57 protein-coding genes (2 of these 57 running past the window's edge) are annotated in these 57671 nt (G+C 43.0%); 36 read left to right on the top strand and 21 right to left on the bottom strand.

Annotation, left to right across the window (positions count from 1 at the left end; genetic code table 11):
• The 6 genes from GZK95_RS00785 to rfbB form a co-directional block, all read right to left on the bottom strand.
• Positions 1 to 102, bottom strand: partial view of a sugar transferase gene (locus GZK95_RS00785; RefSeq protein WP_075715869.1) — the start only. The gene continues 456 nt to the left of window position 1, outside the view; 102 of the gene's 558 nt are visible here — the first part of the coding sequence; its start codon is at positions 100 to 102; its stop codon lies off the left edge, out of view.
• 77 nt (positions 103 to 179) lie between these two features.
• Entirely contained in the window at positions 180 to 761 is a 582-nt protein-coding gene (locus GZK95_RS00790; protein WP_083626318.1) for a class I SAM-dependent methyltransferase, read from the bottom strand.
• A gap of 42 nt (positions 762 to 803) precedes the next feature.
• Positions 804 to 1928 carry a DegT/DnrJ/EryC1/StrS family aminotransferase gene (locus tag GZK95_RS00795; protein WP_151148796.1) on the bottom strand — a complete coding sequence of 375 codons (1125 nt, stop codon included), beginning with the start codon at positions 1926 to 1928 and terminating at the stop codon, positions 804 to 806.
• Between the two features lie 8 nt (positions 1929 to 1936).
• A complete protein-coding gene (rfbC, locus tag GZK95_RS00800) occupies positions 1937 to 2485 on the bottom strand; it encodes a dTDP-4-dehydrorhamnose 3,5-epimerase (RefSeq protein WP_075713990.1) in 549 nt (182 codons plus the stop codon).
• Complete coding sequence (rfbA, locus tag GZK95_RS00805) at positions 2482 to 3348, bottom strand: glucose-1-phosphate thymidylyltransferase RfbA (protein WP_075713992.1); 867 nt, start codon at positions 3346 to 3348, stop codon at positions 2482 to 2484. The genes rfbC and rfbA overlap by 4 nt, the downstream gene beginning before the upstream one ends.
• On the bottom strand, positions 3345 to 4412 hold the full coding sequence (rfbB, locus tag GZK95_RS00810) for a dTDP-glucose 4,6-dehydratase (RefSeq protein WP_075713994.1): 1068 nt from the start codon (positions 4410 to 4412) through the stop codon (positions 3345 to 3347). The genes rfbA and rfbB overlap by 4 nt, the downstream gene beginning before the upstream one ends.
• A 275-nt stretch (positions 4413 to 4687) precedes the next feature.
• On the opposite strand from rfbB, the gene GZK95_RS00815 reads away from it, so the two are divergent.
• The 14 genes from GZK95_RS00815 (at position 4688) to GZK95_RS00885 (ending at position 16433) form a co-directional block, all read left to right on the top strand.
• Positions 4688 to 5746: an oligosaccharide flippase family protein gene (locus GZK95_RS00815; protein WP_161987182.1), complete on the top strand. Its 1059-nt coding sequence runs from the start codon at positions 4688 to 4690 to the stop codon at positions 5744 to 5746.
• A gap of 221 nt (positions 5747 to 5967) precedes the next feature.
• Positions 5968 to 6189, top strand: a complete 222-nt coding sequence (locus GZK95_RS00825) for a hypothetical protein (RefSeq protein ID WP_161987183.1) — start codon at positions 5968 to 5970, stop codon at positions 6187 to 6189.
• 303 nt (positions 6190 to 6492) lie between these two features.
• Positions 6493 to 7056 carry a glycosyltransferase gene (locus GZK95_RS00830; protein ID WP_269472842.1) on the top strand — a complete coding sequence of 188 codons (564 nt, stop codon included), beginning with the start codon at positions 6493 to 6495 and terminating at the stop codon, positions 7054 to 7056.
• A gap of 14 nt (positions 7057 to 7070) precedes the next feature.
• A complete protein-coding gene (locus tag GZK95_RS00835; RefSeq protein ID WP_161987185.1) occupies positions 7071 to 7667 on the top strand; it encodes a class I SAM-dependent methyltransferase in 597 nt (198 codons plus the stop codon).
• 168 nt (positions 7668 to 7835) lie between these two features.
• Positions 7836 to 8588 (top strand): glycosyltransferase family 2 protein, encoded by a 753-nt coding sequence (locus GZK95_RS00840; protein ID WP_075714599.1) that lies wholly within the window; start codon positions 7836 to 7838, stop codon positions 8586 to 8588.
• Between the two features lie 17 nt (positions 8589 to 8605).
• Positions 8606 to 9379: a glycosyltransferase gene (locus GZK95_RS00845; protein WP_075714601.1), complete on the top strand. Its 774-nt coding sequence runs from the start codon at positions 8606 to 8608 to the stop codon at positions 9377 to 9379.
• Positions 9376 to 10407, top strand: a complete 1032-nt coding sequence (locus GZK95_RS00850) for a glycosyltransferase family 4 protein (RefSeq protein WP_161987186.1) — start codon at positions 9376 to 9378, stop codon at positions 10405 to 10407. The genes GZK95_RS00845 and GZK95_RS00850 overlap by 4 nt, the downstream gene beginning before the upstream one ends.
• Positions 10385 to 11389, top strand: coding sequence for a glycosyltransferase (locus tag GZK95_RS00855; RefSeq protein WP_161987187.1), 1005 nt, complete (start codon positions 10385 to 10387; stop codon positions 11387 to 11389). Before GZK95_RS00850 ends, GZK95_RS00855 begins: the two co-directional genes overlap by 23 nt.
• Before the next feature lie 277 nt (positions 11390 to 11666).
• Entirely contained in the window at positions 11667 to 12581 is a 915-nt protein-coding gene (locus tag GZK95_RS00860) for an O-antigen ligase family protein (protein WP_161987188.1), read from the top strand.
• Positions 12568 to 13101: a glycosyltransferase gene (locus GZK95_RS00865; protein WP_075714609.1), complete on the top strand. Its 534-nt coding sequence runs from the start codon at positions 12568 to 12570 to the stop codon at positions 13099 to 13101. Before GZK95_RS00860 ends, GZK95_RS00865 begins: the two co-directional genes overlap by 14 nt.
• Before the next feature lies 1 nt (position 13102).
• Positions 13103 to 13642, top strand: a complete 540-nt coding sequence (locus GZK95_RS00870) for a glycosyltransferase family 4 protein (RefSeq protein WP_161987189.1) — start codon at positions 13103 to 13105, stop codon at positions 13640 to 13642.
• A 2-nt stretch (positions 13643 to 13644) separates the two neighbouring features.
• Complete coding sequence (locus GZK95_RS00875; RefSeq protein ID WP_075714613.1) at positions 13645 to 14580, top strand: D-glucuronyl C5-epimerase family protein; 936 nt, start codon at positions 13645 to 13647, stop codon at positions 14578 to 14580.
• Positions 14577 to 15509, top strand: a complete 933-nt coding sequence (locus tag GZK95_RS00880) for a glycosyltransferase family 9 protein (RefSeq protein WP_075714615.1) — start codon at positions 14577 to 14579, stop codon at positions 15507 to 15509. The genes GZK95_RS00875 and GZK95_RS00880 overlap by 4 nt, the downstream gene beginning before the upstream one ends.
• A gap of 9 nt (positions 15510 to 15518) precedes the next feature.
• Positions 15519 to 16433, top strand: a complete 915-nt coding sequence (locus tag GZK95_RS00885; protein ID WP_075714617.1) for an NAD-dependent epimerase/dehydratase family protein — start codon at positions 15519 to 15521, stop codon at positions 16431 to 16433.
• Between the two features lie 22 nt (positions 16434 to 16455).
• On the opposite strand, the gene pssA is transcribed toward GZK95_RS00885, so the two are convergent.
• Together pssA and GZK95_RS00895 are read right to left on the bottom strand one after the other, a co-directional pair.
• Positions 16456 to 17796, bottom strand: a complete 1341-nt coding sequence (gene pssA / locus GZK95_RS00890; protein ID WP_075714619.1) for a CDP-diacylglycerol--serine O-phosphatidyltransferase — start codon at positions 17794 to 17796, stop codon at positions 16456 to 16458.
• A 132-nt stretch (positions 17797 to 17928) separates the two neighbouring features.
• Positions 17929 to 18357, bottom strand: a complete 429-nt coding sequence (locus GZK95_RS00895; RefSeq protein WP_075714621.1) for a GNAT family N-acetyltransferase — start codon at positions 18355 to 18357, stop codon at positions 17929 to 17931.
• Positions 18358 to 18430: 73 nt separating this feature from the next.
• On the opposite strand from GZK95_RS00895, the gene murB reads away from it, so the two are divergent.
• From murB to GZK95_RS22240, 9 genes are all read left to right on the top strand, one after another.
• Positions 18431 to 19477, top strand: coding sequence for a UDP-N-acetylmuramate dehydrogenase (gene murB, locus GZK95_RS00900; RefSeq protein WP_075714657.1), 1047 nt, complete (start codon positions 18431 to 18433; stop codon positions 19475 to 19477).
• Entirely contained in the window at positions 19474 to 20433 is a 960-nt protein-coding gene (birA, locus tag GZK95_RS00905; RefSeq protein WP_075714623.1) for a bifunctional biotin--[acetyl-CoA-carboxylase] ligase/biotin operon repressor BirA, read from the top strand. The genes murB and birA overlap by 4 nt, the downstream gene beginning before the upstream one ends.
• Positions 20434 to 20511: 78 nt before the next feature.
• Positions 20512 to 21936, top strand: a complete 1425-nt coding sequence (locus GZK95_RS00910) for a mannose-1-phosphate guanylyltransferase/mannose-6-phosphate isomerase (protein ID WP_075714625.1) — start codon at positions 20512 to 20514, stop codon at positions 21934 to 21936.
• Positions 21890 to 23353 carry a phosphomannomutase gene (locus GZK95_RS00915; protein WP_269472836.1) on the top strand — a complete coding sequence of 488 codons (1464 nt, stop codon included), beginning with the start codon at positions 21890 to 21892 and terminating at the stop codon, positions 23351 to 23353. The genes GZK95_RS00910 and GZK95_RS00915 overlap by 47 nt, the downstream gene beginning before the upstream one ends.
• 144 nt (positions 23354 to 23497) lie before the next feature.
• Positions 23498 to 23845 (top strand): DUF3135 domain-containing protein, encoded by a 348-nt coding sequence (locus GZK95_RS00920; RefSeq protein ID WP_075714629.1) that lies wholly within the window; start codon positions 23498 to 23500, stop codon positions 23843 to 23845.
• A gap of 175 nt (positions 23846 to 24020) precedes the next feature.
• Entirely contained in the window at positions 24021 to 24311 is a 291-nt protein-coding gene (locus GZK95_RS00925) for a co-chaperone GroES (RefSeq protein WP_005593631.1), read from the top strand.
• A 58-nt stretch (positions 24312 to 24369) separates the two neighbouring features.
• Entirely contained in the window at positions 24370 to 26016 is a 1647-nt protein-coding gene (gene groL, locus GZK95_RS00930; protein WP_075710711.1) for a chaperonin GroEL, read from the top strand.
• A gap of 280 nt (positions 26017 to 26296) precedes the next feature.
• Entirely contained in the window at positions 26297 to 26968 is a 672-nt protein-coding gene (locus GZK95_RS22235) for a cache domain-containing protein (RefSeq protein WP_225623940.1), read from the top strand.
• 33 nt (positions 26969 to 27001) lie between these two features.
• The gene (locus GZK95_RS22240) at positions 27002 to 27724 is read left to right on the top strand and encodes a GGDEF domain-containing protein (protein WP_225623941.1); all 723 of its coding nucleotides are present in this window, start codon (positions 27002 to 27004) and stop codon (positions 27722 to 27724) included.
• A gap of 56 nt (positions 27725 to 27780) precedes the next feature.
• On the opposite strand, the gene glpX is transcribed toward GZK95_RS22240, so the two are convergent.
• On the bottom strand, positions 27781 to 28788 hold the full coding sequence (gene glpX, locus GZK95_RS00940) for a class II fructose-bisphosphatase (RefSeq protein ID WP_075711155.1): 1008 nt from the start codon (positions 28786 to 28788) through the stop codon (positions 27781 to 27783).
• Positions 28789 to 29091: 303 nt separating this feature from the next.
• Here glpX and zapB point away from each other — a divergent pair, with 303 nt between their 5' ends.
• A complete protein-coding gene (gene zapB / locus GZK95_RS00945; protein WP_075711157.1) occupies positions 29092 to 29334 on the top strand; it encodes a cell division protein ZapB in 243 nt (80 codons plus the stop codon).
• Positions 29335 to 29476: 142 nt separating this feature from the next.
• Here zapB and metF read toward each other — a convergent pair whose 3' ends face one another.
• The 3 genes from metF to GZK95_RS00960 form a co-directional block, all read right to left on the bottom strand.
• Positions 29477 to 30367 carry a methylenetetrahydrofolate reductase gene (gene metF, locus GZK95_RS00950; RefSeq protein ID WP_075711159.1) on the bottom strand — a complete coding sequence of 297 codons (891 nt, stop codon included), beginning with the start codon at positions 30365 to 30367 and terminating at the stop codon, positions 29477 to 29479.
• 247 nt (positions 30368 to 30614) lie between these two features.
• Positions 30615 to 33026 carry a bifunctional aspartate kinase/homoserine dehydrogenase II gene (locus GZK95_RS00955; protein WP_075711161.1) on the bottom strand — a complete coding sequence of 804 codons (2412 nt, stop codon included), beginning with the start codon at positions 33024 to 33026 and terminating at the stop codon, positions 30615 to 30617.
• Positions 33027 to 34205 carry an O-succinylhomoserine (thiol)-lyase gene (locus GZK95_RS00960; protein ID WP_075714631.1) on the bottom strand — a complete coding sequence of 393 codons (1179 nt, stop codon included), beginning with the start codon at positions 34203 to 34205 and terminating at the stop codon, positions 33027 to 33029. It lies immediately after the preceding gene.
• Between the two features lie 211 nt (positions 34206 to 34416).
• Here GZK95_RS00960 and metJ point away from each other — a divergent pair, with 211 nt between their 5' ends.
• A complete protein-coding gene (metJ, locus tag GZK95_RS00965) occupies positions 34417 to 34734 on the top strand; it encodes a met regulon transcriptional regulator MetJ (RefSeq protein ID WP_075711165.1) in 318 nt (105 codons plus the stop codon).
• 307 nt (positions 34735 to 35041) lie between these two features.
• Here the strand turns inward: metJ and GZK95_RS00970 are convergent, their stop codons facing one another.
• Positions 35042 to 36316: a malic enzyme-like NAD(P)-binding protein gene (locus GZK95_RS00970; protein ID WP_075714633.1), complete on the bottom strand. Its 1275-nt coding sequence runs from the start codon at positions 36314 to 36316 to the stop codon at positions 35042 to 35044.
• A 219-nt stretch (positions 36317 to 36535) separates the two neighbouring features.
• On the bottom strand, positions 36536 to 36757 hold the full coding sequence (gene rpmE, locus GZK95_RS00975; protein WP_075711169.1) for a 50S ribosomal protein L31: 222 nt from the start codon (positions 36755 to 36757) through the stop codon (positions 36536 to 36538).
• A gap of 408 nt (positions 36758 to 37165) precedes the next feature.
• On the opposite strand from rpmE, the gene priA reads away from it, so the two are divergent.
• The 3 genes from priA to GZK95_RS00990 all read left to right on the top strand — a co-directional run bounded on the left by priA (position 37166) and on the right by GZK95_RS00990 (position 41392).
• Positions 37166 to 39367 carry a primosomal protein N' gene (priA, locus tag GZK95_RS00980; protein WP_075714635.1) on the top strand — a complete coding sequence of 734 codons (2202 nt, stop codon included), beginning with the start codon at positions 37166 to 37168 and terminating at the stop codon, positions 39365 to 39367.
• 267 nt (positions 39368 to 39634) lie between these two features.
• Positions 39635 to 40660, top strand: coding sequence for a DNA-binding transcriptional regulator CytR (gene cytR / locus GZK95_RS00985; protein ID WP_263862215.1), 1026 nt, complete (start codon positions 39635 to 39637; stop codon positions 40658 to 40660).
• A 195-nt stretch (positions 40661 to 40855) separates the two neighbouring features.
• Positions 40856 to 41392, top strand: coding sequence for an SPOR domain-containing protein (locus GZK95_RS00990; protein WP_075711175.1), 537 nt, complete (start codon positions 40856 to 40858; stop codon positions 41390 to 41392).
• Positions 41393 to 41464: 72 nt separating this feature from the next.
• Here the strand turns inward: GZK95_RS00990 and galE are convergent, their stop codons facing one another.
• Entirely contained in the window at positions 41465 to 42481 is a 1017-nt protein-coding gene (gene galE / locus GZK95_RS00995) for a UDP-glucose 4-epimerase GalE (protein WP_075714637.1), read from the bottom strand.
• A gap of 168 nt (positions 42482 to 42649) precedes the next feature.
• Here galE and hslV point away from each other — a divergent pair, with 168 nt between their 5' ends.
• The 3 genes from hslV (at position 42650) to GZK95_RS01010 (ending at position 46650) form a co-directional block, all read left to right on the top strand.
• A complete protein-coding gene (gene hslV, locus GZK95_RS01000; RefSeq protein ID WP_075711179.1) occupies positions 42650 to 43207 on the top strand; it encodes an ATP-dependent protease subunit HslV in 558 nt (185 codons plus the stop codon).
• Between the two features lie 25 nt (positions 43208 to 43232).
• Complete coding sequence (gene hslU / locus GZK95_RS01005) at positions 43233 to 44567, top strand: HslU--HslV peptidase ATPase subunit (protein WP_075711181.1); 1335 nt, start codon at positions 43233 to 43235, stop codon at positions 44565 to 44567.
• A gap of 469 nt (positions 44568 to 45036) precedes the next feature.
• The gene (locus GZK95_RS01010; protein ID WP_075714641.1) at positions 45037 to 46650 is read left to right on the top strand and encodes a BCCT family transporter; all 1614 of its coding nucleotides are present in this window, start codon (positions 45037 to 45039) and stop codon (positions 46648 to 46650) included.
• 70 nt (positions 46651 to 46720) lie between these two features.
• Here the strand turns inward: GZK95_RS01010 and frdD are convergent, their stop codons facing one another.
• The 4 genes from frdD to frdA are packed head-to-tail and all read right to left on the bottom strand — an operon-like array spanning position 46721 to position 50071.
• On the bottom strand, positions 46721 to 47098 hold the full coding sequence (gene frdD, locus GZK95_RS01015) for a fumarate reductase subunit FrdD (protein ID WP_075714643.1): 378 nt from the start codon (positions 47096 to 47098) through the stop codon (positions 46721 to 46723).
• A gap of 12 nt (positions 47099 to 47110) precedes the next feature.
• Positions 47111 to 47494 (bottom strand): fumarate reductase subunit FrdC, encoded by a 384-nt coding sequence (gene frdC, locus GZK95_RS01020; protein WP_075711187.1) that lies wholly within the window; start codon positions 47492 to 47494, stop codon positions 47111 to 47113.
• A gap of 1 nt (position 47495) precedes the next feature.
• Complete coding sequence (locus tag GZK95_RS01025; RefSeq protein WP_075711189.1) at positions 47496 to 48254, bottom strand: succinate dehydrogenase/fumarate reductase iron-sulfur subunit; 759 nt, start codon at positions 48252 to 48254, stop codon at positions 47496 to 47498.
• The gene (gene frdA / locus GZK95_RS01030) at positions 48254 to 50071 is read right to left on the bottom strand and encodes a fumarate reductase (quinol) flavoprotein subunit (RefSeq protein ID WP_075714645.1); all 1818 of its coding nucleotides are present in this window, start codon (positions 50069 to 50071) and stop codon (positions 48254 to 48256) included. The genes GZK95_RS01025 and frdA overlap by 1 nt, the downstream gene beginning before the upstream one ends.
• 546 nt (positions 50072 to 50617) lie before the next feature.
• Here frdA and epmA point away from each other — a divergent pair.
• The 5 genes from epmA (at position 50618) to cysE (ending at position 54892) form a co-directional block, all read left to right on the top strand.
• Positions 50618 to 51583 carry an elongation factor P--(R)-beta-lysine ligase gene (gene epmA / locus GZK95_RS01035; RefSeq protein ID WP_075714647.1) on the top strand — a complete coding sequence of 322 codons (966 nt, stop codon included), beginning with the start codon at positions 50618 to 50620 and terminating at the stop codon, positions 51581 to 51583.
• A gap of 154 nt (positions 51584 to 51737) precedes the next feature.
• Positions 51738 to 52172 (top strand): rhodanese-like domain-containing protein, encoded by a 435-nt coding sequence (locus tag GZK95_RS01040; RefSeq protein WP_075714649.1) that lies wholly within the window; start codon positions 51738 to 51740, stop codon positions 52170 to 52172.
• Between the two features lie 147 nt (positions 52173 to 52319).
• Positions 52320 to 52787, top strand: coding sequence for a protein-export chaperone SecB (gene secB / locus GZK95_RS01045; RefSeq protein WP_075711195.1), 468 nt, complete (start codon positions 52320 to 52322; stop codon positions 52785 to 52787).
• A 170-nt stretch (positions 52788 to 52957) separates the two neighbouring features.
• A complete protein-coding gene (gene gpsA / locus GZK95_RS01050; RefSeq protein WP_075711197.1) occupies positions 52958 to 53992 on the top strand; it encodes an NAD(P)H-dependent glycerol-3-phosphate dehydrogenase in 1035 nt (344 codons plus the stop codon).
• 78 nt (positions 53993 to 54070) lie between these two features.
• A complete protein-coding gene (gene cysE, locus GZK95_RS01055; RefSeq protein ID WP_075714651.1) occupies positions 54071 to 54892 on the top strand; it encodes a serine O-acetyltransferase in 822 nt (273 codons plus the stop codon).
• Between the two features lie 108 nt (positions 54893 to 55000).
• Here the strand turns inward: cysE and GZK95_RS01060 are convergent, their stop codons facing one another.
• Together GZK95_RS01060 and ppc are read right to left on the bottom strand one after the other, a co-directional pair.
• The gene (locus GZK95_RS01060) at positions 55001 to 55540 is read right to left on the bottom strand and encodes a PadR family transcriptional regulator (protein ID WP_075711337.1); all 540 of its coding nucleotides are present in this window, start codon (positions 55538 to 55540) and stop codon (positions 55001 to 55003) included.
• A gap of 444 nt (positions 55541 to 55984) precedes the next feature.
• Positions 55985 to 57671, bottom strand: partial view of a phosphoenolpyruvate carboxylase gene (gene ppc, locus GZK95_RS01065; RefSeq protein WP_075714659.1) — the 3' portion only. Its footprint extends 947 nt past the window's final position; the window shows 1687 of its 2634 coding nt (coding positions 948-2634); its start codon lies beyond the right edge, outside the window — the gene reads right to left on this strand; the stop codon is at positions 55985 to 55987.

Genomic DNA, 57671 nt, shown 5'->3' on the forward strand with positions numbered 1-57671 from the left:
TGAACCGGTATCAAAAAAACCTAATATTGTTACAGCAAGAAATATAGGAGAGAGTATCGTTAAGCCTAAAAAAGCAGCGATGAAGTCTATTATTCGGAACATGAGATAGTCCAATATTTTAAAACTGTTAATTGATAAAAACTGAGATGGATTACGACCTGCCATCTCAGTTATCTACACTAAGCTACAACACCTACAAACATTGAACCGGATAGATAATAACTTTGGCATTTATTCGCTACAGACTCATCAACCGCTTGCTTTACACCACATGGATTTCCATAGTCATGGAATACGACAATGCCACCTGATTTTACTTTTGGGAAAAAGTTATCAATGTCTTCTTTGCATCCTTCATAAGAATGATCAGCGTCTACAAATAAGATATCAACGCTCTTATCATTGAACTTACTTTCAAACTCTCTTGAGTACCCTCTGTGAATGGTTATATTTTTGAGATCTTTGGTGTTATCTAAAAATGTTTGATAAGTATCCCAATTCCCATCACTCATGGCATCGTTTTGCCACGTATCTAAACAATGCAATTCATCATGTTCATCTTTGTTCATTCCAATGAAGTTTGTCGATCTTCCGAGGAATGAACCAATCTCAATGATTTTTTTGCTCTGGTTTTTACGCACGATATGAGATAACTCTGCTCCCTCTATTCGAGATAAATGTCCTTTTATTGGATAATCTGGATACTTTGATAAAAGATATCGACTGCGTATTGCTCTATATATTCTCTTTATTAAATGCATAAAATAACTCTATTAATTGTTAATAACTTAAATGGTATTAATTTATCGAGCGTACTCTGTTACTAATTTAGATATAATAATAATATCCTTGTGAGTTAATCCCATATGCATAGGCAGTGAAATGATTTCATCGCTCGCTGCCAAAGCATTTTCGCAGCGGCCACAGCTACGATACATTGCATACTCAGAGTTATCGGTATAATGAACACCAGGGAAAATGTCATTCTCGTTTAACTTAATTAACAGTTCATCGCGGTTAGATACGCGAATTTGTAGTAAATGAGTAGATGATTCACAGTCTGGTGCGATAGGAACTATTCGCACGTTGGGTGCGTCTTGCAAACACTCACGGTACCAACTTGCAATTTGACGGCGGTATGCGTTGTCTGCGTCTAGATATTTTAGTCCAACTAACGCTAGGCCCGCCATAATAGAGTTACCATGGTACTTGAATCCAAGTTCTTCAACATCGTACTTCCATTTGTAAGAGCCTTGTGCAGCTGTTCGTGCATAAGTGTCTTTGTTGATTCCTAGCCAAGTGAGTTTTCTCGCTAATTCATCATCTGCCTTGTCTTGAAAGCAAATCATACCAGAGTCAGCAGTAGGTAAGTTTTTAACGGCTTGAAAGCTAAAGACAGAAACATCAGCATTGTGACCTACATGCTTTTGGTTTACACGAGTTCCAGCCATATGAGCAGCGTCTAGGACCAAAGCTAACCCGCGTTCTTTACAAATTTTAGATACTTCTTCAAGTTGACCTGAGTTACCACCAAGACCAACAAAAACGACCGCACGAGTTTTTGGGGTTATTTTTTGCAGGATACTTTGTGGATCTAAACATAGGTATTGATCAACATCTGCGAACACCGGTTCAAGTTTGGCGTATCGGATGGCATGGTTTGTTGAGACAAAAGTAAGTGACGCAGAAATCACTTCATCACCGTCATTCCAGCCATGTTTCTTTTTCAGAACTTCGAACGCAAGATGTAAGCCTGCTGTTGCTGAGCTTAGGAAGTGAGCATGAGGTAAACCTGTATACTCAACCCATTCATTTTCTATCTCGACTGTTTTGAACCCCATACCTGTCCAGCCTTTTTCTAGACATTCGCGGATTTGCTCAAGACATTCATCTACTCGAAAGTTTGGAACGAAAAGTTGTGTTGCCATAATTAAACCTATTGAAATATTTCAGCGTCTTCGAAAGAAGTGCCATTCTTATCTTTGTCAGAAATAGTGAATTCTACATCTAATTCTGGCCATGATATATTTAATTTATTATCGTCCCACTTGATGGTTCTCTCATCCGCAGGGGAATAGTAGTTGTTCGTTTTGTATAGAAATTCAGTATGGTCAGAAAGAGAAAGGAAACCATGTGCAAAGCCTTCGGGAATCCACAATTGTTTTCTGTTTTCCTCTGATAGTTCAACGGCAACCCATTGCATAAAAGTGGATGAGTTAGCTCGAAGATCGACAGCAACATCGAGTACTTTACCTTTAACGACACGAACGAGTTTAGCTTGTGTGTTCTCTATCTGATAATGAAGTCCACGTAAAACGCCCTTTGCTGACTTAGAGTGATTATCTTGAACAAACTTTACGTCGCGCCCAACCACATCAAGAAATTCTTTCTCATTAAAACTTTCCATAAAGAACCCCCTGTCATCACCAAAAATTTTTGGGGTGAGAATCAGGACGTCATTCAGTTTTGTTTTTTCTACCTTCATTTAGTCACCAGTTGACACAGATATTTTCCGTACTCGTTTTTCATCATCGAGCTAGATAGTTCTAATACTTTTTCGCTAGATAACCAACCATTGCGCCAAGCTATTTCTTCCAAGCAGGCAACTTTCAGTCCTTGAACATTTTCTATGGTTTGTACGAATGAAGATGCTTCATGCAGGCTTTCATGGGTTCCCGTGTCTAACCAAGCAAAGCCCCGACCTAATAGTTCAACCCTAAGGGTCTCTGCTTCTAAGTACATTTGGTTAATACTCGTAATTTCAAGCTCCCCACGAGCTGAAGGGGTAACTTGTTTAGCGTAGTCAATAACTCGATTATCATAGAAGTACAAGCCCGTCACCGCGTAGGTGGATTTAGGCACTAGCGGCTTTTCTTCTATTGAGATCGCCTTCATATCTTGATCAAATTCTACAACACCAAATCTTTCAGGATCTTTAACTTGATAGCCAAAGATTGTTGCGCCTTCTGTTTTTGTCGCTGCGTTTCTTAGTGTTTGACTGAATGATTGCCCATAAAAGATATTATCACCAAGTATAAGGCAGCAATGGTCATTACCAATAAAGTTCTCTCCAATAATGAAAGCTTGTGCTAGCCCATCTGGAGTTGGTTGAGTTGCATACTCTAGATTTATGCCAAGATCTTGTCCGTCTTTCAGTAGTCTTCTGAAACTCGCACTATCTTCAGGTGTTGTAATGATCAGAATATCCCGAATGCCCGCGAGCATTAGTGTTGATAGGGGATAATAAATCATTGGTTTGTCATAGACTGGTAGCAGCTGTTTGGATATACCTTTTGTGATCGGGTATAGCCGTGAGCCAGAACCGCCTGCTAGGATGATACCTTTCATTGTGAACCTTTCCCCATTCGTTCTATCTGATAAGAACTATCAAGAATACTTTGCCACCATTGATGGTTTTCAAGGTACCATTCAACCGTTTTTCTCAATCCTGTTTCGAATGTTTCTTCAGGCATCCAGTTAAGCTCTTCTTTTATCTTAGAAGCGTCAATGGCGTAACGTAGATCATGACCAGGTCGATCTTCAACAAACGAAATGAGGTCTCTATACATGGAGAGCCCTTTGGGTTTATTAGGAGCTAACTCTTCGAGGAGTGAACAAATCAACTCAACCACTTCAATATTGGATTTTTCATTGTGGCCGCCAATATTATAAGTCGCACTTACCTTTCCCTTAGTCGCGACAGTGTATAGCGCTCGAGCGTGATCTTCGACGTAAAGCCAATCTCTTATCTGTTTCCCTTCGCCATAGACAGGCAATGGTTGCCCTTTCAGAGCATTAATAATAACTAGAGGGATTAATTTCTCTGGAAAATGATAAGGGCCATAGTTGTTCGAGCAGTTAGACACGATTGTCGGTAAACCGTATGTTCGTTGCCAAGCCCTGACTAAATGATCACTGGATGCTTTTGATGCTGAATATGGGCTACTTGGGGCATAAGGAGTTGACTCTGTGAATAAGTCGTCCGAACCGTGTAAATCGCCAAACACTTCGTCTGTTGATATGTGATGGAATCTGAAAGATGTTTTTCGAGGTTCTGACAGTGTGTTCCAATACTCTCGAGCGGCCTCAAGAAGGGTATACGTACCTATGATATTGGTTTGAATAAAATCTGCTGGCCCATCAATGGAACGGTCTACATGCGATTCAGCAGCGAGATGCATAATAGTATCTGGTTGAAAGACATTTATTGCTTTCTTGATCGAGTCAGAGTCACAGATATCAAGTTTTTGGAAAGAGTAACGTTCACTACTAGCAATAGGGGTTAATGAGTCTAAGTTTCCTGCATAGCTGAGTTTATCTATGTTTAGTACATCGTCACTTGTGTTGCTTATGATATGACGGATCAACGCAGAGCCGATGAAACCTGCCCCCCCAGTAACTAAAATTCTCATATAATAACCGTAAAAAGTAGAGTGATCTGCGATTGTAGCAAAGGAAAAATAGAGGGTATAGACCTTACTAAGACTTTAATTTTGTTTCATTACCGTAGGTCTTCGTTGGTATAGTGTGTTTGCATGACAGTGACGCAAAAAGAGTTGTTTAGAGGCTTGTGAGCATATGCTAGTATACGCAAAATTTAATATTTAGTATTTTTAATGGTAAGAATATTATTATCGAAGCTTCTTTGGGGAATATTTAATTCCCTTGTGGATGAATATAAATTGAAATGATGAAAATTAAAAACATTGTTAAAACAAAATTTTTTAAAGATTTGTCTAAGTTGACCAGTGCAAAATTAGTGTCTGTAGGCGTGGTCTTTATCCTAAAAATAATCATTGCTAGACTTTTGACGAAAGAAGACTTTGGTGTAATTGCTGTACTAACCTCTCTTAGTACTTACTTTGGCATGATCAGTGATTTTGCAACTAATTCAATAACTCAAAGGAATGTTATACAAGATAGAAGTAATTATAATGGTCATTACTCAATATATTTCTTTACAAAAATAATTACTCTTTCATTTAGTACGCTAATTTTTATTTTGGTTTCTTATCTTTTGGGTTATTTTGAACATGATGTCGTTATGACCATTATTATAATAAATATGATACTGGGAACCATTTCATCAATACCTAAGGTGATGCTGGAATCTTTTGAGTTGTTTCATAACTACTCAAAAATAATAATTATTGTCGCATTGTTTAATTTGATATTTCAAACCATTACAGTTTACGTGTTTAGAAGTATAGAGGCGCTCGTTTTCTCAACATTAATGGCAGCTTGCTTAAATATTTTACTGTATTGGAGAGAGGCAAAAAAAAGCTTGGTAATGAGCCCAAATTTAGGCATGGTAAGCTTTGCAGATGTGCGTAAACTGCTTGTAGAAGCATTACCTCTTTTTTTAGGGAACTTTTTCTATTTGCTTTATTATAGAATAGACACAGTAATGATTGAAAACATTTTAGGCTTTGAGGCGGCAGCTGAGTATAGTCTTGGGTTTAACATGGCAGATCAAATAATAGATTTGATTTGGGTTCAATTTATTATTATCTATTATCCAAAGATGGTTTTAGGATTTAAAAAAGATAAAGATAAACTTTTTAAAGAAATGATGACTATTTCAACGGTTATTACGGGGTTGTTTGTATTGGGGTTTGTTATTTCTCACTTGTTAGCTCGAGATGCGTTCTCTATTGTATTTGGGTTGGAGTATGCAAATTCTGGAGTTATATTTAAATGGGCGATGGCTTCCAGTTTGTTTATAACATTATTTTTTATTTTATAGAGTTCTGATTATCGATAATAAGCAAAAGATCTACTTGATTGTGGCAGTTTTTTCTTCAGGGTTAAATGTTTGCCTAAACTACATTTTAATTAATAAATTTGGTGCGGTCGGTGCTATTTATAGTTCGGTTCTTGTTAATTTGATAATATTTGCCATTGTGTTTGTCTGTGCATGGAAAATATTGAAATTTGAGTCCGTAGAGTAAAGGTGAGGTTGGTCTGGTGAATAAGAAAATAGCTGTTGTCCATTATGAATTTTATTCTAGTTACTTAAATAAGAACTTGGGGTATTTTATAGATTCCGCGATTAATAAAGGTCATGATGTTGATTTTTTGACTCCTAGAGATAAAGTAAGAGATAAAGTAACAAAAGGTAGTTTTAAAAATATCGAAATTAATGCAAATGACATTGAATCGTTAGAACCATATAAAATATCTATTTAGGAATAGAAAGTCGTACGATGCAATCTGGTTGTATCCTTCATATAGTAAATTTTATTTACTAGTGTTCTTTTGTCGAATGTTGGGTATCAACCCAATAATTAAAACTGATAGTATGAACTGCGACTACACTGGTATGCCATTATACAGTTATTTGAAAAGGGTTATAAGTTGGAAAATAGTGAAATTATTTTCTAAAGTTATAATTGTTGAAAATAAAAAGTTGCTCAACTTTTTTCATAGTAATAAAAGCATGTGCTATGGTTTGGGTTTGCCTTGTAAAAACATTAAACTTATAAAAGAAACATCCAAAAACACCATAAAGAAAGGGTGATTTTATATATTGGTCGTATCGTCTATGAAAAAGGACTAGAACGATTAGTAAATATATTTGAATCCGCATTAATAAGTAGTGAAGTTAGTGACTGTTATAAGCTAAAGGTTATTGGTAAGATTGATGACGAAGAATACTATTCACAAATTTTAAATATGGTGGAAAATAGTGACATTCTCAAAGGGCGAGTGATTTTTGAAAACGAAAAAAGTGGAGAAGATTACTACTCTGAAATAATAAGGTCACAACTAGTGGTTTTACCAACGAGAGAAGAAGGTTTGCCCAATATACTCGGTGATTGTTATTACTGTAATACTTTATTTTTAACTACAAAGGGTGCAAAAGCTGACCATATAATCAATAATAAAATATTTTTTAGTGATAATGACAACCTATCTCTAAAGGAGTCAATGATAGAAATATTAAATAATAGTGATAACTATTATAATAATTTCGATAAAATATATAATAGTGATTATATTATTGACTCTGATAGTTTTTTTAATGAAGTGATTAACAAAGCAATCCGACAGTGATGATGGAGACGCAAATGGTAAAATACGATTCTGAAAACTTTGACCCAGAAAGTTTAAGTAGTAATGATATAGATTACATCCAATTAAAAATGATAGCAGGGAACTCAAGGGTGCTTGAAATTGGTTGTGCTACGGGCTTTATGAGTGATTATCTTAGAAAAGAAAAAAACTGCTTTGTTTACGGAGTTGAATACTCAAAAACTCAAGCAGAAGTTGCACAGTCAAAATGTGACGTTTTAACTCAAGGTAGTATTGAAGATAGTAATGTTCATAAAGAGATAGATGAACATGTAAAACTGTATGGAAAGTTTGATGTTATCTTTATATCTCAAGTGATAGAACACTTAGTGTCGCCTAACAATATATTAGAAAAAATGAAAGATTGGCTTGATGTTGATGGAAGCTTAATTATTTCTACTGTCAATGTAGCTCATTGGGAGAGTCGAATAAGATTGCTAAAAGGTGTATGGGAATATTCTGACTATGGATTGTTTGACAATACACATTTGCGTTTTTATACCGTGAACAGTTTGGAAAAAGACTTAATCCGTAGTGGTTATATCATTGAAGATTCTGGTTATAACGTGGTGGATTTTCCCCTTTATTTATGATTCCGGTTTTGAATAAAATAACGTTTATTAAAGTATTAGACAAGCTTGGTATAAAGAATAGTAAAGCAAAAAAATTGGTATATTAATAAGTTTAGAAATTTGCTCGCATTCCAGTTTGTATTTAAAGTAAAACTAAGATCTAGCTCGAAAGTTTAAGAGATAATCTAGATGGAAAAACTTGTTTCAATAATAACACCTACTTATAACTCACAGCAGTTTATTCTAGAAACATATCACTCGATTATTGCTCAATCTCACCAAAATTGGGAGTGGGTAGTAACGGATGATTGCTCATTTGACACTACAATAGATATTTTAACTGAATTGGCGAGTAAGGACGATAGAGTTAAGGTCTACAAAACTGAAGTAAACTCGGGAGCGGCTGTCGCTAGAAACACTTCTCTTCGCAATGCAAAAGGGGACTATATCGCCTTCTTGGATAGCGATGATCTTTGGTATGAGAGCAAGTTAGAAAAGCAGATAGCGTTTATGGGAGATAGTATTAACTTCTCATATACTGCATATGAAATAGTGAACGAGAATGGGCAACCAAGCGGGAAAACTATTGATCATGCTTCTCCGACAGAGTGTACTTATTACGATCAGCTCAAAAAAACGACAACATTAGGGTGTTCAACCGTAATGTTGAGAAAGGATGCGTTTGGTACCATTCAAATGCCAAACTTGAGAAACCGCCAAGACTTTGCGCTATGGCTTCAGCTTCTTAAAGGTGGCGAGAAAGCATATCTAATCCAGGAAGTTCTCGCCAAGTACAGAGTTGTTAGCAATTCCATTTCAAGAAATAAATTCAAAATGGCTCAAAGAACTTGGCATGTCTACCGAAAAGTCGAGTGCTTGACTTTAATAAAGTCGCTATACTATTTCTCTTGCTACGCTTGGAATAGCGTGTTCAGAAAATAATTTACTAGGGTTTAGTTGTGGATGTATCAGTTTGCATAGTTAACTTCAATACTTACGAGTTGACTAAAAAGTGCATAGAAAGCGTGTTGAGCAAAACTATCGGATGCACATATGAAGTTGTCGTTATCGATAACAATTCTAAAGATGATAGTGCAGCGAAACTTGCAGTAGACTTTGGCGATAGAGTTATTATCAAGAAAAATGCTTCAAACAGATACTTTTCTGGCGGCTTTAATGATGCATTGGCTTTGGCCAGTGGTAAGTATGTTATTTTCTTAAATTCAGATGCAGAACTAAGCAACAACGCCGTTAAGTTGATGTTTGATTTTATGGAAAAGAATGACGCGGTTGGTGCAGCAGAAGGAACGATAGTCGATGATGCGACGGGAGCAATTACGCAAACTTGTTCTCTGGAGCTTACTGAGAGACGAAATCTTGTTCGCTCCTCTCGGGTTCGCAAAATGTTCTGTAAATCTGAGTATGATGCATACCGAATATCTAACTGGGATAGAAAAAGCGATAAGGAAGTTGAAGTTATCTGTGATGCATTCATGATAGCTAGAACGGAGTTGCTACGTAGATTTTCTGGCTTTGATGAGGCGCTGAAGTTGTACTTCACTGAGGAATATTTATCAGACAAGATTAGAGAATCAGGTTTTCAGTTGTGGCACTTAGCTGAACCAAAAGTGACTCATCGCTGGAGTAGCAGTACAAAAAAAGTGTCGAGTGACTTTATTCGAGCTATCTACAAAAGCGATGAAAGATTATATTTTGAGTTGAAGAAACTATGAATATTTTTTTGACAGCATTTTATACCAAGGACCTTGGTGGTGGTGAAACTAGCTTTATCAATTTGGTAAATTACATTGCTACTAGAGATGACATTACTAGTATTACACTATGCGTCCCTAAGAGGGGGGCGCTAACAGAACGGCTTAATAGTAAGATTGAAATAGTCGAAAGATCATCTCTTTTTGAACTAATGAGCCTAAGCGGTCAATTTGATTTAGCTATCCATAATTACATGAATTTTGGTAAGAAGTTTCTTTTCTTGCCTAGGTTAAAAATAAAGCGAAATATATTTTTGTGCCATGGTTTGTGGGATATCCCTCGCTATACGAAAACACTATTTTTCGATATGGCCGGTGCAGAAATTTCATGTGTTAATAAAGATGTTTACGATAAAATAAGATATAAAAATAAAAAAGTAACACACTTGCCCTTAAACTCAAGTAATTTGATAGATACACAAAAAAATGATGGCAGTATGAACATATCCGTCATAGGAAGATATCAAGATATAAAAAATCAATTATTTGCAGTTGATGTCTTTGAGAAAATTGCTGAAAGTCACAAAGATGTGAAATTGAACTTTATAGGTGACTCTGGGTTCTCTCAAGAGAGCATTCAGTATAAAGAAAGGGTCGAAGCAAGAGTTTCACTATCTAAATACAAAGATAGAATAAGTTTCTTTGGGCATCTTGAACCATCAGATGCTTACAGTAAAACAGATTTGGTCTTTGTCTCTTCGAAATATGAAAGTTTTGGCATGGTTATTATTGAGGCTCTATCCATGGGGATTCCCTGTATTGCCCCATACATAGGAGGCCCTAAAGAAATAATGTCAAAAGAATATTCTAAATTCTTGTATGAGCCTGATTCAGTAGAGCACGCTACAAAAGTATTACAGGACGTTATTGCATCTTTCGGAGAAACAAAAGTATATTTTAAGACATTGTCGGAGAAAACTAAATCTCAATACGGGGCTGACAAAATGTTTGAAAATCTAATATCTAATGAAAATAATATACATACTTGATTTTTTGCCGTTTGATCATGAACTAAATGGCTTGTCAAAAATATACTATAATTTGATTAAAAATGCATCATTGGAGCATGACGTAGACATTATTATTTTTACTAATGATGAAGTTGATAATAATAAAAGCTTCTATAACGTCAATAATATATTTTATGAAACTAACCAAAATTCAGCACTTAAGAGAAATCTGAATAGATTAAAAGGTGATGTGTTCAATGCCATTTCATTGTCTGATGTAAAAAAGATAAACGAAAAATACAATCTAAGTGATTACGATATTATACACACGGCTCATTTGTTTTTTTCAAAAATCGCAAAACTACATCCGAATGTTGTTGTTGGAGCGACAGACGCATCTTCTCTTGCGATGACCCACAATGGAAACCCTCGGCGCTATCTCAGGAAACTGTATTTCAGAGCGATTGAAGCTAAGTTGAGCAGACAGGATGTATGGATTCATACAGTGACTGAAAGAGATCGCGCTGGCTTTGATACTGATAAAAGCTTCGTTATTACTAACGGAGTAGATAGTGATATATATAAACCATTAGTTTGTGCTGAGCGAATTCCTAATAGTTTCGTCTTTCACGGCAATCTTGATTATAAACCAAACCAAGAAGCTATAGTTTATATGAGTGGTGTCCTCAAAAAGGAGAGTCCCTCGGCCACACTTTATGTCGTAGGGAGAGGTGAACCTGGAGTTTGTCTTACTCTTGATAATGTTGAAGTTGTTGGTGAAGTGTCTGACATTGCTCAAGAGCTTTGCAAATATGAAAAGTACCTTATATTAATGACTTCTGGTACAGGGGTTAAAAATAAGTTGCTTGAGGCATTAAGTTGTGGGTGCAATGTTATTGCAAATGAGCTTGCTATCAACGGTATTGAGCCTGTAGCTCAACTAAGAGAAGTCATCCAGATATATGATGGAACAAATGAAATTAGTTCGACATCATCAAATATAAGTAAAAAAAAGTTCTAGAGGGTATATAGAAAAATATCATGGATGGAAATTGTTTACTGAGCAGTTTTACTCAATTTATGAAAAGATTATCTCTGCAAGCAAGTAATAAAGATTATAATATTTTATTTCTTTCTGCGTCTATCTCATTATATGGAATTAGCTTTTTTGGAGTTAGCCCAATTACAATAGGACTGGTTGTATTTAATATTTTAAGCTATCGAGAGATTTCTTGTTGGATTAAAAATGCGACATATAATAGCTCTATGCTTCTTTTTTTAATCTATGCAACTTTAGTATGTATCTCATTTGTTTTTTTTCTATTGATAAATCTGTATCAATAGAAGAAATATTTACCCTTTTTAACTGCATGCTATTGATTATTGCGCTGAGCTATTATGATAAACGCCGTGTTATTTTAATTCTAACGGTGGCGCTGTTTTTTAGAAGTGGCTATGAGATCGTAAGTATGTTTCTAAATCCTGATGAATGGTTAGGATTAACGCAACATGATGTCAGAATGGCAGCAACAAGTTTAGGTGGCGATCCAAATAACCTCGCATTAATGATCGTCGTGGCTATTGTTTTTTCACTCTATTACTGCAAAGGAGTATTTAGAGTAATACTCCTTTCTGTTTTCACTTTGCATTTTTTTGCACTTTATTCTCGAGGTGCATTTTTATCTATACTCTGTGCATTGTTTGTTTGGTTCATTTTCCGAAAGCAGTATAAGAATATAGTATTTTTGATAACCTGTTTCTGTGCTGTTGCGCTGCTTGTTTGTGTGCTATATAAAATGGATTATGTGCACTTCAATTTAACAAGCTTTACTTTTTCGGATAGCTCAAGTAACACTAGATTAATGTACTGGCATAAAGCGCTTCAGTTTAATGATTTGAAGAGTTTACTGATAGGTTATGGACCCAAAAGCTCACTTTCGCACTATGGGCATATGATCCATAGTAGTTGGGTTGCAAGGTTAAATGAAGTTGGTCTGTTTGCGTTTACAACATATATGTTGTTGCATCTCACTGCTATTATAAGGCTGTACCTTGCGAAATCCCCTATAGGTATAATGCTAATGACATTGTTTGTGGGTAGCATGTTTGTTGATTTTCACTATAACATTGTTCTTTGGATGATTTTGGCTTTGGCCTATCAACCCTATTTTTTTCCTTTTGATCAAAATGGTATCTACGATGAAAAAGATTAATATTGCCTTTGTTAATATAATGGATTGCTATAGTGGTGGAGAAAAGGTACTCGAAAGGATTGTTAATAATATTGATAGAGAGAAATTTCATCCCATAGTAGTTAGCCGAAATACTGATTTTTTAAATTCAATTGAGGTTGGTCATGAACAGTTAATCGTGATCAATAGAAGTTTTCAGTTGGGACTATCTCGCTCTCCAATGATTTTGTTTAAGCTTATTGCTAACTTCTTCCAAGCTTTTTTAATTTGTTTCAAACTAAGTATGCTCCATAAAGTGAAAGTAGTGCACTCAAATTCGTTGATTTCAAATGTCTACTTTTCTCTCTTTTCTAGAATGTTTGGTATGAAATTTATTGGCTACTCACATGAAGTAAGATATGGATTAGCATATAAGGTTCTCCATAGATACTTGTCTCTGACATCATCTAAAATTATTACTGTCTCTGAAGCTGTTAGGAAAAGCTGGATTCATAATGGTGCTGATGAAAAAAAAGTGATTACTATTTATAATGGGTTGTAATATGATTTTTTCTAATATATCAGCTATTTCAGCAACTAAAGGAATTGATATTTATATTGAAGCAGCTTTAGGATCTGAATTAAATTCTTCTTTTCACATTGTTGGTAAAGCTAGGGATGTTGAGTACGCTTTCGAAGTGGCAATGAGGCAAAAAGTTGAAGATAGTGGCCATCAAAATATTCAGTTTTTTGGCTATCAGAACAATGTTATTGAATACCTTGAAAGTATCGATGTGGTGGTTTTGACATCTGTTGTCGAAGATGCATTGCCTACAGTTTTAATAGAGGCTATATCTCAAGGTAAGATCATCATTGCTAGTGACGTGGGTGGCGTAAGGGAAATTGTGCCCGCAGGGTGTGGTAATATCATTATCCCTAAGGGAGATGTCCAAGAGTTGAAAAAGGCAATTCATACCGTTACCAACTATGATGCTTCGATTGTTGAAACGACATCTAAGATGAACCGAGCGCATTTTGCTGAAAAATTCATTTTTGAGAACCAGATTCACGCGTTAGAGAAAGTATATAAAGGGGTTTTATAATTATGGGAGTTTTTTCGCATGGTAAAGTCGTAACAGTTTTACAGTATTTCACTCCCATGTTTCAGGATTACTGGCACACTATTTATCCTGTAACCAGACGTGTGGATATAGCGAATGACCGCTTTAGCTATTTCTATGATATATCAAGTAAAGCAATGTCATTTTCCGGGCGTTTTAATGATCAAGGTATCTATCTTTTTCCTGGTTATGATGGCAAAGACCATATTCATTCACTGGAAGTTGCCCAGTATACGCTAGCGTGTTGGTTATCATGGAGAAAAACCGACGATGTATATTGGTTGAACAAAGCGATGTTGCATAGTGATTGGTTGAGAGAAAATCAGCTGGATGATGGACGCTGGGTTATCTCCCATGTGAACCCTCAATATAGTGATTTGGGGGAGTCATGGTGCTCTGGTTTGGCGCAAGGTTTGGCTATTTCTGCATTAATCAGAGCTTATGAGCATACTTCAGATATCAGTTATATGAATGCAGCACTAAAAGCCGCAGATTTTCTTGAGCGTGACTTCGAACTCGGCGGCCTTAAGCGAAGTATAGCGATTAATGATGTCGAAGGCTTTGTGTATGAAGAGTACCCAAGAGATAAGCTCAGTGGTGTATTAAATGGACATATTTCTAGTGTCTTAGCCATTTTCGAACTTTCACACTATGAAGAGCGATTCAAAATTAGTGCTGAAGAAAATATTGAAAATCTAGTAAAGATCCTTCCATTATATGACATCAACTACTGGTCATTATATTCTTTAGATGGAGTTATATCGAGCGGATTCTATCATCGACTAGTTATCAATCAGTTAGATGCTTTGTCTTATTATGATAAGAGATTTGAAAGTTACAAAATTAAATTTTCTTCATACGCTAATAACCTACTGTTCGCAACTAAAGCCTTGATAAACAAAATTGGTTCAAAGATATGAATGTATTGATTGTACATACTTTTGGTCTAGGCGATACAATTATGTTTACCCCTGCGCTGCAGGAATTGATTGCTTTTGAACCTAATGTGAAAATAGATTTTTTAATCAAGCAAAAGCATTCAGTTGGACCTATAAGAAGGTGTAAGAATGTCAACGAAATATATACGTTTGAAGGCGGTTTATATCAAAAGATAAGATTGTTGAATAAGCTGTCTAAGAATAATTATGATTACATTGTTCATACCAGTGGTAACTCGGTTAGTAAAATATCACTTCTTCTTTTATTGATCAAAGCTAAAAACAAAGTTGGTGAGTTTAGTGGATTTAAAATACCTTGGTATAGATATCAAACTCCAAGTGATTTTAAGCAACATAGGGTTATTTCAAACTTTAAGTTGGTATCCTGCCTAACAGGAAAAGATGTTCTAACTAAAAAAACAACTTATTATAGCGATCAAGTTGTAAATAAAATGGTGAGTAACAGTAATGCTGTTATTGGGTTGCATCCTGGTTGCAACAAAGCAAATGATGACAAGCGCTGGCCAATTGATAATTATTTGGCATTGCTAAGTAAATTCGATAAAAAAGTTAAGTGGTTGGTTTTTTTAGGACCCGATGAATTAAGCTTAAAAGAAGATTTTGAGTCAGTTGATTTAAACATAGAGATCGTCATTGGAGACATGGACTACGTGTTTTCACGAATGGGTGAACTTTCTATGATGGTAACAAATGACAGTGGTTTAGGGCATTTGGCATCATGTTATGACATACCGTGTGTTACTATATTTACTAAGAAATCTTTGGCACAACCACATAAGATCAAGCCTTATTGCTCTCATTCAATAGTCGTAGATTTTAAGTCATATGTGTCGATTGATTCTGCCCAAGAGGTTGAGTTGGTAGAAAAGAGCATTAGAGACTTGGTGTAAGAGAGAATTATGAATGTACTTTTGACAGGCGCTTCTGGTTTTATAGGTAGACAAGTTGCACTTGATTTAGATTGTGTTTGTGTTGTTCGGAAAAAAAATAGTGGTAACTCGTGTCGAACTATTGAAGTTGAGAGTATTAACGGAGATACGGACTGGGGTGATACGCTAGGTAATATTGATTCCGTTATACACTTGGCTGGTGTCGCACACAACCCAACAATCCCTGCCTCCTATATTGATGAAGTGAATATCAACGGTACATTACAATTAGCTAATGCAGCCTCTTTATCTGGCGTAAAAAGGTTTGTGTTTGTTAGCTCTATCGGCGTTAACGGTTCTTGTAACGAAGCGGGTTGTTCTTTTTCTCCATATTCTTCGGCAAATCCATCAAGCCCTTATGCCCTTTCTAAGTATATTGCAGAGCAAAAGTTGAAAAACTTCTGTGATATGACTGGTATGGAGCTAGTGATTGTGCGACCAACATTGGTTTATGGCGTTGGGGCTCCTGGGAATTTTGGACGATTAGTTAGGCTAATTTCTAAGTTTAGAATTTTGCCCTTTGGTTTGGTCTCGAATAGCAGAGACTTTATTTCCGTTCAGAATCTGTCTAGCTTACTGATTGAATGTGTAAGGCATCCAAAAGCTGCTGGACATATATTTCTCGCTACCGATGGTATTACAGTGTCTACAAAGCAGTTTACAAATGCGATTGCGAGAGGCCTAAAGGTTAAGCTCATTCAACTTCCCATTCCTGTTTCATTGATGACCTCTATTCTAAGTTTATTCGGTAAGCATAAGTTCGTTGAGCAGTTATTTATGGACTTGAAAGCTGATTCTTCAAATGCGGAACAAGTGTTAGGTTGGAAGGCACCGTTAAGTATCGAGCAATCTATGCAGGACTTATTTACTCAAAAGTGCCGTTAGCCATTATCTTTAGGTCATTACCTTACAAAATCTGCTTCAAAACTCGATCTGCGCTAACACGCGTGATCTTGCGGATGAGCTTTTGCACGACTTCTGGGTAGTCTTCAAGTTTTTCTAGTTGCTTGTAAGTGCATATTAATTGCGTGTGCTGCAAAATATTTTCTACTTCACGCTCAAACTTCTCGGTTAGGTGTGAGTAGTCATCTTGCACCAATATCGCGTTTTCTAGGTCCAGTTTCCAAGCTCGCGGGTTAAGGTTGTTACCGGTGATCAGCATATAGCGTTTATCAACCCAAATACCTTTTAAATGAAAGCTGTTCGCTTCGTGCTTCCACAGGTGAATCGAAAGCTGACGGCTAGCGATATGCGCTTCGTTTGCTTTAGCAAACTGGCGCAGATTTCTTTCATAGAGGTATGGTAAGCCACCAATTGTCTTAAATTCTTGGTCTGGAGAGATAAAGAAGTCATTAGCCGTCTTATCACCAACCACAATGGTCACGCGTACTCCACGCTTAATTGCTCTTTTAATTTGCTTAGCCACACTGCGTGGGAAGTTGAAATATGGTGTGCAGATGAAAATTTCATCTTGTGCCATTGCCAGCAGGTTATTAATGCTTTGGTTAAGCTTATTGCGTTTTTTACCTACGCCAACAATCGGGGTAACAGCGACTTGTTGGTTAGACACTACTTGGTGTTCGAACTTATATTTGGCTTTTGCAAGTGATGCGCGCAATTGGCGAATGCTAGACTTGATCTCTTTGGTTTCTGGTTTAGCCGGACAAGCGAGGTTGTTTACCGCTGGGTGATTAATCATTTCATGCAGAACAAACTCAGCCATCGCATTTGCGAGATCGGCGTTGTGCATGACGTGATAGCGGTCAAAGCGGTAACGATCTTGATAGTTTAGATAGATGTTGTTTAAGCTTGCGCCGCTGTAAATCACCGTATCATCGATGATAAAACCTTTTAGGTGCAGTACGCCAAATACCTCTCGACCACGAACTGGTACGCCATATACCGGTACTTGGTGCTCATATTGCTCAGAGAAGGCTTTGTACATGCCAGCATTGGTTTTGGTTGCCTCTGCTCCAATCAAACCACGTTGAGCGCGGTGCCAGTCAACACATACGTTAATATCTAGCCCTGGGTTTCTCTGTTTCGCTTGGTAAAGCTCACTCAAAATTTCACGGCCAGCTTCATCATCTTCTAGATAAAGTGCGACAAGATAGATGCGTTTACTCGCAGAGCGTATCGCCTCAATCAAGCGAGTACGAAAATCCTGAGCGGCATAGAGTACTTCGAATTGAGCGGGATCTTGTGCAATGGTAGGAAGATGCTTTAAAGAATACCTGTTAGCGATCATATTGAAAGATTAACCTCAAAGTTGGCGACAATATCGTCTGCCAAAAAGCAGAAGACGGATATTAGCAAATCTCACCGAGCCTTTACCAGAATTGGCGCAAACTTCCTAACAATTCTCTTGGAATGATTTAGTTTATTTGTGTTGATAATGCATTGGGATAAGAGACTTTCCACTACCAGTATAGCGCGCATAAAGCTGCTTCAGGCTATTCGGGAGCTCATCAGGTGCGATAGTCATAAACCCGTGATGTTGATAAAAACTCTCTAAGTGAGGGTAAGCAAAACAGTACGTTAGTTCGTTGCAAACGGTGTTTTGGCAATGATCGAGTAGTTGATGTCCCAATCCAAGTTGACGCCATTCAGGAGCTACCAACATTCCAGTGAGTAACTGGTATTGCTCAATCGGTCGAAAGCGCACCACAGTGGTAAGCTGCTGTTCAAGGTATCCGACAATAGTTAGTTCATTGCTTTTGGCTTTGCCTGCAGGGTAGTGCGCTTTGTATAAACGCGAAATGAGCGGTAGTTTTATGGGATCAAGCGTCTCTATTCTTAGTTGGCGCATTCTCTATCCATGCATATCTATGTAGAATGTCGGCAGTGTAAATGACATAACTCGCTTGATGCAAACCGAACCCATGCAAATAGAAACCAATACTAGCCTGCGCAACTATCATACTTTTTCGATTGAGCAATCTTGTGATGTGCTTGTTGAAGTAACCTCTGTCGAGGACTTGCAGCAAGTCTATCAAAATCCGCAGTGGCAAGCGTTGCCTAAGCTTATGCTTGGCAAAGGCAGCAATATGCTTTTTACCGAACCTTTTAAAGGGGTGGTGATGGTTAACAAGTTGCAAGGGATTGAAGTTACACACTCTGAGCATCATTGGCACTTACATGTTGCAGGGGGAGAGGATTGGCCAAGTTTCGTTAAGTGGTCGGTTGAGCAAGGCTACGTAGGTTTGGAAAACCTAGCGTTAATCCCTGGCTGTGTCGGATCGGCGCCAATTCAAAATATTGGTGCTTACGGGCTTGAGATCAAAGACATCTGTGAATACGTCGATGTACTGAATCTTGACTCTTTCACTGTATCGCGAATGAGTGCGGAGGAGTGCCAGTTCGGTTACCGCGATTCGATATTTAAACATCAGTTGTATGGCAAAGTAGTCATCGTTGCCGTGGGTTTTAAACTATCGAAAGTGTGGCAACCTCGTATCGAATATGGACCACTACAATCTTTTGACGCTACGACGGTTACAGCATCGCAAATCTTTGAACGCGTTTGCCAAGTCCGTATGGAAAAACTACCAGATCCGCAAGTCACGGGCAACGCAGGTAGCTTTTTCAAAAACCCAGTGATCAGCCTACAACATTATCAAGCGTTGCTGACGCAGTTCCCCACTCTCGTTGCTTACCCAACAGATGGTGGCATGAAAGTAGCCGCAGGATGGCTAATTGATCAGTGCGGTCTTAAAGGCTTTGTTCAAGGTGGGGCGCAAGTGCATCCTAATCAAGCATTGGTCTTGGTCAATCACCAACACGCAACAGCCCAAGATGTTGTGTTACTCGCCGATCATGTTCGTCGCACGGTGTGGCAAAAATACGCTATCGAGCTTGAGCACGAGGTGCGATTTATGGGAGCAGAGCACGAAACCAATTTGATCAAGCTAAGAGGTGCATTGTCATGAAAGAGCATGCGATCAAATTGTCGATTTTAAGTGTGTTGGCTGATGGTAGCTTCCATTCTGGAGAAGGTTTAGGTGAGCAACTAGGCATCTCTCGAGCGGCAGTCAGTAAACACATCAAAGGCATTCAGGCTTGGGGCGTGGATGTGTTTAGCGTGCAAGGGAAAGGATATAAGCTTGCTGCGCCAATGCAACTGCTTGACCAAAATGAGCTAACCCAGCGGATTAACGTACCGCTCGAGCTTATTCCAGTGATTGGTTCTACAAACCAGCATCTACTGGAGCGTATTAGTCACTTGCAATCGGGCAGTGTCTGTTTAGCTGAATATCAAAGCCAAGGGCGAGGTCGACGCGGTAGAGAGTGGGTCTCACCATTTGGATGCAACCTATACCTTTCCATGTACTGGCGTTTAGAAGCTGGCATGGCGGGTGCGATGGGCTTAAGTTTAGTGGTTGGTGTGGCGATTGTTGAAGCAATGGAAAAGCTCGGGATTTCCGGTATCAAACTTAAATGGCCTAATGACCTTTACTTCCAAGATAAAAAATTGGCGGGCATTTTGGTTGAGATGTCGGGGCAAGCAGGTTCTGCCGCGCATCTGGTCATTGGTATGGGGATGAATCTTCGTATGGCTAATGACACGCAAGGGATCACTCAACCTTGGACAAGCTTAGCGGAGGTTGCGCAAGAGGACATCGACCGCAATCAACTGGCGGCAGAGCTGATTAACGCTTTAGAGGCCGCTCTCACCGAGTATGAAATGACCGGTATGCAAGGTTTCGTTGAACGTTGGAATCGGCTTGATAACTTTCTAAACAGAGAAATCCGTTTAATTATGGGAAATCGAGAGGTGGAGGGCATTTCTCGAGGAATCAATGAGCAAGGTGCGGTACTTATTGAAACACCTGCAGGTCTAGAGACTTATATAGGCGGAGAGATCTCTTTAAGGAAGCTAGAATAATTGGTAAGTGTTAGGCATGTTTGATTGATATACCGAATGTTCGTACTAAATAGAGTAATTTAACAGAATAGAATAATTATGATTTATCCAATAGTAATGGCAGGGGGAGTCGGGAGTCGATTATGGCCGTTGTCCCGAGAGTTATACCCAAAGCAGTTTTTGAACATGACTAACGAGTTATCAATGCTTCAGACTACTTTTGAGAGACTTTCCGGCATACCTCACATCTCCCCGTTAGTTATATGCAACGAAGCTCATCGCTTTGTTGCAGCTGAACAGATTCGCCAGGGTTCTTTCAAGCACTCAGGAATTATTCTAGAGCCTGTTGGACGAAATACTGCACCAGCGATTGCTTTAGCTGCTATGCAAGCTCTAGATAGTTGTGATGGAAATGACCCGACTCTGCTGGTTCTTGCCGCGGATCATATAATTCAAAATGTTCCCGCTTTTATTGAATCGATTGAGTTAGCCTTGCCTTACGCAAGTTCTGGGCAGTTGGTTACGTTTGGAATTGTTCCTGACGCTCCCGAAACGGGTTACGGCTACATTAAACGAGGTATAAGCCATAGTGTTGCAGTTGGTGGGTTTAAGGTCGATCGTTTTGTGGAAAAGCCCGACTTAAAGACGGCGGAAGAGTACGTAAAAACAGGTGAGTACTACTGGAACAGTGGGATGTTTATGTTTAAGGCATCTAGATATCTAGATGAACTCAAGCAACACAATCCAGAGATATACAATAGTTGCAAAAAGGCTTTTTCTGGTGCGTTGTCCGACTTTGATTTCATTCGAGTAGAACCGGAAGCATTTTTCGCTTGCCCTAGTGATTCTATAGATTATGCCGTTATGGAGAAAACATCAGATGCTACGGTAATACCAATGGATGCCGGTTGGAGTGATGTTGGTTCTTGGTCTGCTCTTTGGGACATATCGGAAAAGGATGACAAGGGGAATGTTACTAAAGGGGATGTCATTACAATTGGTTCATCAGGTAACTATATACATTCTGAGAGTAAATTGGTTGCAGCGGTAGGAATCGACGATCTTGTTGTCGTTGAAGCGAAAGATGCGGTTTTGATTGCTAATCGTTCAAAAGTGCAATTGGTAAAATCGATCGTTGAGCGACTTAAAAATGAAGATCGCAATGAATATAAAATACACCGAGAAGCATATCGACCTTGGGGGAAATATGATTCGTTAGATGTTGGGATTCGTGACAGTGTTAAGCGGATTACAGTTTATCCAGGAAAAAAACTCTCAAAGCAAATGCATCATCATAGAGCTGAGCATTGGATAGTTGTTTCGGGGACTGCCAAGGTAACGATTGGAGATAATACGTTCATCATATCTGAGGATCAATCCACTTTCATTCCATTAGGAACTCTGCATGCGTTGGAAAATCCTGGAAAGATTCCGTTGGAGATTATAGAGGTCCAAACTGGCGAGTATTTGGGAGAGGATGACATTGTCCGTTTTGAAACAAATGAAGTTTTCGGGAGAAAGTAGCATGGATTGTTTTCAAGTGATTCAGAATTCAGGAGTGAAATTTGGAACTAGTGGTGCAAGAGGATTAGTTGAGCAGTTCACTCCAGATACGTGTGCCGCTTTCACGCATGCTTTCATTTCTACAATACGAGAGCAATTTAGCTTTAGCCAAGTTGCCGTTGCAATAGATAATCGTCCAAGTAGTTTACAAATGGCGAAGGCGTGTTGCGCAGCATTGAAACAACTTAGTATTGACGTTGTGTTTTATGGAGTAATACCAACCCCAGCTCTTGCGTTTAGTGCTATGGCGGACGATATACCAAGCATTATGGTTACTGGGAGCCACATTCCATTTGACCGAAATGGGCTTAAATTCTATCGGCCTGATGGTGAAATCACCAAGTGTGATGAACAGGCAATAATGAATAATCATACTAAGTTTTCTCCTTTAGATGTTTTGCCAGATTTAAATGTTGAACCTACTGCATCTCGGCGCTATATCAGACGTTACACATCCCTGTTCGAAAAAGATTTTTTAACTGGACTACGTATCGGTATATATGAACACTCTAGCTCAGGGCGAGATCTATACAGTAAAGTTTTTAGCTCATTAGGTGCCGAGGTTATCCAATTTGGTCGTACAGATACTTTTGTTCCTATCGATACTGAGGCTGTAGATGACAGCGATAAGAAAAAAGCAAAGGGCTGGTCCAGTGAGTACAAGTTGGATTTTATATTTTCAACAGATGGTGATGGTGATAGACCTTTAGTTGCTGATGAGAATGGTGATTGGCTTAGAGGTGATGTTCTCGGTGCTCTTTGCAGCAAAGCTTTGGAAGTCGAAGCGGTCGCATTGCCAATTAGCTGCAACACTATGATTGATGAGTACTTGTCAGGCGCGAAGATCAAGAAAACTAAGATTGGTTCTCCATTTGTTCTTTCTTCTATTAGTGAGTTGAAAGCTGAAGGGTATCTCGTTGCGGGTTTTGAAGCTAATGGGGGGTACCTACTGGGGTGTGATACCGCGGTGAATGGTCGAGAGTTAAAAGCTCTCCCAACGCGAGATGCTTTACTTCCGGCTTTGATGCTGTTGTTCATTTCTAGAGAGCAAGGTATAGGAAATTTGGTTGACTCTCTACCGAAAAGGTTTACTGACAGTGATCGTATTCAAAACTTTTCACTAGAAAAAAGCAATAATATCATTCGTCTGGGTCGAGATGAACCTAATAAGTTGTTAGAGCAACTAGGTTACGGTAAGTTGCGAGTTCTAAAAAAAGATTTAACGGATGGACTGAGGCTAGAGTTGTCTGACAACTCGATATTACATTTGCGACCATCTGGTAATGCTCCGGAGCTACGTTGTTATGCTGAAGCTTCATCAATGGAAAAGGCTGAGTCGATAGTAAAAAATACGTTGATGAAGGTTTGCTCCATCTAGTTGATTCGCTCTAGTGCACACGATGAAACTTGCTTGATTGATTAATATGAATGTCTTATTTTTGAGACGGAGCTTAATAAAGCAAACAGGGTTGGCATCCAGATCTATCTTTACAGGTAACAGCAAACTTGTTTGGATTTGAATATGCCGCAAACAGCCCAACAGCTTCCACCGTTTGATGAGCTCGTAAAGCTTGCGCAAGAAGATGAAGCCGCGTTTGAACAGCTAAAACGAGACAAATGCCAAGAGATGATCCAAGGGGCATCAGATGAGATGCAACCAAGACTTTGGGCACAGCAAAGCCACATTGATAGGTTGGTGGGGCATTGTAAGAACCCTCACCATGTTAACGTCATGCTGTCGAGAGAGTTACGCAAGCAAGTCGTAAAATTTCAGCACTCGCTGCAAGGTCGTCACGGTGAGGCAACGGATGAAAAGCAAGACAATTCAACAGTGGTGTCGTTTGATGACAGATTTTCAGATTGGCGATAAATTGATTTTAAATTTGATTAAGGCTCTTCGGAGCCTTTTTTGTTGTCTTTCTCACAAAAATCACACTTTCTCCCCTTGGGTTTGTTTCTTATGCCCATATATCGTTATCACAAGGCTTTAAAGTTGATTTAAAGCAATTATCAAATCACATGGAAATTTTCAGGAGAGACGACCGATGAACATTCGTCCATTACATGACCGAGTTATCGTAGAGCGCCAAGAAGTTGAATCTAAGTCAGCAGGTGGCATTGTGCTTACTGGTTCTGCTGCGGAAAAATCGACTCGCGGTGTTGTTCTAGCTGTTGGCAAAGGCCGCATCCTAGAAAATGGCACTGTTCTACCATTGGACGTTAAAGTTGGTGATACGGTTATTTTCGCAGAAGGCTACGGCACAAAAACTGAGAAAATCGACGGTAAAGAAGTGTTGATCATGTCTGAAAACGACATCATGGCAATCGTTGAGTAATTTAACTCTGATTCAAGAACGATAGACAAACCAGAATTATAGAGAAAAGGGATAAAAGATGGCTGCTAAAGACGTTAAATTTGGTAATGACGCACGCGTAAAAATGCTAGAAGGTGTAAACATCCTAGCGGACGCGGTAAAAGTAACGTTAGGTCCTAAAGGCCGTAACGTTGTACTAGACAAATCTTTTGGTGCACCAACGATTACTAAAGATGGTGTATCGGTTGCGCGTGAAATTGAACTTGAAGATAAGTTCCAAAACATGGGCGCGCAAATGGTTAAAGAAGTTGCGTCTCAAGCAAACGACGCGGCGGGTGACGGTACAACAACTGCGACAGTACTAGCACAAGCTATCGTAAATGAAGGTCTTAAAGCAGTAGCTGCGGGTATGAACCCAATGGACCTTAAGCGTGGTATCGATAAAGCGGTTATCGCAGCAGTAGAAGAGCTAAAAGCACTGTCGGTTCCATGTGAAGATACTAAAGCTATTGCGCAAGTAGGTACTATCTCTGCAAATTCTGATTCAAGCGTAGGTAACATCATTGCTGAAGCAATGGAAAAAGTAGGCCGCGACGGTGTAATTACTGTTGAAGAAGGCCAAGCGCTGCAAGATGAACTGGATGTTGTAGAAGGTATGCAGTTCGATCGTGGTTACCTATCTCCTTACTTCATCAACAACCAAGAGTCTGGCTCTGTTGATCTAGAAAGCCCATTTATTCTGCTTGTAGACAAGAAAGTTTCTAACATTCGTGAGCTTCTACCAACGCTAGAAGCAGTTGCGAAAGCATCTCGTCCGCTACTTATCATCGCTGAAGATGTAGAAGGCGAAGCACTTGCAACGCTAGTTGTGAACAACATGCGTGGCATCGTGAAAGTGGCAGCGGTTAAAGCACCTGGTTTTGGTGATCGCCGTAAAGCTATGCTTCAAGACATCGCGATTCTAACAGGCGGTACAGTCATCTCTGAAGAAGTGGGTCTAGAGCTTGAGAAAGTAACGCTTGAAGACCTAGGTCAAGCGAAGCGCGTTGCGATCACCAAAGAAAACACGACGATTATCGACGGTGTAGGTGAAGAAGCGATGATTCAAGGTCGTGTTGCACAGATTCGTCAGCAAATCGAAGATGCGACTTCTGATTACGACAAAGAGAAGCTACAAGAGCGCGTAGCTAAGCTTGCTGGTGGTGTTGCGGTGATTAAAGTTGGCGCAGCAACTGAAGTAGAAATGAAAGAGAAGAAAGACCGCGTTGAAGATGCGCTACACGCGACTCGCGCTGCGGTTGAAGAAGGCGTGGTTGCTGGTGGTGGTGTTGCACTTATCCGTGCTGCATCTAAGATTGTTGACCTACAAGGCGACAATGAAGAGCAAAACGTTGGTATCCGCGTTGCGCTACGCGCAATGGAAGCACCAATCCGTCAGATTACTCGTAACGCTGGTGACGAAGAGTCAGTGGTTGCCAACAATGTTAAGGGCGGTGAAGGCAGCTACGGCTACAACGCAGCGACAGGTGAGTACGGCGATATGATCGCAATGGGTATCTTAGACCCAACTAAAGTGACTCGTTCAGCGCTTCAGTTTGCAGCATCAGTTGCTGGTCTAATGATCACTACTGAAGCTATGGTAACTGACCTACCACAAAAAGAAGGCGCTGGTATGCCTGACATGGGTGGTATGGGCGGTATGGGTGGCATGGGCGGTATGATGTAATCCTCGCTCTCACTCAGTGATAGTCGTCTTTATAAAATCGTTGAATGGGTTGGTGGGTATGTATACACTCCGCTCATTGAGAATTAGGTGACTCATCCTGCATTGGAAAAGGCCGAAGCTTAGCTTCGGCTTTTTTATTTTTTAGGTCACGGTACAGCGATATTTGCGTGTGTATTTTACAAAGTAGAAGCGTTTGGGCTCGCAATACTAACGGGTGAATGATTAAGTGATTGCCGACGATAAAATAGGATATAAAAAACTGTTTGTAGGGATCACAGCATTGTTTTTATTTGCACTCGCGTTTCTGATTCTTGATTCAGCGGAAGAATCGACGCAAGCGTATAAAGATAGGAAGCTGCGTGTTGAAAGGGTATTGGAAGATACCACCCAAGTGATTAATGCATTGGAGTACAGCATCACTTCGCTCTACCCGCTGCAAAATGATCGCTATGTATTGCCTCATACCATTAAACTCAATGGCGATACCTGTAACTTTGGCGGCAAGTCTCATACAGGTAAAGAGTATGACTTCATGTTTGCTGGCCCAAAAGAGATGTGTGATCGCAATTCTCCTCTGTTTAAAAAAGCCTACCGACGTCTGTTTGTTGCACCATCAATGGCGTATTTTGCTAAAAGTATTAGCCAGATTTCATCGATCTATTTTATCTCCGCCGATAAGTTCATCATTTCGTCACCTAAAGCATTTGCTCAGTCAATCGAGGGAGATACCTTCGATAAAATTATCTCAACTCGACCATATTGGACACGCACCGTTAAATTGGCCTCCCATAGTGATAGCGCAATTTATACGGGAGATTATCAAGATTACATGACTGGAAGACGAGTCGTTACCATTACTCGCGCAATATATGTGGATGGTAAGTTTAAAGGGGTTTTAGCCATTGATAACAACCTCAATGACCTTATCCAATACAATTTTGCCGGCTATTGACTCACGGAGAAGCAAGGCCACAATAGTAGTGATGTGTTTAGTTTTAGGTATTCCAAACCTGTCGTGGTAGCTGGGAAAGAAACAGGGCTTTACTTGACCGTTGATGAGCCGAGAAGCGTACACATCATCCATATTTTAGAACATGACAAGCCACGTTTAATTGCCTTGACCTGTTTTTACGTGTTGGTGCTGTGTATCTTATGGTTCCGCTATACACAATCGGCTCATGCTCGGCTCAAGCAGCTTGCCATGCTTGATCCGATGACCAACTTGCTCAACCGTCGAGGTTTTGAAGTCAAACTTAAAGAATTACCATCGTCGAGTTACCTCGCCATTGCTGTATTTGATATTGATGACTTTAAAGCGATTAATGACAATTGTGGTCACAATGTTGGTGACGATATCATTTGCCAAGTGGCAAAGTTGCTGAGTAATAGTTTACGCCAAACTGATTTAATTGCGCGTTTTGGTGGCGAAGAGTTTGTGATTGCGGTGACCAGTGAGTCGGCCGAGCTTGCACATGTCATCCTCGAACGAGTGCAAAGTGATATGAGTTCGCCTGAGATTCGTTTGTGTGATGATACCGTTTTGCAAGTGACCGCTTCTGGTGGCGCGGTGATCTATCCGTTGGCGAAAGTTAGTGATATTAGTCAGTTGTGGCAAGAGAAAGGGATCATTGATGCCGACAGTCTATTGTATCAGGCAAAAAAGGCGGGTAAGAACCGTATCTTTATTGAGCTTGGCAAGCGAGACTAACCAGAATCAAAAAAGGATGGCAAATTCGCCATCCTTTTAACATCCAGGACACTCAGTTATAGAATGATGTCGCGTACTTCTGGGTCTTTACGCTCAAGGTAATGCGTGGATTTGATGCGACGAATCGTGCGGCAACGACCACGGATAAGAAGTGTTTCAGTTGTGGCAATATTACCTTGACGGCTAATGCCTTCTAGCAAATCGCCCTTAGTAATCCCTGTCGCAGAGAATACAACATTGTCGCTGCGCGCCATGTCTTCCATTTTTAGAACAATACCTGCTTCAACGCCCATCTCTTTACAACGAGCCAGCTCTGCCGCACCGTAAATACGGTTTTCTTCGGTATCGCCTTTCACTTGATGACGTGGCAACAGACGACCATGCATATCGCCATCCAGTGCGCGAATAACCGCAGCAGAAACCACACCCTCTGGTGCACCACCGACACAGTACATCACATCGACTTCACTATCTGGCATACAAGTTAGGATAGATGCCGCGACATCACCATCAGGCACAGCAAATACTCGTACGCCCATCTGTTGCATTTCTGCAATGACGTCATCATGACGTGGTTTTGCGAGGGTAATTACCACTAAGGTATCTAAAGTCTTATTCAGTGCCTTGGCGATGTTTTCTAGGTTTTCTTTCAGTGGTTTGTTTAGATCGATACAGCCTTTTGCACCAGGACCTACCACTAATTTTTCCATGTACATATCTGGCGCTTTAAGGAAGCTACCTTTTTCACCTGCGGCAAGTACAGCTAACGCATTCGATTGACCCATTGCGGTCATACGAGTGCCTTCGATTGGGTCAACGGCAATATCTACTTCATCGCCACCGGTACCCACATGCTCGCCAATGTAGAGCATTGGTGCGTCATCAATTTCACCCTCACCAATAACGATTTCACCGCTGATCTCGGTCTTGTTGAGAAGGGTGCGCATTACCTCAACTGCGGCACCGTCGGCTGCGTTTTTATCGCCACGGCCTAGCCATTTGTAACCGGCTAGTGCTGCGCCTTCAGTGACTCGAGAAAATGCCATTGCTAAATCGCGTTTCATGATGACTCCAAATAGGTTTTATGGAACAAAGTAAATTTGGCGCGATTCTACCACATCAAAAAGTAAACGTTTGCCTTTTTGCCGCTTTGAGATTGAAATTGATCAATAAAGCGCAGTAAAGTGAGCATTGGCCGTACTGCCGTCGGGTTTAAGTTAGCTAACCGTCAGTAACTGGCGATTTTTTGCGCGAATAGCGCACAATATCAAATATAGGGCGTGTGTCTCTCGGCTCTGCTAAGTAGAATGAAGGCAATACGTGAAGCCGTTCTTCACTTCAACCGAATAAACTAAGGGTAGGCAAAGATGTCTTTTGAAGTACTAGAAAAACTAGAAGCAAAAATTCAAACTGCAGTGGATACAATCGCACTTCTTCAAATGGAAGTAGAAGAGCTTAAAGAAGAAAAAGAAAAACTATCTGCAGAAGCAACAGAGCTGCGTGCAAGCCGTGAAGAGCTTGAGCAAAAATCTCAGCAAATGCAGCAAGAGCATGCTGCATGGCAAGATCGCATCCGTAACCTACTTGGTAAGATGGATGAAGTAGAGTAAGCGGCTGAAAGTTGATCGCATGAAAGGGGTTAACCGCAAGGTTAGCCCTTTTTGCTATCTGTAACCCCGCTTAATTGGCTTTTGGGTTATAGGTGGCAAAAAGGTCAGCACAAGGCTGACCTTCAAGAAGCAGAGCACGAGCTTATGCTTGAGGGCGAACGCCAAGGGTGTGGCAAAGTGCGTAAGTCATCTCTGCTCGGTTTAGCGTATAGAAATGGAAGTCTTTTACGCCTTCACGGCTTAGAATTCTTACCAAATCTAGTGCTTGGCTTGCACCAACCAGTTGTCGTGTCGTTGGGTCATCATCGAGCCCTTCAAACTGCTTAGCCATCCAGCCCGGCACTTTGACATGGTTCTGTGCGGCAAAGCGTGAGGCTTGCTTGAAGTTTGATACGGGTAATATCCCCGGCACAATTTCCACATCAATGCCTGCGGCAACACAACGGTCACGAAAACGCAGATAGCTTTCTACGTCGAAAAAGAATTGGGTAATTGCGCGACTAGCACCAGCATCGACTTTGCGTTTTAGGTTGAGCAAATCCGCTTGAGCACTTTTAGCTTCAGGGTGTACTTCAGGGAAAGCAGCGACAGAGATATCAAAATCGTGGCGTGACTTGAGTAGTTCAACCAGATCGGAGGCATACATCTCTGGCGCACCACCACCGGGTGGAATATCACCACGCAGTGCTACAATACTTTGAATGCCGTTAGACCAATAATCGTCGGCAATTTGAATCAACTCTTCTCGAGAGGCATCAATACACGTTAAATGTGGTGCCGCTACTAAACCAGTCGCTGACTTGATCTCTTTGATGATCGAGTGGGTTCGATCTCGCTCACCTGAGTTAGCGCCATAAGTGACCGAAACAAACTTTGGCTTGAGGGTTTTTAAACGATGTACGGAGTTCCACAGGGTTTCTTCCATCTTCTCGCTGCTAGGAGGAAAAAATTCAAATGAGACGTTGATATTGTCTGAAAGCTCAGCAATATTTTGGTTCAAGGCGTCGATATGACTAGCGTGCGTGTATCCCATTTTTACTCTCCCTGTTGCGGCTGCCTCTGCCACTTATAAACAAAATCCTTTTGACGTTTAGACGTCTATATGTCCACAGAATGTCTTGAATACAGTTTGAAGTCAATAAAGTGATTATGAATTATATTCAAGTTGATAATTAGCTTTCCTCAAGTTGCTATCTCAACCGACTTCAGGCGCGGATACTTCTATTTGGTCGCGCTCATAAAAAAGGTGTCGCATTTATCGCGACACCTTCATACACAGGTTAAAGTTGACTAGAGAGTAAGTTCAAGTCGGACTGTATTGCTCCGGCAGTCACCTCTCGCCCCGCCCCCGGACCGCGTATAACGAGTGGGTTATCCTTGTACCATTTGCTTTCAATCGCAAAAATGTTGTCGCAAGGAAGCAGGTTAGCTAAAGCGTGTTCTGGCGTCAGGGCTTCAACCCCGACGCTTGCCTTGCCATTTTTTTCGAGTCTGGCGACGTAACGAAGTACTTTATCTTCTCGTTGGGCTTTACTTAGTCGTTCTGCCAACATCTCACTCAAGATATGACCGTTATCTAAAAAGTCATCGAGGGGCAGATCAACTAACTCTTCCGGCACTAAACTCTCTACTTTGACGCTTTCTGGTTCAATGGTGAGTCCTGACTCGCGAGCAAGAATAACGAGTTTGCGCATCACATCTGAACCATCTAAATCATGGCGCGGATCGGGTTCGGTTAAACCTTGCTGCCAAGCTAGATCAACCAACTCTGCAAAAGGCACACAGCCATCGTATTGCTGAAATAACCAAGACAAAGTGCCAGAAAAAATACCAGAGAGCGCGACGATTTCATCGCCACTTTCGCGTAAATCGCGCACGGTATGATTGATAGGTAAGCCCGCACCAACAGTGGCATTGTAGAGCCAATGGCGATTAATCTTGGCAAATGCATCTTGCACTTGGTGGTAATACTCGCTTGAGGCGGAGCCCGCGACTTTATTCGCAGAGATCAAATGCATGCCTTGCTCGGCTATATCCACATAGCTTTCGGCAAGCTCTTGACTTGCTGTCACATCAATCACTACCGCATCATCGTAGTCTTGAATCGCGCCCAAACGCTCAATCCACTCGCCTGGTTGATAGGCGACGGCTTCAGTATCAAAGCGTGCGTTAGCTTGAGAGGCATCAATGCCATTGGCATCAAACCAATAGGTTTGACTGTCAATAATCGCCACTAACTCAAAGTTCATTCCGCGACGTTTTTCGAGCTCGACTTTTTGTTCAGCAAATAAGTTTAGCCAACTACTGCCGATGTTCCCCTTGCCACATAAGGCAATGGCAACTCGCTTTTGAGCTTGAAACAACTGGCTGTGAACACCTTGCACTAATGGATCGGTATCAATGGTGCGCAACACAGCAACCAAACTTAGCCCAGATGTAGACTCACAGATAAACTCTACTGGTGCGGATTTCAGTTGTTGGTAGAAGCCATAGCAGTGGTTGGGATTCTTGGTTACCCCTGCACCCACAGCTGCCACCATCGAATAACCTTCTTTGAGCTTGATTTCCGCTTCTATTGCACAGTCTTGCAAGAAGCTTAATGCACCGCCGGCAATTTCCTCGGTATACGTTAAACGCAAGCAATGCTGATCATCTTGTGCCTCGTAAGCGAGAGGTTCGAGCTGAGCGCGGGTTAAACTGGCTAAGGTTTCTTCTTGTCGGCGCTGGAAGTTGTGACCAGAAGCGAAGTGAAGTTCGATAATTAGCACATCATCAAGCGAAGAGATTATCTTGGCTCCGCGCCCTGATGCTAATACGCGTTCTATGCGAGTTGAGCCCGCTTCAGGCTCATAGCTGCATCTTAAATGACAATCCATCGTACTTTGTGCGACAGGTTGGAGGGTGCGACTATGCAATACAGGTGCAGCAAGGCGAGCCAGTTCACTGGCTTCATCTAAACGCAATAGTGGGAGCAGACACGCATCGGATACCAAACGAGGATCGGCACTATAGACACCCGCGACATCACTCCAGATGGTGACTCGCGACACCTCGGCCAAGGCACCAATGACAGTCGCAGAGTAGTCAGAGCCGTTACGCCCAAGCAAAACGGTTTGTCCTTGTTGGTTTTGTGCCATAAAGCCCGTGATGACCACCCGGTGATGAGCGTGCTGGGCGAGAATTTCTCTAAACAGTGGGTAAGAAGCTCCGCGATCAACTTCAGGCTGCGTGCCTACTTCTGCGCGCAAAAATGCGCGGGAGTCTTGTGCTCTTGCTGGTAGCTGGTTTTGGTTTAGTAATGCAGCCAATAAACGTGAAGACCAGCTTTCACCATGACCAAGAATACAAGCCTGCTCCGCGTCAGAGAGTGGGGCGGTCAATTCGCCTAGTAGCTTAAACTCATCATTGAGTTGAGCGGTGAGTGTTTGCTGCTCTTCTCCCTCAAGCAATTGTTCAATTAAATCTAACTGGAATTTTTTTAGCTCTTGCAGCGCCTCGTGTGCTAATCGACCATCTTTGTGTAGTCCATCAATAAACTCAATCAACCGATTGGTTGTCTTACCGGCTGCTGAGACGACGATTAAGTCATCTTGCTTAGAATATTCTTTAAGAATATTGACGACTCGTCGGTAGCATTCTGGGTCTGCTAAACTGCTGCCACCAAATTTATGCAGCTGTCTTTCCACGCTCATTTATTTTTCCTCCACAGCCACACGAACGGCTACGTCGAAGGCTTGTTCAAGGTCACTAATAAGATCTTGCACGTCTTCCAGACCAACTGAAAGACGTAATAACTGTTGAGATACGCCAGCTTCGGCAAGGGCAATTTCTCCCATCGCTCGATGAGTCATTGAAGCTGGGTGACAAATCAAACTTTCTACTCCACCTAAAGATTCGGCGAGTGAGAATAACTTAAGTGTCCCGACGAACGTTTTCAGCTGTTCAAAGCTACCTGCAAACTCAAAACTTAGCATTGAGCCAAACCCTGATTGCTGTTTCAGGGCGATTTGATGTCCTGGATGTTCAGGCAAACTCGGATGGAATATCGTGCCCACACTTGGGTGCTTTGTTAGGTAGTCGAGGATTTGCGTTGCGCTCTCTTCATGGACGCGCATACGTGCACTTAGGGTACGCAAGCCACGCAGAGTCATGTAACTATCAAATGGTGTCCCTGTCGCACCGATACAGTTTCCCCACCATGAGAGATCGTCGGCATGTTGTTCTGTTTTGGTTACAATCACTCCGCCAATGACATCCGAATGACCATTAATGAACTTAGTTGTTGAGTGAATAACAAAGTCAGCGCCAAGCTCTAGAGGCTTTTGGTATACGGGCGTCAAAAAAGTATTATCGACCGCAACAAGTGCATCGACAGCATGTGCTTGCTGGCAGACCTGTTCAATATCTACCACTCTAACGAGGGGGTTCGATGGCGTCTCTATTAGCACTAATTTGGGCTTTTTCTCTAATGCTTCAGCCAGAGCTTGTGGGTCGGACTGATCGACAAACAGAACCTTAAAGTCTCCTTTTTGAGCGCGAGTATTAAACAGGCGATAGCTGCCGCCATAGCAATCGTGTGGGGCAATAATAAGATCATCAGGGCCTAAAAAGGCGGTTGCCCATAAGTTCAATGCCGAGGTTCCGCAGTTGGTAATGACAGCACCTTGCCCCGATTCTAATTCGTACAGGGTTTGCTCTAGTAAACCACGGTTTGGGTTACCCGAACGGGTGTAGTCATATTGAGGTACATCGCCAAAAGCGGGAAAACCATAATTGGTAGAGAGGTAGATGGGGGGAACCACAGCATGATGTTGGGTGTCTGATTCTATGCCAGTGCGAACTGCAATAGTAGCAGGCTTGCGGGTACTCATAAGTGTTTCCTTACAAACTATAGTGACTTGTCACTCTGAATGCGATATACCTAGCCAATACACCACATTCACAATCCATTCACTCTACTTTACTTCTCAAAAAATAAGACGTCAAGAAGTCCAGATGTCTAAATGTCTTTGCTTGTAGCCTTAAAAGCCGCTAAAATTATAGGTGGCAATTATCTATGACTAACAATAATGAAGGTGCGCAATGGCAGACTGGAATGGCGAATACATTAGCCCATATGCTGAGCATGGAAAGAAAAGCGAACAAGTAAAGAAGATTACAGTTTCAATTCCATTAAAAGTATTGAAGGTATTAACTGATGAGCGAACTCGCCGTCAGATTAACAACCTACGCCATGCAACGAACAGTGAGCTGCTATGTGAAGCGTTTCTCCATGCATACACTGGCCAACCGTTGCCGACGGATGAAGATCTGCGCAAAGACCGACCTGACGATATTCCAACCGAAGCGAAACAGCTAATGACGGAAATGGGTATTGAGTTCGAAGCATTTGACGAGTAATCGCTAGCATCTTATTGCGATATCTGAATTAAAGCACCAGTTCAGATTATGCGAAAATCAAAGCATTAAAAAACCGCAGCTGAAAACTGCGGTTTTTGTTTTTCAGAGCAAAGATTTTCGAGCTGAGAATCGCAACTATTCATTTCGTAGAGCGTCCATGCCTCAATTTGTCATTCCATAGAGCGCGTAGCGCGAGTAGGGAATCTTGTTTTGCTAGATTAAGCCAGAGATCCCCCAACTCGTTCGTTCCTCACTCTTGAGAATGACAATATAAGGTAACGATGGAAAAGTTAGCTAAACCGCATGGCTATGCCATATACCCTTCAGGCATATCAATACGTGCCACCCCCGAGTCAACAGCAGCTTGTGCAACGGCTTTTGCTACGCGAGGTAGAAGACGGTGATCCATCGGTTTTGGAATAATGTACTCTGCACCAAATTCTAGATGCGCCACTCCTGCTGCGGCAAGAACTTCGGTTGGTACGGGTTCTTTTGCTAATTGGCGAATCGCTTCGACTGCGGCCAGTTTCATCTCATCGTTAATTTCACTTGCGCGAACATCTAATGCACCACGGAAAATAAACGGGAAACACAATACGTTGTTAACTTGGTTAGGATAATCACTTCGTCCAGTACCCATGATCAAATCATCGCGAACTTGATGAGCCAGTTCAGGTTTGATTTCTGGATCTGGGTTCGAACAAGCAAACACAATCGGTTTATCGGCCATCAGTTTTAAAGCATCTTGTGGCATCAAGTTCGGGCCAGAAACACCTAAGAAAATGTCCGCGCCTTCAATCACATCTTCTAAGGTGCGTTTATCGGTGTTGTTGGCGAACAGCTTTTTGTATTCATTAAGATCATCACGGCGAGTGTGGATAACGCCCTTACGATCAAGCATGTAGATCTTCTCACGCATCGCACCGCATTTAATCAACAGCTCCATACATGCCACGGCAGCCGCACCTGCGCCAAGACAGACGATAGTCGCATCTTCAAGCTTCTTGCCTTGCAGTTCAATGGCATTAAGCATTCCTGCTGCAGTCACGATGGCTGTGCCATGCTGATCGTCATGAAAGACAGGTACATCACAACGCTCGATTAACTGTTTCTCAATTTCAAAACAATCGGGAGCTTTTATATCTTCAAGGTTAATGCCGCCAAAGGTATCTGCAATATTTGCGACTGTGTCGACGAACTCTTCAATTGTGCGATGTTTCACTTCGATATCGATAGAGTCTAAACCTGCAAAGCGTTTAAAAAGCAGTGACTTGCCTTCCATCACAGGTTTGGATGCCAGAGGGCCTAAATTACCGAGACCAAGAATCGCTGTGCCGTTGGAAATTACCGCAACCATATTGCCTTTTGAGGTGTACTTGTAGACATTGTCTGGGTTTTGGGCAATTTCACGCACCGGTTCTGCCACACCAGGACTATAAGCCAACGCCAAATCTTTTGCCGTTTCGGCAGGCTTGGTGAGTTCGACTGAAATTTTACCTGCAGTAGGAAGGGCGTGGTAATCAAGAGCTTGTTGGCGGAACTGTTCTTCAGCGGTCAATTCTTGCGGTTGGTCATCTGACATAGAGTTGTTTCTCGTTGTAGTTAATTGTTGAGCAAAAGTTATTCTATACCCAGCGAGTCAAGCTGCATAGGTTAGAATGTGAGAGAAATAACTATTATAGAGATTTTAGAGGCTGATAAGACCAGCTAGATCGCAGAATGGTAAGGAAGAGCAGAGGAACAGTAGGCACAAAAAAAGGACGCCTGAGCGTCCTTTTTGGAATCGGTAAAAAAGTAGTAATTACTTCTTGCCGCTTGATAGAGCACCGAAACGCTTGTTGAAGCGATCAACACGGCCGCCTGTATCAACGATACGTTGCTTACCAGTGTAGAATGGGTGGCACTTGTCACATACGTCTAGGTGGATTGAATCTTTACCTAGAGTAGAGTTGAACTCGAAAGAGTTACCGCAAGAGCAAGTAGCTTGTACTGCTTTGTATTCTGGGTGAATACCAACTTTCATGGGAAAACCTCAAATAGGCCGTGTCGCTATCCGATTCTAAGCCGGACACCACACGTAGTTAATAAAAAGTGTCGCATACCGCTTGGAGAATTATGCACCAAGCCATAATGCTAAGGCGCAGTATAGTAATGAATCCGCCAGTGAGGATCAACAGGTTTGCTTAAATTATTGCTACTTTTTTCGCCATTAGCCAGAGTTGGTTGCTGGATTCCCTGTTAGCTTGCGTTAATTCCCCCTTCTAAGGGTGGCGACAACCGAGTCTTGCAGTCATGGGCTTTTACCAGATAAATGACAACTGTGAATACTCGCCACCTCGATAAGGCTTGAAATCGGTAGGGGAAATAGAATCACCTAGCATTTTGCTTTAGACTGAGTGAGATTTCTAACTCAATACTGATTAACCTATATATGCGTCCTACCATTGCTCGGGTGGCTTTGCCAGTTCCGCTGGATAAGCAATTTGATTACCTCATCCCAAATCACCTTTTTCCGGTGATCGGCGGGCGTGTGTCTGTGCCTTTTGGACCGAAAACCCTTATCGGTATTGTGACTGAATTAGTTAACCATTCGGAATTTAGCCAAAATCAGCTAAAGCCGATCAAGTCGGTATTGGATAGTCAACCTGTCTGGCCTGAATCGCTCTACCAACTACTCAAATGGTGTAGTCAGTTTTATCAATACCCTCTCGGTGATACGCTCGCCAATGCGATGCCGACAGCATTGCGAAAAGGAAAAGCGGCGGACTTTTCTACTTTGGTCGAATGGCAGTTAACTGAGAGCGGTAAAAACCAGTTTGTGCATGGCTTTGGTCGTGCAATTAAGCAAGAGAGTGCAATGCGCGCCTTGGCGCATGGTGCGATATCGCATCAACAACTTCTGGGTCAGGATATTTCAGGAACCACGCTTAAAGCGTTGCAAGCCAAAGGTTGGGTTGAGTCGATCGAGAAGAAGCCGACCGTCAAAGCTTGGCCGGCGAATGTTGAGTCCGATGTCGACAAACCTAAACTTAATCAGGAACAAGCGGTCGCCATTGCCACCGTCAACAGTGCGCAAGGGTTTGGATGTTACTTATTAGAGGGGGTGACAGGCTCTGGTAAGACCGAAGTGTATCTGAACCTGATCAAACCAATACTCGAGAGAGGACAGCAAGCACTGGTTTTAGTGCCTGAAATCGGCTTAACCCCGCAAACTATCAACCGTTTTCGTCAGCGCTTTAATGTACCAGTGGAAGTGATTCATTCTGGTTTAAATGAGACTGAACGTCTCAATGCGTGGCTTAGTGCTCGCGATAAAGTGGCTGGCATTGTGATTGGTACTCGCTCTGCGTTGTTAACCCCGTTTGCAACTCTTGGCATTATTATTGTCGATGAAGAGCACGATAGCTCTTATAAACAGCAAGATAGTTTGCGTTACCACGCCAGAGATGTAGCGGTGATGCGGGCAAACAAAGAGCAGATCCCTATTGTACTGGGCTCTGCCACTCCCGCACTAGAAACTCTGCATAATGCGTTGAGCGGTAAGTACCATCATCTTGAGCTGTTACAACGAGCGGGTAATGCAAAACCCACGACCAACAAAGTACTGGATGTTAAAGGGCTGTATCTTGAGAGTGGTTTGTCTGCTCCTTTGATTGCTGAGATGCGCAAGCATTTAAGCGCTGGCAACCAAGTAATGCTGTTTCTTAATCGCCGTGGTTTTTCACCCGCGCTAATGTGCCATGAATGTGGTTGGATTGCGGAGTGCAAGCGTTGCGATGCCTATTACACCTATCATCAATACAGTAATGAAGTTCGTTGTCATCATTGTGGTTCTCAGCAGCCGGTTATTCATCAATGCCAAGGTTGTGGCTCCACCAACTTGGTGACGGTGGGGGTAGGAACTGAGCAGCTTGAAACCCAGCTTAAAACACTATTTCCTGATTACAAAGCCGTGCGAATTGACCGTGATAGCACGCGTCGAAAAGGCAGTTTAGAAAGCGCGTTAACGGCGATTCGTAAGGGTGAGTACCAAATTTTGATTGGTACACAAATGCTTGCCAAAGGGCATCACTTCCCAGATGTCACTTTAGTCGCATTGCTGGATGTTGACGGTTCACTGTACAGTAGTGACTTTAGAGCATCAGAGCGTTTGGCTCAGTTGTTTATTCAAGTGGCAGGTCGGGCTGGACGAGCAAGTAAGGCGGGAGAGGTGATCTTACAGACTCATCACCCAGAGCATACTTTGCTGCAAGCATTGCTTAATCAGAGTTATCGTCATTTTGCGCAAACGGCATTACAGGAACGTAAATTTGCCATGTTGCCCCCATATACGTATCTGACACTCTTTCGTGCAGAAGCGGGCAATAGCCAGTTAGTCGAGGAGTTTTTGCGTCAGGTTCGTTATACCTTGGAAGCGCATCCTCTGTTTGATGAGTATTGCCAAGTATTAGGCCCCACTCCTGCTCCATTGGCAAAAAAAGCGGGTAAGTACCGCTGGCAGTTGTTACTGCAGACACAAACAAGACCAATGATGCAGCGTCTACTCGCCAGTGCTAAGCCAGCTATTGAGTTGTTGCCTAATAGCAAAAAGGTACGCTGGTCGCTAGATATAGAACCGCAAGATTTAAGCTAGTTGCCATTTTAATATGTCATGTTTACCGAACAAGAAAGTAATTTTGTGACGTAAATCTCGTAGTTAGGTTGGGTTTTGTTAATTCTCCCGTAACTTTATGGCGCGAAATAAATAAACTAGTACAGGTAGCATTACGCATCATAGTGAATACATGATTAGAATATGTACGAATTTGGTTTCATTATGAGTTAGAAACAATAAAGAAGTGAACATTCAGTTCATCAATATTAATCAGGCTTGGGTGGTCTCGGCCGCTAACAAGGGAAAATTAAGAGGGTTACATTTATGGCGACAATGAAGGATGTTGCCCAGCTCGCAGGGGTTTCAACAGCGACGGTTTCGAGAGCGCTGATGAATCCCGAAAAAGTCTCATCGGCAACGCGTAAACGCGTCGAAGATGCAGTACTGGAAGCTGGATACTCACCAAACTCACTTGCGCGAAACTTACGCCGCAATGAGTCCAAAACCATCATCGCGATCGTTCCTGATATCTGCGATCCATACTATACCGAGATTATTCGCGGGATAGAGGATGCCGCAATGGAGCATGGCTATATTGTGTTACTCGGTGATAGTGCTCAGCAGAAAAAACGCGAGAACTCTTTTGTGAATCTGGTTTTTACTAAGCAAGCTGACGGTATGTTGCTGCTTGGAACGGATTTGCCCTTTGATGTTAGCAAGCCCGAGCAAAAGAACCTTCCACCTATGGTGATGGCGTGTGAGTTCGCTCCTGAACTCGAGCTACCAACCGTTCATATTGATAACCTGACTTCTGCGTTTGAAGTGGTCAACTACTTGACTCAACTCGGTCATAAACGCATCGCCCAGATTTCTGGCCCGCAAGATGCGGCATTGTGCCAGTTCCGTCAGCAGGGGTACTTGCAAGCACTACGTCGTGCTGGGATCAGCATGAATCCGTCGTACAGTATTCATGGTAATTTTAGTTTTGAAGATGGCGCCAAAGCAGTACGTCAGTTGTTAACCCTGCCTGAACCACCCACTGCAATTTTCTGTCACAACGATGCAATGGCTATTGGAGCAATTCAAGAAGCGAAGCGTTTAGGCCTGCGTGTACCGCAAGACTTATCCGTCGTTGGCTTTGATGATATTCAGTTTGCTCAATACTGCGATCCACCGTTGACGACGATTTCTCAGCCTCGTTATGAGATTGGTCGTCAAGCGATGTTAATGATGTTGGAGATCTTACGTGGCCATGATGTTCGTACTGGTTCACGACTTCTAGAGACCAATTTGGTGGTACGCAAGAGTGCCGCGCCACCAAGAGTTGTCTAGCTCATCAATATTGACTGAGAGATAGCAGCGTGAGTGTTTGGGCTCGTTATGTTGAGCCCTAACCACACTGCTTATTTTTTGCCATCTTGTGTCAAAGTTTCCACTTCATTCAGTCAGGAAATGGTAGTGACGCTATTATCCAATAGCGTTCTAGATTAAGATATTGCGAGAACTCACTGATTTTGTAGTACAACTGTGGCAAGTAGAGATTACGTAAAACGTGGCGCCAGTAAGAGACCCGCGAAGAAGAAACCGACCCCAAAGCGCAAACCATGGCGCAGTGGTCTAGTCGCGTTGGTGGTACTTGTTGGCTTTGGTTTTGGTCTATATACGTTAAGTCAAGATCCCGAACCGCCAGCGCCCGTTGTTCAAAAAACAAAACCGACCAAGCCTAAAGCTGAAAAAGTGATTCCGCCGCCACCGGAAGAAAAGTGGGACTATGTAGATAGCCTGCCTAACCGTGAAGTGGAAGTGAAGGCTAAAGAGCAAGTGGTCTCTGCGATTCCTTATATTATGCAATGCGGAGCGTACAAGAACGCTGAGCAGGCTGAAGCTCGCAAGTTGGATATTGCTTTCCAAGGCATTAGCAGTGAAGTGCGCAAAAAAGAGGGTAGCTCTTGGTACCGCGTAGTACTTGGACCTTACAAACTTAAGCGTGATGCAGAGCGAGATAAGCACAAACTGCAACGAGCAAAAATCGAACCTTGCGCGATTTGGAAAGAATCACAGTAGCTTAGTCGTGATTATTGATTGAAAGAAAAAGGCATACCATCTTGGTATGCCTTTTCTTTTTTAAGTGTCAGGCTAATCTTCAGGATAACCTTGTGGGTTGCTTGACTGCCAACGCCAAGCATCTCGCGTCATCTCTTCAAGATTGCGTGTTGCCTGCCAATGCAGTTCTCGTTGTGCTTTGCTCGGATCTGCCCAACATTCTGCAATATCCCCCGGACGGCGAGTAACAAACTGGTACGGTATTGGTTTTCCACTTGCTTTCGCAAAGGCATCAATCATATCCAATACACTGTAGCCGTTACCGGTACCTAAGTTGTAGACATGCAAACCTGGCTTCGAGCCAGCGTGCTTAAGTGCAGCAATATGACCATCTGCCAAGTCCATAACGTGGATATAGTCGCGTACGCCAGTGCCATCAGGCGTCGGGTAATCATCACCGAACACTGACACACATTCGCGACGACCAACGGCGACTTGTGCAACATACGGCATCAGGTTATTTGGAATGCCCTGTGGGTCTTCACCCAGTGATCCTGACGGGTGAGAGCCAACAGGATTGAAATAGCGCAGTAGCGTAATACTCCAATCTGGATTCGCGGTTTGGAAGTCGGTCAAACACTCTTCAACAATCAGTTTGCTGCGACCATAAGGATTTGTCGCACTGGTTGGAAATGATTCAGTAATTGGCACCGACGCCGGGTCGCCATATACGGTCGCTGAAGAGCTAAAAATGAGTCGAGTTACACCCGCTTCGCGCATCGCATCGGCAAGTACTAAGGTGCCATGTACGTTGTTGTCGTAATATTCGAGAGGCTTTTCTACCGACTCGCCTACCGCTTTTAAGCCAGCGAAGTGGATAACGGCTTCGATATTGTTGGCTTGCAGTGCGTTGATAAGTGCGTTTTTATCTCGCACATCGGCTTGAATAAACAGTGGTTCAACACCCGTCACGCGCTTAATTCTTTCGAGTACGGCTTTTTTGCTGTTGTACAAGTTGTCGAGTAGCACAGGATTAAAGCCAGCTTCGATAAGTTGGATACAGGTATGGCTTCCGATATAACCAGTACCACCTGTGACTAAAACGTTCATTTCTCGTTGTCCTTTCAAAAAGCCGTTAACTCTGTTTATTGTACATCTTCTGTTTGTCACAACATCTATTTTATTGTTAATGGCAATATTTCCGTTCCCTTGAATTCTCTCTTGCCTATCCTCATATATCTATTTAGAAGCAAATTTAAAAAATAAGAGGCTCTACTCGTGACTACCATTGTATCTGTACGTCGAAATAACAAAGTTGTCATCGCGGGTGACGGACAAGTATCACTAGGCAATACTGTAATGAAAGGTAATGCTCGCAAAGTGCGTCGTTTATACAACGGCAAAGTATTGGCGGGTTTTGCTGGTGGTACTGCTGATGCGTTTACTCTATTTGAGCGTTTTGAAAGTAAGCTACAAATGCATCAAGGTCACCTGACCAAAGCGGCGGTAGAGCTAGCCAAAGATTGGCGTAGTGATCGCGCATTACGTAAACTCGAAGCCTTACTTGCTGTTGCTGATGAAACCGCATCACTTATCATCACGGGTAACGGCGATGTAGTACAACCCGAGCATGACTTGATTGCGATTGGTTCAGGTGGCAACTTTGCACAAGCAGCAGCCACTGCACTGCTCGAAAATACTGAGTTGGATGCACGTGAAATCGCGGAAAAGGCACTGACTATTGCCGGTGATATCTGTGTGTTCACCAACCATCATCACACTATTGAAGAACTAGAAATTCCAGCGGCACTAAGTGCTGAGCAAAACGAAAAATAGTGTCGAAAAATAAAGGAATTTGATTATGTCTGAAATGACTCCTCGTGAAATTGTTCATGAACTGAACCGCCACATCATTGGTCAAGATAAAGCAAAGCGCTCAGTGGCGATTGCACTGCGCAACCGCTGGCGTCGTATGCAGCTTGAAGAAAGTTTGCGTGCAGAAGTGACGCCCAAAAACATTTTGATGATTGGTCCTACGGGTGTGGGTAAAACCGAAATTGCCCGCCGTCTTGCTAAGTTAGCCAATGCGCCATTTATTAAAGTGGAAGCGACTAAGTTCACGGAAGTGGGTTATGTGGGTAAGGAAGTGGAAACCATCATTCGCGATCTTACGGATGTTTCCATTAAGATGACTCACCAACAAGCGATGGAAAAAGTAACCTTCCGTGCCGAAGAGCAAGCCGAAGAGCGTGTACTTGATGCACTGTTACCACCAGCACGTGATGCGTGGGGGCAAAATCAGCAGCAAGAAGAGAGCAGCTCGAATACCCGCCAAATTTTCCGTAAAAAATTGCGTGAAGGTCAGCTTGACGATAAAGAAATTGAAATCGATGTAGCAGCACCACAAATGGGTGTGGAGATCATGGCGCCTCCTGGTATGGAAGAGATGACCAACCAACTGCAAAGCATGTTCTCTAATCTTGCAGGTGATACCAAGAAAAAACGTAAGCTGAAAATCAAAGATGCTTTAAAAGCACTGACGGAAGAAGAAGCTGCGAAACTGGTTAATCAGGAAGAGCTAAAAGAGCAGGCGATCTATAACGTCGAAAACCATGGTATCGTCTTTATCGATGAAATCGATAAGATCTGTAAACGTGGTGAAAGCTCTGGTCCTGATGTGTCACGAGAAGGTGTACAGCGTGACTTGCTGCCTCTGATTGAAGGTAGCACGGTATCCACCAAGCACGGAATGGTTAAAACTGACCATATTCTCTTTATTACGTCGGGCGCTTTCCAGGTTGCCAAGCCATCAGATCTAATTCCTGAACTGCAAGGTCGCCTACCGATTCGCGTTGAGCTTGAAGCCCTTTCAAGCCATGACTTCAAACGTATTCTTACCGAACCAAAAGCGTCACTAACCGAGCAGTATATTGCGCTGATGAAGACCGAAGAAGTGGATATTGAGTTTACTGAAGATGGTATTGTGCAAATCGCAGAAGCCGCTTGGACAGTTAACGAAACCACTGAAAATATTGGTGCCCGTCGCCTACATACAGTGATGGAGCGTTTGATGGATGAGATTTCATTTGAAGCAACCGATAAGTCGGGCAGCAAGATGGTCATTGACGCGGCCTACGTGAAAGAACGTTTAGGTGAGTTTGTTGAAGATGAAGATCTAAGCCGTTTTATCCTTTAATCTTTGCTGAATGAAGCTGTAGTGCTTGTGGCCCAGTTGGCTATTAAGTGCTAGATTCAATGTATATCGCCCCGCCATTTGGTGGGGCTTTTTACTTTTAGCTGATAGGGAAGCTAACTCTTCGTCTTTTGTTAGCGTGAGGAGTTGGTGTGATAAATAACCGGTCATTTCTCGTTTTAAAATGCATCCACACCCATAAAAAACATCAAAATCCGCATAGCCGCCACAGCCGAGATGATATTTTTTATACAAATATTTAACTCAGAGAAACTGACCGCATATTAAGGGCTTATGTAGCAAACTATAAGTAATTTAAAGGCTTAGTTAGAACAAGTGATAAGCAGTTGGTGTGCAATTTAATAAAAGTATCTGTATGATACGTCGCCTTTGTGATCGTTCTCACGCTCTGGATGAGTTGTGAGGGAAATACGCCTAACCCGATAATACGGGCCAATAAAAGCGAGACTCCATGTCTAAAGGCACTTTGGCGGCAGGACTTTCCTGCGTTTCTGAAGGTGAGTATTCATCTTCATCATTTACTCAAACGAGTAAACCTTCTATCCGCTCCCAGTTGGAGCTGTCTAATCCCGTGCTATGGTTAAGTGGCACTTTTCTCTCTATTTTTGTACTGCTTGCGATTGTGGATACAGAGCTTTTGACGACGATGGTCAATACGGGCTTTCATTATGCAACGCGGTGGTTTGGTGGCTACTGGCAAATCCTTCTGTTTGCCAATTTTGTGATTGGTTTGTTTATCGCACTTGGTCAAACTGGCTATGTACGTTTGGGCGGATTAGCGAAACCTGAGATGGAAACGTCGAAATGGTTATCGATAGTCCTTTGCACACTGCTCGCGGGAGGCGGTGTATTTTGGGCCGCAGCTGAGCCGATTGCCCATTTTGTCTCTGCTCCTCCATTTTATAGCAGCAACGATAGTTCGATTGGTTTACGCGACGCCGCCATCAATGCATTGTCACAGTCTTTTCTCCACTGGGGTTTCTTAGCGTGGGCGATTCTTGGCTGTCTATCATCAATAGTATTAATGCACTTGCATTATGACAGAGGGCTACCTCTTAAACCTCGTACGTTGCTTTACCCTGTATTTGGTCAACGAGCTATTTATGGCTGGCTTGGTGACACCATTGATGCGCTGAGTATTATTGCGGTCGCCGCGGGCACGATTGGACCGATAGGTTTTTTAGGTTTGCAGATCAGTTATGCACTAAATGCATTGTTTGGTTTGCCTGATCAATTTGAAACACAAACTTTAGTGGTTGTGTTAGCAATGGCTTGCTACACCTTATCGGCACTGAGTGGTCTGAGTCGAGGTATTCAACTGGTAAGTCGTTACAATATTCTGCTGTCATTGGCGTTGGTGGTGTTCATTCTTTTTGCCGGTCCAACGAGCTTTATTGTCGATGGTTATATCCAAGGGGTAGGGCGCATGGTCGACAACTTTGTACCAATGGCGTTGTATCGTGGCGATACTGGATGGCTGAGTTGGTGGACGGTATTTTTCTGGGGATGGTTTATCGGCTACGCTCCAATGATGGCGATCTTTATCGCTCGTATTTCTCGTGGTCGAACCGTTCGTCAGTTGATTCTGGCGATCAGCATTGCCGCGCCACTGATTACCTGTTTTTGGTTTAGCATTGTTGGTGGCAGTGGCTTAGCGTTTGAGTTGACGAACCCTGGCAGTATTCAAGCGGGGTTTGAAGGATTCAACTTACCAGGTGCGCTGTTGGCAATTACTCAGCAATTACCTTTCCCTATGCTGATCTCGATCTTGTTCTTGATATTAACCACGACATTTATTGTCACGACTGGTGACTCGATGACTTACACAATCAGTGTGGTGATGACAGGTAACAGCCAACCCAACGCACTGATACGTGCATTTTGGGGCTTGGTGATGGGAACCGTGGCGATCGTATTGATCTCGATGGGGGATGGTGGCATCTCGGCGTTGCAATCTTTTATCGTGATTACGGCTGTCCCGACCTCGTTTATTATTCTACCGTCATTGTGGAATGCGCCAAAGATTGCTCAGCAAATGGCGAGAGAACAAGGGCTGCTTTCGTAGCGTTGTTGACCCGATACAAAAATCCCCCAATTAATGGGGGATTTTTTCGTTTAAGCTTGCGGGTATCAGGTTAGATCATAAAGATAAAGATCACTGATAGTGCTGAAATAAGACCAGCAAACGCATAGCACGCAACTTTACCTACCACACCTGCGTGGATTTTTAGATCGTGCATACCGTGGTGCAAGCGGTGCATCGCATGCCACATCGGTAGTGCCAGTGTGCCGATAATAAATAGAGCACCAATAATACTGGTCGCGAACTCTGCCACACGTTCGTAACTTAGTGCTTCAGCATCAATGATACCAAGTGGAGCAAGGATACCGAGCACCAATACTGTGATTGGGGTGATCATCGCAAACCACGTACCACCAGCACCAAATAGACTCCACCAAATTGGCTCATCAGAACGAGCTGGAGCGCGGTCAACTTTATAGTTTGGTTTCATAACTTCGGCTCCTTAAACGATGATCAGCACAACAAGAGAAATAAATGCAACTGCTGCCCATTGACCAAGCACAATCAGCTTTTTATCCAGTAATTTGCCTTTGATACGGATTGGCATCACTTGTGGCATCATGCTGAAGAAAGTTTGTGCATGCAGCAGACTGCCAGCTAGCGCAACGATGTTGATCGCCACGACGATAGGGTTAGCCATAAAGTCTAGCCAACCTTGCCAAGCTTCAGGCCCTTTCACCAATGCACCTAAACCAAAGGTTAGGAACAGCGTGAACAAGATTAATGGCAGTACCGTCGCTTCACGTAGCATGTAGAAACGGTAGAAAGGGCTACTTTGCCACCAAGTACGTTTCATCTCACGTACATAAGGTTTACGGTTACTCATATTAAGCTCCCTCTTTCACTGGTTTGCCATCTGGCTTAAGCATCGCAATGACAAAGTCCATTGAAGACTCAACTTTGCCTTGGTTTACTGCCGCTGCTGGGTCAACGTTCTTCGGACAAACTTCTGAACAGTAACCAACAAAGGTACAGCCCCAAGCGCCGTTTTGACCGTTGATCAGCGCCATACGTTCTGATTTGCCATTATCACGGCTATCGAGGTTGTAGCGGTGGGCTAGCGTTAGTGCCGCAGGGCCAATAAACTCAGGATTTAGACCAAATTGCGGACACGCTGCGTAACACAGGCCACAGTTGATACAGCCAGCAAACTGCTTGTATTTCGCCATTTGCTCTGGGGTTTGTAGGTTAGTACCATCTTCCGGCGTACGGTCGTTACCGATAATGTAAGGTTTGATGGCTTCCAAGCGTTCGATAAATGGCGTCATATCCACAATCAGATCTTTTTCGATTGGGAAGTTAGCGAGCGGTTCAATCTTAACGCCATCAACGTAATCACGCAGGAAACTCTTACAAGCGAGTTTCGGTACGCCGTTAACCATGATGCCACAAGAGCCACAAATCGCCATACGACAAGACCAACGGTAAGTCAGGTCTTTATCTAGGTGATCTTTTACATAGCCCAGCGCATCGAGTACCGACATGGTTTCATCAAATGGTACTTCAAAGGTTTGGAAGTAAGGCTCAGCGTCTTTTTCTGGGTCATAACGCAGGATGTCTATTTTTTGAATGCGATTTGCTGACATTATGCTTGCTCCTCTGCGCTTTGTTCTTCGCTTTTAGCTTTCTCTTCTGCTGCTGCTTTTTCTGCCGCTTCGCCGTACAAGCGCGCTTTTGGCTGTGACTTAGTAATCGTTACATTGCTGTAGTCGATACTTGGTGCCGCATCAGTTTGGTAGAAAGCCAGAGTATGCTTGAGGAAGTTGACGTCATCACGCTCGGTGCAACCATCGTCAAGACGTTGGTGAGCTCCGCGAGACTCTTTACGCAGAATCGCTGAGTGAACCATCGCTTCTGCCACTTCAAGCCCGTAGCCCACTTCAATCGCATACAGTAAGTCAGTATTGAATACTTTACCTTTGTCTTTAATGCCGATTTTTTTGTAGCGCGCTTTCAGTTCAGTGATTTTTTCAATCGTTGCCTGCATCAGGTCTTCTTGACGGTAGATACCACAACCCGCTTCCATGGTATGACCCATTTCAGTGCGGATATCTGCCCAGTTTTCATCGCCTTCTTGGTTCATCAATTCGGCAATGCGTTCTTCGACCGCTTTTACTTGTGTCGCGATAGACTCTTCATTCCAGCCTTTAAACTCTGCTGCGCGTTGTACGGCATGTTCACCAGCAACGCGGCCAAATACCACAAACTCTGCCAGTGAATTTGAACCTAGGCGGTTAGCGCCATGGAGACCAACGGAAGCACATTCACCCACGGCAAATAGGCCTTTAATGCGCGTTTCACATTGACCGTTAGTTTCGATACCGCCCATGGTGTAGTGTACGGTTGGACGAATAGGAATTGGCTCTTTGGCTGGGTCGACGTTAACGTAAGCTTTGGCTAACTCACAAATAAACGGTAGACGCTCTTGTAAGTACTCTTCGCCAAGGTGGCGGAGATCAAGGTGTACCACGTCTCCTAGAGGGTGCTTAATGGTGTTGCCTTTTTGTTGCTCGTGCCAGAATGCTTGTGAAACTTTGTCACGTGGACCCAGTTCCATGTACTTGTTCTTTGGTTGACCGACCGGAGTTTCTGGCCCCATACCGTAATCTTGCAGGTAGCGGTAGCCATTTTTGTTGACAATAATACCGCCTTCACCACGACAACCTTCGGTCATCAAAATACCTGTGCCAGGCAGACCTGTTGGGTGGTATTGAACAAACTCCATATCACGCAGTGGTACACCGTGGCGATATGCCATCGCCATACCGTCACCCGTTACGATACCGCCGTTGGTATTACAGTGGTAAACGCGTCCAGCACCACCTGTCGCCAGTACGACAGACTTCGCTTTAATCGTAACCAGTTCACCTTCTGCCATATGAATCGCAACCAAGCCTTGCACTTCACCCTCGTCAACCAATAGGTCAACCACAAAGTATTCGTCAAAACGTTTGATGTTTTGGTACTTCATTGAGGTCTGGAAAAGAGTATGTAGCATGTGGAAGCCAGTTTTGTCGGCTGCAAACCAAGTGCGTTCAACCTTCATACCACCAAAGCGGCGAACATTGACTTCACCATTATCTTTGCGGCTCCAAGGGCAGCCCCATTGCTCCATTTGGATCATTTCGCGCGTAGCATTCTCGACGAAATATTCCACCACATCCTGTTCACATAGCCAATCACCACCACCAACGGTGTCGTTGAAGTGATTGTCTAGGCTATCTTCATCCTTGATAACTGCCGCTGAGCCACCCTCTGCCGCGACCGTGTGAGAACGCATAGGGTAAACTTTTGAAATCAGGGCGACTTCCAAGTCAGGGTTAGCTTCTGCCGCTGCAATAGCAGTACGAAGACCAGCGCCGCCAGCGCCGATGACTGCGATATCTGTGATGATAGTTTGCACAGTTATCCTCCAGTGTGTAAGTGCAGCCGACCTGCTCCGCTTAAATTGACAGTGGTGATGACAAGCTCAAGTAAACCTCATTACATAGTAAGTCTATGAGCAGAGATTTCGCTCGTTTGTTGCCTACCAGTCATTCCAAGTTGATTCGGTATTAAGCCGCTTTGTTATAGTAAGAGAGTATGTGCAGTTGGTTACTTTCTAGCTTATTAAGAACGTGCTACACATGACCCAAAAGTGTTATTAAGCAGTGTAAAAGAGGGATAGGGGCTAAAAATTGATTTGATCCGGCTTTTATTCCGGAAATGAACTCAAGGGCATACAATTTATAGGATATGTGAGGCTTATCACGGCACTTAATGGCGCAGGAAACGTGCGAGTTTGCCGAGTGTTACAAGGCGGTAACGGGGAGTTTGTCGTGCTGCTAGCTATGGTTTATCAAGGCGTTAGTGAAATGCTGTGGGTGGGCTTGGTGAGCAACACTTGCCAAAGGCAATAAAAGTGATATGTTCGCCGACGACAAATTGGTTTGATAGACAAGGTAGCAAAATGAGTTGGCAGCCAACGGCATCAATAGCACTGCTTAAACAACGTGCTGAGGTAATCAGCACTATTCGTGGATTCTTCTCTGCGCGCAATGTGTTGGAAGTAGACACGCCTGCAATGAGTCACGCAACGGTAACGGACATTCATCTTCATACCTTCCAAACGGATTTCGTCGGACCAGGTTATGCGCAAGGAAGTAAGCTGTTTTTAATGACCAGTCCAGAGTTCCATATGAAACGTCTACTGGCAGCAGGGAGTGGTTGCATTTATCAAATCAACAAAGCGTTTCGTAATGAAGAAAATGGCCGCTTCCACAATCCAGAGTTCACTATGTTGGAGTGGTACCGCGTAGGCTTTGACCATCATAAATTGATGGATGAAATGGATGACTTGCTGCAACTTGTGCTCAAGGTTGGACAGGCCGAGCGTATGACCTATCAGCAGGCGTTTATGCGAGTATTAGGCGTGTGCCCACTTGAGGGGTCGATGCAAGAGCTTAAGCTTACCGCGGCTAAGTTAGGGTTAAGTGATATCGCCGAACCAGAGCAAGACCGCGATACTTTACTGCAGCTACTGTTTAGCGTGGGCGTAGAAGCGAAAATCGGCCAACAGGTGCCTGCGTTTGTTTATGATTTTCCGGCGAGCCAAGCAGCCCTTGCCAAGATTAACCCAAATGATGCACGCGTTGCAGATCGCTTTGAGGTTTATTTTAAAGGAATTGAGTTGGCAAATGGTTTCCATGAGTTGGATAACCCAACTGAGCAATTGAGTCGCTTTGAGCAAGATAATGCCAAACGTACGGAGATGGGGCTGTCTCCTCAGCCGATAGATTTCCATTTGATTGAGGCATTAAAGTCTGGGTTACCAGAATGTGCTGGTGTCGCACTGGGTGTGGATCGCTTAATCATGTTAGCGCTTGATTGCGAGCATATTGATCAAGTGACTGCGTTTCCGTTTCCAAACGCTTAATGCGGAATAAAATATTGCAGTAAAGCGTGGTAGTGATCTCCGATTCTTTCTGTTCGGTACTCGCCTAGAGCAGGCAACCCCGCTATACTCCCAATCTGAATTTGAAACTGGGGCGACCGATTTTGCCCCTCTTATTTATACAAGAGCACAGGATATGCAAGAGTACATCGCGTTTTTCCAAGAGAATATGATTCTGTCTGTGGTTTGGGTTGGCCTTTTGGTTGCGCTTATCATGAATATCGTAAAAACATCAACTGCAGCATACAAAGAGATCACTGCCAGTGATACAACACACAAGATCAATCGTGAAAATGGCGTGGTAATCGATATCCGAACCAAAGATGAGTTCAAAAAAGGTCATATTACCGAAGCACTTCACGTTTTACCGTCGGATATCAAAGCTGGTAACTTCGGTAGCCTTGAAAATCGCAAAGCAGACCCAATTATTGTGGTATGTAAAACAGGTCAAACCGCGCAAGAGAGTGCTAACCTGCTAGCGAAAGCAGGCTTTGAGCAAGTGTTCGTTCTTAAGAACGGTCTAATCACTTGGAGCGAAGCAAACCTGCCGCTAGTTCGCGGTAAAAAGTGATCATTGCAAGCGACGCTGACCAATTAATCAGCGTTTGAGCAAGAGAGATGTGAACACTGACACGAATTTGAGCGTGTGATTAGAGTGAAATCCATCTCTCCGTTAGTCTCAAGCAGTATCTGAAATTAAGGAATAAAGGATTCAACAATGGCTGAAGCAGCACCACAAGAAGCGCAAAACTTCGTTATTCAACGCATCTTCCTAAAAGATGTTTCATTTGAAGCGCCAAACTCACCAGAAATGTTCCAAAAAGAATGGAACCCAGAAGTGAAGCTGGATCTGGATACTCAAAGCCGCGAACTAGGCGAAGGTGTTTACGAAGTGGTTCTTCGTCTGACGACGACAGTGAAAAATGCAGAAGAGACTGCATTCCTATGTGAAGTACAGCAAGGTGGTATCTTTACTGCTGAGAACATGGAAGCAGGCCAGCTTGCACACTGTCTAGGTGCTTTCTGTCCGAACATCCTGTTCCCTTATGCACGTGAAACGATTTCTAGCCTAGTTATGAAAGGTACTTTCCCGCAGCTAAACCTTGCACCAGTTAACTTTGACGCTCTGTTTATGAACTACCTACAACAGCAAGCGCAGCAAGGCGAAGGTCAAGCGGAAGCATAATTAACGTTTTTTGTTAATTGGCAAGATAGCAATTAAAATGCACAAGGCATCGAGTTAACAGCATGCATTGTGCATTTTTTGTTTTAGGCCGAGTCGCGATACTCAAGCCTTGCTTAATCATCTAAGCGGCTTTGGTATAACAACTCAATCTACATTGAACAGGCGGACCAATGACAATTTCAAACATCAATAATGCCTACGGGAAAGAGGTAACAATGACGGTTTTAGGTGCTGGCTCTTACGGTACCTCACTGGCTATCTCTCTCGCTCGTAATGGCGCCAATGTGGTGATTTGGGGACATGAGCCTGAGCATATGGCGAAGCTGGAAGCCGATCGTGCAAACCAAGAGTTTTTACCGGGTATTGATTTCCCTGACTCTTTGATTGTTGAGTCAGACCTAGAAAAAGCAGTGCAAGCAAGTCGTGACTTGCTGGTGGTTGTACCAAGCCATGTGTTTGGTATTGTGCTCGGTAGCGTGAAACCTCACTTGCGTCCAGATTCACGTATCTGTTGGGCAACCAAAGGGTTAGAGCCAGAGACGGGACGTTTATTGAAAGAGGTCGCACACGATATTCTTGGTGAAAGCTACTCATTAGCGGTGTTGTCTGGTCCTACCTTTGCCAAAGAACTGGCGATGGGGATGCCAACGGCGATTTCAGTGGCTTCACCTGACGCGCAGTTTGTGGCGGATCTACAAGAGAAGATCCACTGCAGCAAAACTTTCCGTGTTTACGCCAATAGTGACTTTACGGGTATGCAGCTCGGTGGCGCGGTGAAAAATGTTATCGCGATTGGTGCTGGTATGTCTGATGGTATTGGGTTTGGTGCCAATGCGCGTACGGCATTAATTACTCGCGGTTTGGCGGAAATGTGCCGTCTTGGCGCCGCTCTTGGGGCGCAAACGGAAACCTTTATGGGTATGGCGGGTTTGGGTGACCTTGTACTAACCTGTACGGATAATCAATCGCGCAACCGTCGTTTTGGTTTGGCATTAGGTCAAGGGAAGGATGTCGATACAGCGCAACAAGAAATTGGTCAAGTGGTAGAAGGTTACCGCAATACCAAGGAAGTGTGGATGCTAGCCCAGCGTATGGGAGTTGAGATGCCAATTGTTGACCAAATCTATCAAGTATTGTATCAAAACAAAGATGCACGCGAGGCAGCCAAAGATCTGTTAGCGCGCGATAAAAAAGCGGAAGCATAATTCGATAGCCAGTAAGCAGAACAACAAAAGGCATCGGTCTTAACAAGGAAGTCGGTTATTTAGAAAGGTTCTATCAATATGAAGCATTGCGAAAAAAAACAGATTTGGCGGACGATAGTTCAGGAAGCTCGAGAGCAGTCTGAACAAGAGCCGATGCTGGCGAGTTTTTATCATGCAACCATCATTAAGCATGACAGCCTATGTGCTGCGTTGAGCTATATTCTCGCTAATAAGCTTGAAACGGTATCGATGCCTGCCATGGCGGTGAGGGAAGTGGTTGAAGAGGCATTTGCCGCAGACCCAAGTATTACCGAGGCTGCTGCATGTGATATTTGTGCGACAGTCAATCGCGATCCTGCGGTTTCAATGTATTCCATCCCACTGCTTTATTTGAAAGGCTATCATGCTCTGCAAGGCTACCGCGTGGCAAACTGGTTATGGAAGCAAGGTCGAGTGGCGTTAGCGACTTACCTGCAAAACCAAATTTCAGTGGCGTGCCAAGTGGATATTCACCCTGCGGCTCGCATTGGTCGCGCCATCATGCTCGATCATGCAACTGGTATTGTTATCGGTGAAACGGCGGTGGTAGAGAATGACGTCTCGATTCTGCAAGATGTGACGCTAGGCGGTACGGGTAAAGAAAGTGGTGATCGCCATCCAAAAATCCGCGAGGGTGTGATGATTGGTGCAGGGGCGAAGATCCTTGGCAACATTGAAGTTGGGGTTGGAGCAAAGATTGCCTCTTGCTCGGTGGTACTGCAAGAAGTTCCACCGCATACCACGGTTGCGGGTATTCCGGCTAAAGTCGTTGGTCGCCCACAAACCGATAAGCCATCGCTCGATATGGATCAGCAATTTAACGGCAAATCACAGAAGTTTGTCCATGGTGATGGCATCTAGCTACAGTGGCGGAATGACCGAGAGTAGAAATACAAAAAAGGTTGGCGAATGCCAACCTTTTTGTTTATACCCGTCTGCACAGGTTAATCTTGTTGTGTTTGCAAATGATTAAGCTAGCGCTTCTAGTTCAGCCAAAACTTCGTCTGCCCATTCAATCCATGCTTGGCGGATCAATAGGTTACGACGAAGAGTTAAGCGCTCTAAACGCTGTTGTTTATCTAAAGTTGCTGTGTTTGAGTAGTAGGCGTTTTCGATTTCTTTGTAGTGCTCTACTAACTTGCGAGACTCTTCTACTAGCGTGGCGAGTTGGTCTTTGAACGGCGCAGAAGGTTGCACTGAGCACGCCATTAGTTTGGCAGAGAACTCATCGCGTACAGTTGGGTGCGCAGTTGGTTGGTCGAACCATTCACCGAGCGCTACACGCCCCGCGTCAGTAATCGAGTAAACTTTACGATCGGGTTTACCCTCTTGAGGTTCTAGTACACAAGTCACAAGCTGGTTTTGTGCCATCTTGTTTAGCTCGCGATAAACCTGTTGGTGGCTCGCTTTCCAGAAGTATCCGATAGTAGCAGAAAACTCTTTGGTGATGTCGTATCCAGTTGCATCGCGAGTGCTAAGAACTGTAAGAATTACGTGTGGTAATGACATGTCTTCAATCCAAATGGTCAATAAACTCAAATCAACTGCCAACATCTAAATGTGCTTCTAAAGGCACGTGTGTTATGTCGATGAGGGCAGTACCAACAAAGTTGGTCATGTCACCTTAAAAAAGCCGTTATTCACCTAGCTCGGTAGTGGCTACCGAGACTGCGAACTGTATATTTTATGTGTTTCGCAGGGGAGCGATATTATATCTAAATAATAAGCATAAAGTGGAATAGATGCGTTGAACTGAATAAAAAACTGACAAAACGCTCAATAAATCTTTAATCTCGAATTTTATGCTGCTGTTCTGGTTTTTATTGTCTCAAGAATGATATTTTCTATTGCTTGTCTTGGGCTGGGTGTGATTTGAATCACTAGTGATTTATCGCGTGGAGATAAAAAAAGACCGCTAAAAAAGCGGTCTTTATGCGGTTAAATACAGAATTGTTAGCCAGTATTGCGCATACCCGCCGCAATGCCCGCGATGGTCACCATTAAGGCTTCTTCTAGCTCAGGAGAAGGTTCGTCGACTAAGCGCGTACGATAGAGCAACTCAGCTTGAAGCATGTTGAGAGGTTCAATGTAGATATTACGCAGACGGATTGATTCTTGCCCCCAAGGATCGCTCTGCATAAGGTTTTCGTTGTTCTCAACATTCAGGACGGTTTTGATGTCCTTTTGCAACTGTTCACGTAGGCGATCGCCCAGTGGTAACAGTTCTGGATCGGCTAAGCGTTCATCGTAGTAGCGTGAAATAGCGATGTTACATTTTGAGTACACCATCTCAAGCATACCAAGGCGTGTAGAGAAGAATGGCCATTCACGGCACATCTCTTCTAGCAGCTCTTGATGACCTCGGTCGATGGAATACTGAATTGCTTCACCCGCGCCTAACCAAGCAGGCAGAATCAGGCGGTTTTGGCTCCATGAGAAGATCCATGGAATAGCACGTAAACTTTCAACCCCACCGTTTGGATTACGTTTTGATGGGCGAGAACCCAATGGGAGTTTACCCAGTTCTAGTTCAGGGGTAGCTTGACGGAAGTAAGGAACAAAGTCTGGTTCACCGCGCACGATACCACGGTAAGCCTCGCAGCTGACTTCTGACAAAACGTTCATCAAATCGCGCCAATCTTTCTTCGGCTCTGGTGGCGGCAGTAAGTTTGCTTCTAGAATCGCACTGGCGTACATATTGAAGCTATTGACGGCAACATCAGGTAAACCAAGCTTGAAGCGGATCATCTCACCTTGCTCTGTAACGCGTAAGCCGCCTTTCAAACTTTTTGGTGGCTGAGAGAGCAATGCCGCATGTGCAGGGGCACCACCACGACCGATAGTACCACCACGTCCGTGGAACAGTGTTAAATCAACGCCTTCCTCATCCGCTACTTTAACCAGCGATTCCATCGCATGGTATTGCGCCCAACCTGCTGACATAACTCCAGCATCTTTGGCTGAATCAGAATAGCCAATCATCACCATTTGATGATTTTGAATAAAGCCACGGTATAGGTCGATGCCCATTAGCTGCTTAATCACGGCTTCTGCGTTGTTAAGGTCATCAAGCGTTTCAAACAGTGGACACACATCCATGCGGTAAGGGCAACCCGCTTCTTGCAGCAAGAGGTGCACGGCTAGAACATCTGAGGCTGTGCGAGCCATTGAAATGACGTAGGCACCAAAAGAGTCGCGTGGTTGTGCTGCGATAATGCGGCACGTATCTAACACTTCTTGTACTGGTGCTGATGGTTGCCAATCACGTGGTAGCAGGGGACGCTTGGAGCTCAGTTCTTGAGTTAGGAACGAGATTTTGTCTTGCTCGCTCCACTGGTCGTAGTCTCCTAAACCAAGGTAGCGTGTTAGCTCAGAGATCACCTCTGAATGGCGCGTGCTTTCCTGACGAATATCAAGACGCACAAGATGGACGCCAAATGCTTTAACGCGGCGCAGAGTATCAAGTAGTGAGCCATCGGCAATCACACCCATGCCGCACTCATGTAGCGACTTGTAACAAGCTAGTAGTGGCTTCCAAAGCTGATCTGCATGCTGCAATGGCGCTTTAACTGCGAGTTTTTGACCTTGAATCTTGGCATCAAGGATATCTTTCGTTTCGTTAAGCAGTTTACGCAGTGAT

This window comes from Vibrio panuliri, assembly GCF_009938205.1.
GTDB classification, from domain to species: domain Bacteria; phylum Pseudomonadota; class Gammaproteobacteria; order Enterobacterales; family Vibrionaceae; genus Vibrio; species Vibrio panuliri.

What these genes read in the sequence shown, in the direction of transcription:
- GZK95_RS00790 (WP_083626318.1), bottom strand. Translation starts at nt 761, where the DNA reads ATGCATTTAATAAAGAGAATATATAGAGCAATACGCAGTCGATATCTT.
- GZK95_RS00795 (WP_151148796.1), bottom strand. Translation starts at nt 1,928, where the DNA reads ATGGCAACACAACTTTTCGTTCCAAACTTTCGAGTAGATGAATGTCTT.
- rfbC (WP_075713990.1), bottom strand. Translation starts at nt 2,485, where the DNA reads ATGAAGGTAGAAAAAACAAAACTGAATGACGTCCTGATTCTCACCCCA.
- rfbA (WP_075713992.1), bottom strand. Translation starts at nt 3,348, where the DNA reads ATGAAAGGTATCATCCTAGCAGGCGGTTCTGGCTCACGGCTATACCCG.
- rfbB (WP_075713994.1), bottom strand. Translation starts at nt 4,412, where the DNA reads ATGAGAATTTTAGTTACTGGGGGGGCAGGTTTCATCGGCTCTGCGTTG.
- GZK95_RS00815 (WP_161987182.1), top strand. Translation starts at nt 4,688, where the DNA reads ATGATGAAAATTAAAAACATTGTTAAAACAAAATTTTTTAAAGATTTG.
- GZK95_RS00835 (WP_161987185.1), top strand. Translation starts at nt 7,071, where the DNA reads ATGGTAAAATACGATTCTGAAAACTTTGACCCAGAAAGTTTAAGTAGT.
- GZK95_RS00840 (WP_075714599.1), top strand. Translation starts at nt 7,836, where the DNA reads ATGGAAAAACTTGTTTCAATAATAACACCTACTTATAACTCACAGCAG.
- GZK95_RS00850 (WP_161987186.1), top strand. Translation starts at nt 9,376, where the DNA reads ATGAATATTTTTTTGACAGCATTTTATACCAAGGACCTTGGTGGTGGT.
- GZK95_RS00855 (WP_161987187.1), top strand. Translation starts at nt 10,385, where the DNA reads ATGAAAATAATATACATACTTGATTTTTTGCCGTTTGATCATGAACTA.
- GZK95_RS00860 (WP_161987188.1), top strand. Translation starts at nt 11,667, where the DNA reads ATGTATCTCATTTGTTTTTTTTCTATTGATAAATCTGTATCAATAGAA.
- GZK95_RS00865 (WP_075714609.1), top strand. Translation starts at nt 12,568, where the DNA reads ATGAAAAAGATTAATATTGCCTTTGTTAATATAATGGATTGCTATAGT.
- GZK95_RS00870 (WP_161987189.1), top strand. Translation starts at nt 13,103, where the DNA reads ATGATTTTTTCTAATATATCAGCTATTTCAGCAACTAAAGGAATTGAT.
- GZK95_RS00875 (WP_075714613.1), top strand. Translation starts at nt 13,645, where the DNA reads ATGGGAGTTTTTTCGCATGGTAAAGTCGTAACAGTTTTACAGTATTTC.
- GZK95_RS00880 (WP_075714615.1), top strand. Translation starts at nt 14,577, where the DNA reads ATGAATGTATTGATTGTACATACTTTTGGTCTAGGCGATACAATTATG.
- GZK95_RS00885 (WP_075714617.1), top strand. Translation starts at nt 15,519, where the DNA reads ATGAATGTACTTTTGACAGGCGCTTCTGGTTTTATAGGTAGACAAGTT.
- pssA (WP_075714619.1), bottom strand. Translation starts at nt 17,796, where the DNA reads ATGATCGCTAACAGGTATTCTTTAAAGCATCTTCCTACCATTGCACAA.
- GZK95_RS00895 (WP_075714621.1), bottom strand. Translation starts at nt 18,357, where the DNA reads ATGCGCCAACTAAGAATAGAGACGCTTGATCCCATAAAACTACCGCTC.
- murB (WP_075714657.1), top strand. Translation starts at nt 18,431, where the DNA reads ATGCAAATAGAAACCAATACTAGCCTGCGCAACTATCATACTTTTTCG.
- birA (WP_075714623.1), top strand. Translation starts at nt 19,474, where the DNA reads ATGAAAGAGCATGCGATCAAATTGTCGATTTTAAGTGTGTTGGCTGAT.
- GZK95_RS00910 (WP_075714625.1), top strand. Translation starts at nt 20,512, where the DNA reads ATGATTTATCCAATAGTAATGGCAGGGGGAGTCGGGAGTCGATTATGG.
- GZK95_RS00915 (WP_269472836.1), top strand. Translation starts at nt 21,890, where the DNA reads ATGACATTGTCCGTTTTGAAACAAATGAAGTTTTCGGGAGAAAGTAGC.
- GZK95_RS00920 (WP_075714629.1), top strand. Translation starts at nt 23,498, where the DNA reads ATGCCGCAAACAGCCCAACAGCTTCCACCGTTTGATGAGCTCGTAAAG.
- GZK95_RS00925 (WP_005593631.1), top strand. Translation starts at nt 24,021, where the DNA reads ATGAACATTCGTCCATTACATGACCGAGTTATCGTAGAGCGCCAAGAA.
- groL (WP_075710711.1), top strand. Translation starts at nt 24,370, where the DNA reads ATGGCTGCTAAAGACGTTAAATTTGGTAATGACGCACGCGTAAAAATG.
- glpX (WP_075711155.1), bottom strand. Translation starts at nt 28,788, where the DNA reads ATGAAACGCGATTTAGCAATGGCATTTTCTCGAGTCACTGAAGGCGCA.
- zapB (WP_075711157.1), top strand. Translation starts at nt 29,092, where the DNA reads ATGTCTTTTGAAGTACTAGAAAAACTAGAAGCAAAAATTCAAACTGCA.
- metF (WP_075711159.1), bottom strand. Translation starts at nt 30,367, where the DNA reads ATGGGATACACGCACGCTAGTCATATCGACGCCTTGAACCAAAATATT.
- GZK95_RS00955 (WP_075711161.1), bottom strand. Translation starts at nt 33,026, where the DNA reads ATGAGCGTGGAAAGACAGCTGCATAAATTTGGTGGCAGCAGTTTAGCA.
- GZK95_RS00960 (WP_075714631.1), bottom strand. Translation starts at nt 34,205, where the DNA reads ATGAGTACCCGCAAGCCTGCTACTATTGCAGTTCGCACTGGCATAGAA.
- metJ (WP_075711165.1), top strand. Translation starts at nt 34,417, where the DNA reads ATGGCAGACTGGAATGGCGAATACATTAGCCCATATGCTGAGCATGGA.
- GZK95_RS00970 (WP_075714633.1), bottom strand. Translation starts at nt 36,316, where the DNA reads ATGTCAGATGACCAACCGCAAGAATTGACCGCTGAAGAACAGTTCCGC.
- rpmE (WP_075711169.1), bottom strand. Translation starts at nt 36,757, where the DNA reads ATGAAAGTTGGTATTCACCCAGAATACAAAGCAGTACAAGCTACTTGC.
- priA (WP_075714635.1), top strand. Translation starts at nt 37,166, where the DNA reads ATGCGTCCTACCATTGCTCGGGTGGCTTTGCCAGTTCCGCTGGATAAG.
- galE (WP_075714637.1), bottom strand. Translation starts at nt 42,481, where the DNA reads ATGAACGTTTTAGTCACAGGTGGTACTGGTTATATCGGAAGCCATACC.
- hslU (WP_075711181.1), top strand. Translation starts at nt 43,233, where the DNA reads ATGTCTGAAATGACTCCTCGTGAAATTGTTCATGAACTGAACCGCCAC.
- GZK95_RS01010 (WP_075714641.1), top strand. Translation starts at nt 45,037, where the DNA reads ATGTCTAAAGGCACTTTGGCGGCAGGACTTTCCTGCGTTTCTGAAGGT.
- frdD (WP_075714643.1), bottom strand. Translation starts at nt 47,098, where the DNA reads ATGAAACCAAACTATAAAGTTGACCGCGCTCCAGCTCGTTCTGATGAG.
- frdC (WP_075711187.1), bottom strand. Translation starts at nt 47,494, where the DNA reads ATGAGTAACCGTAAACCTTATGTACGTGAGATGAAACGTACTTGGTGG.
- GZK95_RS01025 (WP_075711189.1), bottom strand. Translation starts at nt 48,254, where the DNA reads ATGTCAGCAAATCGCATTCAAAAAATAGACATCCTGCGTTATGACCCA.
- epmA (WP_075714647.1), top strand. Translation starts at nt 50,618, where the DNA reads ATGAGTTGGCAGCCAACGGCATCAATAGCACTGCTTAAACAACGTGCT.
- GZK95_RS01040 (WP_075714649.1), top strand. Translation starts at nt 51,738, where the DNA reads ATGCAAGAGTACATCGCGTTTTTCCAAGAGAATATGATTCTGTCTGTG.
- secB (WP_075711195.1), top strand. Translation starts at nt 52,320, where the DNA reads ATGGCTGAAGCAGCACCACAAGAAGCGCAAAACTTCGTTATTCAACGC.
- gpsA (WP_075711197.1), top strand. Translation starts at nt 52,958, where the DNA reads ATGACAATTTCAAACATCAATAATGCCTACGGGAAAGAGGTAACAATG.
- cysE (WP_075714651.1), top strand. Translation starts at nt 54,071, where the DNA reads ATGAAGCATTGCGAAAAAAAACAGATTTGGCGGACGATAGTTCAGGAA.
- GZK95_RS01060 (WP_075711337.1), bottom strand. Translation starts at nt 55,540, where the DNA reads ATGTCATTACCACACGTAATTCTTACAGTTCTTAGCACTCGCGATGCA.